The sequence below is a fragment of the Pseudomonas sp. TWP3-2 genome (genome assembly GCF_049897765.1).
Lineage (GTDB): Bacteria > Pseudomonadota > Gammaproteobacteria > Pseudomonadales > Pseudomonadaceae > Aquipseudomonas.
The window spans coordinates 1-57,671 of record NZ_JAFCWW010000007.1 but is presented as its reverse complement, the minus strand read 5'-3'; the positions used below and the strand labels follow the sequence as shown (position 1 = coordinate 57,671).

At 61.2% G+C, this 57,671-nt stretch carries 37 protein-coding genes and 1 pseudogene (1 of these 38 running past the window's edge); 14 read left to right on the top strand and 24 right to left on the bottom strand.

Features of this window, described 5'->3' with window-relative positions:
- Positions 1-546, top strand: the final stretch of a protein-coding gene (locus ACP7EE_RS12665; protein ID WP_426234768.1) for an acyl-CoA dehydrogenase family protein. The gene continues 603 nt to the left of window position 1, outside the view; only the last 546 of its 1,149 coding nucleotides appear in the window; its start codon lies off the left edge, out of view; it ends in the stop codon at positions 544-546.
- A gap of 148 nt (positions 547-694) precedes the next feature.
- Here ACP7EE_RS12665 and ACP7EE_RS12660 read toward each other — a convergent pair whose 3' ends face one another.
- The 8 genes from ACP7EE_RS12660 to ccoG form a co-directional block, all read right to left on the bottom strand.
- Positions 695-1,243, bottom strand: a complete 549-nt coding sequence (locus ACP7EE_RS12660; protein WP_150701076.1) for an adenine phosphoribosyltransferase — start codon at positions 1,241-1,243, stop codon at positions 695-697.
- A 78-nt stretch (positions 1,244-1,321) separates the two neighbouring features.
- Positions 1,322-2,056 carry a fumarate/nitrate reduction transcriptional regulator Fnr gene (gene fnr / locus ACP7EE_RS12655; protein ID WP_426205140.1) on the bottom strand — a complete coding sequence of 245 codons (735 nt, stop codon included), beginning with the start codon at positions 2,054-2,056 and terminating at the stop codon, positions 1,322-1,324.
- A 118-nt stretch (positions 2,057-2,174) separates the two neighbouring features.
- Positions 2,175-3,557, bottom strand: a complete 1,383-nt coding sequence (hemN, locus tag ACP7EE_RS12650; protein WP_426205141.1) for an oxygen-independent coproporphyrinogen III oxidase — start codon at positions 3,555-3,557, stop codon at positions 2,175-2,177.
- Positions 3,558-3,643: 86 nt separating this feature from the next.
- Positions 3,644-4,327 carry a sulfite exporter TauE/SafE family protein gene (locus ACP7EE_RS12645; RefSeq protein ID WP_039770036.1) on the bottom strand — a complete coding sequence of 228 codons (684 nt, stop codon included), beginning with the start codon at positions 4,325-4,327 and terminating at the stop codon, positions 3,644-3,646.
- The gene (gene ccoS / locus ACP7EE_RS12640) at positions 4,320-4,532 is read right to left on the bottom strand and encodes a cbb3-type cytochrome oxidase assembly protein CcoS (RefSeq protein WP_426205142.1); all 213 of its coding nucleotides are present in this window, start codon (positions 4,530-4,532) and stop codon (positions 4,320-4,322) included. Before ccoS ends, ACP7EE_RS12645 begins: the two co-directional genes overlap by 8 nt.
- Before the next feature lie 23 nt (positions 4,533-4,555).
- Positions 4,556-7,006 carry a heavy metal translocating P-type ATPase gene (locus ACP7EE_RS12635; protein WP_426234767.1) on the bottom strand — a complete coding sequence of 817 codons (2,451 nt, stop codon included), beginning with the start codon at positions 7,004-7,006 and terminating at the stop codon, positions 4,556-4,558.
- A 213-nt stretch (positions 7,007-7,219) separates the two neighbouring features.
- Complete coding sequence (locus tag ACP7EE_RS12630; protein WP_426205144.1) at positions 7,220-7,759, bottom strand: FixH family protein; 540 nt, start codon at positions 7,757-7,759, stop codon at positions 7,220-7,222.
- Positions 7,760-7,770: 11 nt separating this feature from the next.
- Positions 7,771-9,186 carry a cytochrome c oxidase accessory protein CcoG gene (gene ccoG, locus ACP7EE_RS12625; RefSeq protein WP_426234766.1) on the bottom strand — a complete coding sequence of 472 codons (1,416 nt, stop codon included), beginning with the start codon at positions 9,184-9,186 and terminating at the stop codon, positions 7,771-7,773.
- Positions 9,187-9,659: 473 nt separating this feature from the next.
- Here ccoG and ACP7EE_RS12620 point away from each other — a divergent pair, with 473 nt between their 5' ends.
- Complete coding sequence (locus ACP7EE_RS12620) at positions 9,660-10,664, top strand: metallophosphoesterase family protein (protein ID WP_426205146.1); 1,005 nt, start codon at positions 9,660-9,662, stop codon at positions 10,662-10,664.
- A gap of 68 nt (positions 10,665-10,732) precedes the next feature.
- Complete coding sequence (locus ACP7EE_RS12615; RefSeq protein WP_426205147.1) at positions 10,733-10,990, top strand: hypothetical protein; 258 nt, start codon at positions 10,733-10,735, stop codon at positions 10,988-10,990.
- Between the two features lie 76 nt (positions 10,991-11,066).
- Here ACP7EE_RS12615 and ccoP (ACP7EE_RS12610) read toward each other — a convergent pair whose 3' ends face one another.
- From ccoP (ACP7EE_RS12610) to ccoN (ACP7EE_RS12575), 8 genes are all read right to left on the bottom strand, one after another.
- Entirely contained in the window at positions 11,067-12,050 is a 984-nt protein-coding gene (gene ccoP, locus ACP7EE_RS12610; RefSeq protein WP_420648772.1) for a cytochrome-c oxidase, cbb3-type subunit III, read from the bottom strand.
- Entirely contained in the window at positions 12,047-12,232 is a 186-nt protein-coding gene (locus ACP7EE_RS12605) for a CcoQ/FixQ family Cbb3-type cytochrome c oxidase assembly chaperone (protein WP_003175465.1), read from the bottom strand. Before ACP7EE_RS12605 ends, ccoP (ACP7EE_RS12610) begins: the two co-directional genes overlap by 4 nt.
- A gap of 5 nt (positions 12,233-12,237) precedes the next feature.
- Positions 12,238-12,846 (bottom strand): cytochrome-c oxidase, cbb3-type subunit II, encoded by a 609-nt coding sequence (gene ccoO, locus ACP7EE_RS12600; protein ID WP_150594629.1) that lies wholly within the window; start codon positions 12,844-12,846, stop codon positions 12,238-12,240.
- On the bottom strand, positions 12,846-14,288 hold the full coding sequence (ccoN, locus tag ACP7EE_RS12595) for a cytochrome-c oxidase, cbb3-type subunit I (RefSeq protein WP_420648771.1): 1,443 nt from the start codon (positions 14,286-14,288) through the stop codon (positions 12,846-12,848). Before ccoN (ACP7EE_RS12595) ends, ccoO (ACP7EE_RS12600) begins: the two co-directional genes overlap by 1 nt.
- A gap of 480 nt (positions 14,289-14,768) precedes the next feature.
- Positions 14,769-15,722 (bottom strand): cytochrome-c oxidase, cbb3-type subunit III, encoded by a 954-nt coding sequence (gene ccoP / locus ACP7EE_RS12590; RefSeq protein WP_426205148.1) that lies wholly within the window; start codon positions 15,720-15,722, stop codon positions 14,769-14,771.
- Positions 15,719-15,919: a cbb3-type cytochrome oxidase subunit 3 gene (locus ACP7EE_RS12585; protein WP_420648833.1), complete on the bottom strand. Its 201-nt coding sequence runs from the start codon at positions 15,917-15,919 to the stop codon at positions 15,719-15,721. The genes ccoP (ACP7EE_RS12590) and ACP7EE_RS12585 overlap by 4 nt, the downstream gene beginning before the upstream one ends.
- A gap of 5 nt (positions 15,920-15,924) precedes the next feature.
- A complete protein-coding gene (gene ccoO, locus ACP7EE_RS12580) occupies positions 15,925-16,533 on the bottom strand; it encodes a cytochrome-c oxidase, cbb3-type subunit II (RefSeq protein ID WP_420648769.1) in 609 nt (202 codons plus the stop codon).
- 10 nt (positions 16,534-16,543) lie between these two features.
- A complete protein-coding gene (gene ccoN, locus ACP7EE_RS12575) occupies positions 16,544-17,968 on the bottom strand; it encodes a cytochrome-c oxidase, cbb3-type subunit I (protein WP_426234765.1) in 1,425 nt (474 codons plus the stop codon).
- 94 nt (positions 17,969-18,062) lie between these two features.
- On the opposite strand from ccoN (ACP7EE_RS12575), the gene ACP7EE_RS12570 reads away from it, so the two are divergent.
- The 3 genes and pseudogenes from ACP7EE_RS12570 to ACP7EE_RS12560 all read left to right on the top strand — a co-directional run.
- Positions 18,063-18,755: an alpha/beta family hydrolase gene (locus ACP7EE_RS12570; protein ID WP_426234764.1), complete on the top strand. Its 693-nt coding sequence runs from the start codon at positions 18,063-18,065 to the stop codon at positions 18,753-18,755.
- Positions 18,756-20,000: 1,245 nt separating this feature from the next.
- A complete protein-coding gene (locus ACP7EE_RS12565) occupies positions 20,001-20,381 on the top strand; it encodes a DUF6124 family protein (RefSeq protein ID WP_426234763.1) in 381 nt (126 codons plus the stop codon).
- 20 nt (positions 20,382-20,401) lie between these two features.
- Positions 20,402-20,644 (top strand): annotated as a pseudogene (locus ACP7EE_RS12560) (DUF6124 family protein); the annotation flags it as partial.
- A gap of 51 nt (positions 20,645-20,695) precedes the next feature.
- On the opposite strand, the gene ACP7EE_RS12555 reads toward ACP7EE_RS12560, so the two are convergent.
- From ACP7EE_RS12555 to inhA, 5 genes are all read right to left on the bottom strand, one after another.
- Positions 20,696-21,115: a type II toxin-antitoxin system YafO family toxin gene (locus ACP7EE_RS12555; RefSeq protein ID WP_426234762.1), complete on the bottom strand. Its 420-nt coding sequence runs from the start codon at positions 21,113-21,115 to the stop codon at positions 20,696-20,698.
- 6 nt (positions 21,116-21,121) lie between these two features.
- Positions 21,122-21,391 (bottom strand): hypothetical protein, encoded by a 270-nt coding sequence (locus ACP7EE_RS12550; RefSeq protein ID WP_426234761.1) that lies wholly within the window; start codon positions 21,389-21,391, stop codon positions 21,122-21,124.
- Positions 21,392-21,480: 89 nt separating this feature from the next.
- Positions 21,481-23,046, bottom strand: coding sequence for a methyl-accepting chemotaxis protein (locus ACP7EE_RS12545; protein WP_420648765.1), 1,566 nt, complete (start codon positions 23,044-23,046; stop codon positions 21,481-21,483).
- A gap of 102 nt (positions 23,047-23,148) precedes the next feature.
- A complete protein-coding gene (locus ACP7EE_RS12540; protein WP_426234760.1) occupies positions 23,149-23,940 on the bottom strand; it encodes a CPBP family glutamic-type intramembrane protease in 792 nt (263 codons plus the stop codon).
- 247 nt (positions 23,941-24,187) lie between these two features.
- Positions 24,188-24,874, bottom strand: a complete 687-nt coding sequence (inhA, locus tag ACP7EE_RS12535) for an isonitrile hydratase (RefSeq protein ID WP_426234759.1) — start codon at positions 24,872-24,874, stop codon at positions 24,188-24,190.
- 88 nt (positions 24,875-24,962) lie between these two features.
- On the opposite strand from inhA, the gene ACP7EE_RS12530 reads away from it, so the two are divergent.
- The gene (locus tag ACP7EE_RS12530; protein ID WP_426234758.1) at positions 24,963-25,925 is read left to right on the top strand and encodes a GlxA family transcriptional regulator; all 963 of its coding nucleotides are present in this window, start codon (positions 24,963-24,965) and stop codon (positions 25,923-25,925) included.
- Here ACP7EE_RS12530 and ACP7EE_RS12525 read toward each other — a convergent pair.
- The 3 genes from ACP7EE_RS12525 to ACP7EE_RS12515 form a co-directional block, all read right to left on the bottom strand.
- The gene (locus ACP7EE_RS12525) at positions 25,922-26,311 is read right to left on the bottom strand and encodes a hypothetical protein (RefSeq protein ID WP_426234757.1); all 390 of its coding nucleotides are present in this window, start codon (positions 26,309-26,311) and stop codon (positions 25,922-25,924) included. The genes ACP7EE_RS12530 and ACP7EE_RS12525 overlap by 4 nt on opposite strands.
- A 391-nt stretch (positions 26,312-26,702) precedes the next feature.
- Entirely contained in the window at positions 26,703-28,529 is a 1,827-nt protein-coding gene (locus tag ACP7EE_RS12520; RefSeq protein WP_426234756.1) for a glycoside hydrolase family 15 protein, read from the bottom strand.
- Positions 28,522-29,322 (bottom strand): glucose 1-dehydrogenase, encoded by an 801-nt coding sequence (locus ACP7EE_RS12515; protein ID WP_426205161.1) that lies wholly within the window; start codon positions 29,320-29,322, stop codon positions 28,522-28,524. The genes ACP7EE_RS12520 and ACP7EE_RS12515 overlap by 8 nt, the downstream gene beginning before the upstream one ends.
- A gap of 160 nt (positions 29,323-29,482) precedes the next feature.
- Here ACP7EE_RS12515 and ACP7EE_RS12510 point away from each other — a divergent pair, with 160 nt between their 5' ends.
- From ACP7EE_RS12510 to ACP7EE_RS12480, 7 genes are all read left to right on the top strand, one after another.
- On the top strand, positions 29,483-30,655 hold the full coding sequence (locus tag ACP7EE_RS12510; RefSeq protein ID WP_426234755.1) for an MFS transporter: 1,173 nt from the start codon (positions 29,483-29,485) through the stop codon (positions 30,653-30,655).
- A gap of 72 nt (positions 30,656-30,727) precedes the next feature.
- Entirely contained in the window at positions 30,728-31,468 is a 741-nt protein-coding gene (locus ACP7EE_RS12505; RefSeq protein WP_426205163.1) for a thioesterase II family protein, read from the top strand.
- A 39-nt stretch (positions 31,469-31,507) separates the two neighbouring features.
- Positions 31,508-32,491: a TauD/TfdA family dioxygenase gene (locus ACP7EE_RS12500; RefSeq protein ID WP_426234754.1), complete on the top strand. Its 984-nt coding sequence runs from the start codon at positions 31,508-31,510 to the stop codon at positions 32,489-32,491.
- A 189-nt stretch (positions 32,492-32,680) separates the two neighbouring features.
- Positions 32,681-36,082: an amino acid adenylation domain-containing protein gene (locus ACP7EE_RS12495; protein WP_426234753.1), complete on the top strand. Its 3,402-nt coding sequence runs from the start codon at positions 32,681-32,683 to the stop codon at positions 36,080-36,082.
- Entirely contained in the window at positions 36,079-43,917 is a 7,839-nt protein-coding gene (locus ACP7EE_RS12490; RefSeq protein ID WP_426234752.1) for an amino acid adenylation domain-containing protein, read from the top strand. The genes ACP7EE_RS12495 and ACP7EE_RS12490 overlap by 4 nt, the downstream gene beginning before the upstream one ends.
- A 13-nt stretch (positions 43,918-43,930) precedes the next feature.
- On the top strand, positions 43,931-56,257 hold the full coding sequence (locus ACP7EE_RS12485; RefSeq protein ID WP_426234751.1) for a non-ribosomal peptide synthase/polyketide synthase: 12,327 nt from the start codon (positions 43,931-43,933) through the stop codon (positions 56,255-56,257).
- 73 nt (positions 56,258-56,330) lie between these two features.
- Positions 56,331-57,287, top strand: a complete 957-nt coding sequence (locus tag ACP7EE_RS12480; RefSeq protein ID WP_426234750.1) for an alpha/beta hydrolase — start codon at positions 56,331-56,333, stop codon at positions 57,285-57,287.
- The last annotated feature ends 384 nt before the right edge of the window (positions 57,288-57,671 follow it).

Here is a 57,671-nt window from a genome sequence, read left to right as displayed (position 1 = left end):
CTGAAGAAAATGGGCTGGTGGGCGTCGGACACGGCTGAATTGTTCTTCGACGATTGCCGTGTGCCTGTAGGAAATCTGATCGGCGCAGAAAACATGGGATTCGCCTGCATCATGGGCAACTTCCAAAGCGAACGCCTGGCGCTGGCGCTGATGGCCAACATGACTTCACAGCTAGCGCTGGAAGAGAGCCTGAAGTGGGCGCGCGAGCGTGAGGCTTTCGGTAAACCGATTGGCAAGTTTCAGGTGATCAAACATCGCCTCGCCGAAATGGCCACGGCGCTGGAGGTGTCGCGGGAATTCACCTACCGGCAAGCGGCGAAGATGGCGGCGGGCAAGAGTGTGATCAAAGAGATTTCCATGGCCAAGAATTTCGCTACGGACACCTCGGATCGCATCACCACGGAGGCGGTGCAGATTCTTGGGGGCATGGGTTACATGCGCGAGAGTCTGGTGGAGCGGTTGTATCGGGATAACCGCTTGCTGTCGATTGGCGGCGGAACGCGGGAAGTGATGAACGAAATCATCAGCAAGCAGATGGGGCTGTGATCTGAGTTATTGCTACTGGCCCCATCGCTGGCAAGCCAGCTCCCACAGGTTTTTGGGGTGTACACGTTATTTGTGAACGACCGGGATAACTGTGGGAGCGGGCTTGCCCCGGGCGGCGATCCGACGATGGCGTCAGTACAGACGCCGCTTATTTATCAGACAGCGCAAACTGCGTCAGGCAAAAGGTCGGAATGCCCATATCCTGCAAACGCTGCGAGCCACCCAACTCTGGCAGATCAATGATCGCCGCCGCTTCGTGAACGCGGGCGCCCATGCGGCGAATCAGGTTCGCTGCAGCAATCAGGGTGCCACCAGTCGCGATCAAATCATCAAACATCACCACCGAATCGCCTTCACACAGGCTGTCAGCGTGCACTTCAAGGAAGGCTTCGCCGTACTCGGTCGCGTAACCCTCGGCCAGCACGTCAGCCGGCAGCTTGCCTTGCTTGCGGAACAGCACCAGCGGCTTGTTCAACTGATAGGCCAGCACCGAGCCGATCAGAAAACCACGCGCATCCATCGCGCCGATGTGGGTGAAATCGGCTTCCACATAGCGGTGGGCGAAGCTGTCCATCACCAGGCGCAGGGCCGTCGGCGACTGAAACAGCGGGGTGATGTCGCGGAAGATCACGCCCGGTTTCGGGAAGTCGATCACGGGGCGAATCAGAGATTTGATGTCGAAGGAGTCGAAGACCATCGTCGAGTTGTCCTGGCAGGGCTGCAAACGACGCAGTATACCCGCGGCTGAAACGATTCGCTCGGCCGCGGGTCGAGATCAGACTTCGAGCGAGCCGCCGGCCAGCGCGCACAGCTGGATCGGGTCGAGGATATGAATTTCCTTGCCCTCGGCAGCAATCAGCGCGTTCTGCTGGAAACGCGTGAACACGCGGGACACGGTTTCCACCGCCAGCCCCAGATAATTGCCGATTTCATTGCGCGACATGCTCAAACGGAACTGGTTGGCCGAGAAGCCGCGAGCGCGGAAACGTGCCGACAAATTCACCAGGAAAGTCGCGATGCGCTCGTCGGCAGTTTTCTTCGACAGCAGCAACATCATCTGCTGATCGTCGCGGATTTCACGACTCATCACGCGCATCAACTGGCGACGCAACTGCGGCAGTTGCAGGGCCAGTTCGTCGAGACGTTCGAAGGGGATTTCGCAAACCGAGGTGGTTTCCAGTGCCTGGGCGGAGACCGGGTGTTTCTCGGTGTCCATGCCCGAGAGGCCGACCAGTTCGCTCGGCAGGTGGAAGCCAGTCAATTGTTCTTCGCCGGCATCGCTCAGGCTGAAGGTTTTCAGCGCGCCGGAGCGCACGGCAAAAACGGAATCGAACGTGTCGCCCTGGCGGAACAGGAACTCACCTTTTTTCAACGGGCGACCGCGTTTAACGATTTCGTCCAGCGCATCCATGTCTTCCAGATTCAGAGAAAGTGGCAGGCAGAGAGGGGCCAGGCTGCAATCCTTGCAGTGTGCCTGGTTGTGAGCGCGCTGTTTAACTGGCTCAGACATTTCTTCAATCCTTGTGGGAAAACACACATAAGACGTAAGGGTAACCCACGAGAGGACATCCAGGCCAGCTTGTGGCGAGATTGCCCCACAGGCATAAAGCCGCAGGGCAACGCCAAAGTCAGATCACCCGGGAAAAACGCTGACGGTTCTGCTGTTCCAGGTACGCATCGAAGACCATGCACACCGAACGTACCAGCAAGCGTCCGGCCGGTAGTACATTGATCCGATCACGATCAAGTTCGATCAGGCCATCCCTGGCCATGTCTTGCAGTTGCGGCCAGAGTGCGCCGAAGTAGCCTTGAAAATCGACGTTGAAGGTGCGCTCGATTTCGGCGAAATCCAGGCTGAAATTGCAGATCAATTGCTGAATCACGGCGCGGCGCAAGCGATCATCGGCGTTGCACACCAGGCCACGGCTGGTCGCCAGTTGCGCGGAGGCCAGGGTGTTCTGGTATTCATTCAGGTCACTGCTGTTCTGGCAGTACAGATCACCGATCTGGCTGATCGCTGACACACCCAGACCAATCAAATCGCAGTGCCCATGTGTCGTGTAGCCCTGGAAATTACGCTGTAGCGTTGATTCTTCCTGAGCGACCGCCAGTTCATCGTCGGGCAGGGCAAAGTGATCCATGCCGATGTAGCGATAACCGGCGGCGGTCAATTGCTCGATGGTGCGCTGGAGCATTTCGAGTTTCTGCGCCGGTGCCGGCAGTTCGTTGCCATTGATCCGCCGCTGCGGCATGAAGCGTTCCGGCAAGTGCGCGTAGTTGAACACCGAGAGCCGGTCCGGTTGCAGGCTGATCACTTCGTCGACGGTGCGGGCGAAGTTGTCCGGGGTCTGCTTCGGCAAGCCGTAGATCAAGTCGATGTTGATCGAGCGAAATTGCAGGGTGCGTGCCGCATCAATTACCGCACGGGTTTCTTCCAGACTTTGCAGGCGATTGACCGCGCGCTGCACCGCCGGGTCGAGGTCTTGCAGCCCGATGCTCACGCGATTGAAGCCCAGTTCCCGCAGCAGGCCCATGGTCGACCAGTCGGCTTCACGTGGGTCGATTTCGATGCCGTAGTCGCCGGAATCATCGTCGAGCAGATTGAAATGCTTGCGCAGATGCGCCATCAACTGGCGTAGCTCATCGTGGCTGAGAAAGGTCGGAGTGCCGCCGCCGAAGTGCAGTTGCTCGACTTTCTGGGTCGGGTCGAGGTGGCAGGCGATCAACTGGATTTCCTGCTCGAGCCGTTGCAGATAGGGCAGGGCGCGCCCGCGATCTTTGGTGATGACCTTGTTGCAGGCGCAGTAGTAGCAAATGTTCGCGCAGAACGGCACATGCACGTACAGCGACAACGGGCGCTGCGCCTTGCGGCTGTCGCGCAGGGCGTGGAACAGGTCGAAGGTGCCGACCTGACTGTTGAATTGAACGGCCGTCGGATACGAGGTGTAGCGCGGCCCCGCCAGGTCGTAGCGGCGGATCAAATCGGTGTCCCAACGAATGGCGTCGAGCATGCGGGCGTTCCCCGGATAGGCTGGCAGTGTTGGCGAGTCTATCGGGGTGAGGCGATGGGGCTCTTGATTTGCATCAACCGCAGATCTTAATGGCCCATCAGCCAATGCTGATGCGGGCCGGGCAATGTCCAGATGCCAAACAGGATGACCAGCAAGCCGCCGGCCATGCGCACGCTGCGTTTGCGCAACAACGCGGTGACGCGCTCGGCGGCGAGGCCGGTCGCGAGCAACACCGGCCAGGTGCCGAGGCCGAACGCGAGCATCAACAACGCACTGTCCAGCGCATTGCCCTGACTCGCCGACCACAGCAAGGTGCTGTAAACCAGTCCGCACGGCAGCCACCCCCACAGCGCGCCAAGGAGCAAGGCGCGAGGCAGGCTCGACACCGGCAACAGGCGATTGGCGACCGGTTGGATGTAGCGCCACAAACCGCGGCCGAGGCTTTCGATGCGGGTCAGTCCGCTCCACCATCCGGCCAGATACAAGCCCATGGCGATCAGCAGCAGCCCGGCCAACACGCGCATGAACAACGCCGCAGGACTGTTGGCCACCGCCCACCCGGCCAGTCCGATCAACAGACCAGCCGTGGCGTAACTGAGGATGCGCCCGAGGTTGTAGGCCAGCAGCAAGCGAAAGCGCCGACTGCGTTGTTCCTTGGGAATTGCCAGCGTCAGCGCGCCCATCAAACCGCCGCACATGCCCAGGCAATGACCGCCGCCGAGCAAGCCGAGGATCAGCGCCGACACCAGCAGTGGCGCCAATTCAAGCATGGGGCGGGGCCTTGTCTTCAGGTTTGGTCGCTTTGGCTTCATCGACCGCTGCGGTGTGATTCGGGTCCTGATCGTCGAACAAAATGCTGTGGGCCGGACCGTCGAGGTCGTCGTATTGACCGCTGTCGACCGCCCAGAAAAATATGTACACGGCGATGGCCACGATCAGCAGCGCGGCCGGGATCATCACGTAAAGAGCTGGCATCTGCTACTCCAGGCCCGCGCGGCTCAGGCCGGCAGCGGGCGATTTTCCGACGTGGCGTGAATGCCCGGCGCGCTCGGCAGGCGAGTCAGGCGCAGGGCATTGAGCACCACGGTCAACGAACTGATCGACATGCCCACCGCGGCCCATACCGGGGTGATCCAGCCGAGGGCCGCGAATGGCAACATGAGGCCATTGTACAGCGCGGCCCACAGCAGGTTTTCGATGATTACCCGGCGGGTGCGACGTGCCAGCGTAAAAGCTTGAACCAAGGCGTCGAGACGATTGGACAACAGCACCGCGTCAGCGCTGGTCTTGGCCAGATCGGTGGCCGAACCCATCGCCACGCTGATGTCGGCTGCCGCCAGCACCGGCACATCGTTGACCCCGTCGCCGAGCATCAACACCTTGCGCCCTTCCTTGTGCAACTGTTGCAGCACTTGCAACTTGTCGTCGGGGCGCAGACCGCCATGTGCCTCGTCGATGCCCAGTTCGGCGGCGACACTGGCGACCATCGGCGAGCTGTCGCCGGATAGCAGCAGCGTACGCCAGCCGCGCGCCTTGCACGCGGCGAGCAACGCCGGAGCATCGGCACGCAAGCGATCATCGAGAACCAACCACGCCAGCGGCCCGTGGCTGTCACCGAGCAGCAGCCATTGGCCGGCTTCGTCGGGCATGGCCGGCACTTTGGCTGCGCTGAGTGCGCAGACAAATTCAGCCTGGCCGATGCGTAAACGCTGTTCGCCGACCAGACCTTCCAGCCCCAGTCCCGGTGAACTGTGTACTTCTTCGGCGGCCAGCGGCGCTCGGCCAAAGGCGCGGGCAATCGGGTGTTCCGAGCGGTTTTCCAGCGCGGCAGCGAGGCTCAGGCATTGATCGCTGTCGAGCGCGCCGAGCGGGCGGATCGAACGCAGCACCAATCGCCCTTCGGTGAGGGTGCCGGTCTTGTCGAAAATCACCGTGTCGATCTGGTTCAGGCCTTCCAGCACATGGCCGCGCGTCAGCAGCAGGCCGAGTTTGTGCAGGGTGCCGGTGGCGGCGGTGAGCGCGGTCGGCGTCGCCAGCGACAATGCGCAAGGGCAGGTCGCGACGAGCATGGCCAGAACGATCCAGAACGCCCGCGACGAATCCAGCTCCCACCACAGCAGGCCGATGGCAGCAGCGGCGATCAACGACAGCAGCAGAAACCATTGCGCGGCGCGGTCGGCGATTTCTGCCAGCCGTGGTTTTTCGGCCTGGGCGCGGTCGAGCAAACGGACGATGGCCGACAGTCGCGTGTCCTGGCCCAGCGCCTGCACTTCGACCGTCAGTGCGCCTTCGACGTTGAGCGTGCCGGCGGTGACCGCATCTCCCGGCCTGCGCGGTTGCGGCAGGTATTCGCCGGTCAGCAGCGACTCGTCGACGCTCGACTGGCCGTCGAGGATCTTGCCGTCTGCCGGCAGAATCGAACCCGGCTGCACCAGCACGTGATCGTTGAGGCGCAGTTCGCTGAGCAGGATGCGCTCGCTCTGGCCCGCAGCATCGAGACGCAGGCACGAGGCCGGTAACAAGTTCACCAACTGCGCAGTGGCGGCAGCGGTGCGCTCGCGGGCGCGGCGTTCCAGATAGCGTCCGGCGAGCAGGAACAGCGCGAACATGCCCACCGCGTCAAAATACAGCTCGCCGACACCCGTGATCGAGGTCCAGATCCCGGCGATGTAGGCGCCGCCAATCGCCAGCGACACCGAAACGTCCATGGTCAGATGGCGGGTGCGCAAATCACGCATCGCGCCTTTGAAGAACGGCGCACAGCTGTAGAACACGATCGGCGTGGTCAGAAACAGCGCGACCCAGCGCAGGATCGTGTGCAGCTCGGGGCTGAGGTCGATGTTGAATTCCGGCCAGGTGGCCATGGTCGCCATCATCGCCTGGAACCACAGCAAACCGGCGACACCGAGTTGACGCAGGGCGAGGCGGTTTTCGCTGGCCAGTTGTTCGCTGGCGCGGTCGGCCTGATACGGGTGCGCGGCGTAACCGATGTGGCGCAGTTCGCCGAGGATCTGGCTCAGCGGCAATTGCGCGTCGGCCCAGCGCACGTGCAGGCGATGGTTGGACAAATTTAACCGCGCCTCGGCCACCGCCGGCAGCGTGCGCAGGTGTTTCTCGATCAACCAGCCGCACGCGGCGCAACTGATGCCTTCCATCAATAACGTGGTTTCGGCCAGTTCGCCTTCATGCCGCACGAAAGGTTTTTGCACATCGGCGCGGTCGTACAGCGCGAGCTCGTCGACCAGTTGCACTGGCAGCGCTTGGGGGTTGGCCGAGGCTTCGCTGCGATGTTGGTAGTAACTGTCCAGACCACCGGCAACGATGGCTTCGGCCACCGCCTGGCAACCCGGACAGCAGAACTCACGCGACTCCCCGAGCACGACAGCGGTGAAGCGGCTGCCGGACGGAACGGGCAGGGCGCAGTGGTAGCAGGGGAGTGGGGTGGTCATGGCATCGTCGACGGGGTAAGCCCGGGTATTTGAGTGGTCCGCTTGCCCTCACCCCAGCCCTCTCCCGGGGGGAGAGGGAGCCGAATGGTGGTGGCCGGATTAACAGGTTCAGTCAGCGCTAACGTCACTGAAGTACATCAATTACGCAAACGCCCGAGACTAGTCCCCTCTCCCTCTGGGAGAGGGCTAGGGTGAGGGGCTTTTGACGTTGACTCACTTCTTCAGGTCTTCCGCGCCTTGGAGGGGTTCGTCTCCGAGCAGCAGATCCTTGTCATGGCTGACCTGTTCTTCTTCGAACATCCGCCAAATATGCTCATCCTGCGTACCGAGCAATTCGACAAACCGCCGACCTTCAACCTTGTCACCCAACTGGCCAATATAGCGGCCCGCTTCCGATTCACTGCGCGCCAGAACAATCTTGCGATCCTTCTCCGGTTGCGTCGGCGAGATCAGATTCAGCTCCAGCGTCTTCGGCTGGCTGTCACCGCTCAAGCGCAAATCGACTTCGCCAGTGACGCCATCCAGATGCACGCTGGCACGCATCTTCAGGGTCTGCGCCAACAGCTCGCGATCCAGCGAGCGGTTGATGCCCTTGCCCGCCTCGTAGTAGTTGTCGTTGACCAGATTGTCCGGGTTGTTCACCGCGATGGTCACCATGGACAGGGTCAGGGTCACCGAGCAGGCGAGAATCGCGATGATGATCCATGGCCAAAGGTGCTTGTACCAAGGACTTGCGGCGTTTGCTGCGGGCATGTTCAGTTCTCTCAACGAATTTGTGGGCCGATGAATCGGCTCTTGGCTTCAACGTGGACGCTGGCGTCATCGGCATCCTTGAGGGTGAATTTCACCTCGTTGGTGCTCGACGGCAGTTGCTCAGGCGCGCTCGACAGCTCGACCGGCATGCTGAAAATATCCCCGGCGGCGACCTTGATCTCGCGTTTGCCTTGCAGACGCAGATCCGGCAGACCGCTGGCTTCGAGCAGGTAGGTATGGTCGCGCTGGTCCTTGTTCATGATCTTCAGGCTGTAGACGTTTTCGATCCGGCCTTCGGCGTTTTCGCGGTACAGCACGCGGTCCTTGCTGACGTCGAAACCCACCAGCGAGCGCATGAAGAAAGCCGCCGCCAACAGGCTGATCATCGCCAGCAGCACCACGGCATAACCAATCAGGCGCGGACGCAGTTTATGGGTCTTCTGCCCGGACAGATTGTGCTCGGTGGTGTAGCTGATCAACCCACGCGGGTAGTCCATTTTGTCCATGATGCTGTCGCAGGCGTCGATGCAGGCGGCGCAACCGATGCACTCGATTTGCAGGCCGTCGCGGATGTCGATGCCGGTCGGGCAGACTTGCACGCACATCGTGCAGTCGATGCAGTCGCCCAAACCCTGCGCCTTGTAATCGACGCCTTTCTTGCGCGGGCCACGGGTTTCGCCGCGACGTGGATCGTAGGAAACGATCAGCGTGTCCTTGTCGAACATCACGCTCTGGAAGCGCGCATACGGACACATGTAGATGCACACCTGCTCGCGCAACCAACCGGCGTTGCCGTAAGTCGCGAGGGTGAAAAAACCGACCCAGAAATACGACCAGCCATCGGCCTGGCCGGTGAAGAACTCGAACACCAGTTCACGGATTGGCGAGAAATAGCCGACGAAGGTCATGCCGGTGACAAAGCCGATCAGCAACCACAACGAGTGTTTGGCCAGCTTGCGCAGGAGTTTGTTGCCGCTCATGGGCGCTTTGTCGAGCTTGATCCGCTGGTTGCGATCGCCTTCGGTGACCTTCTCGCACCACATGAAAATCCATGTCCAGACGCTTTGCGGACAGGTGTAACCGCACCAGACCCGCCCGGCATACACGGTGATGAAGAACAGGCCGAACGCGGCGACGATCAAAATCCCCGACAGCAGGATGAAATCCTGCGGCCAGAACGTCGCACCGAAAATGAAGAACTTGCGTTCCGGCAGGTTCCACCACACCGCCTGATGCCCGCCCCAGTTCAGCCACACCGTGCCGAAATACAGCAGGAACAGTCCGGCACCGCCCAACATCCGCAGATTGCGGAACAGACCGGTGAAAGCGCGGGTGTAGATTTTTTCTCGAGAGGCGTAAAGATCGACGCTGTTGTTCGCGTTTTTGCTCGGTGGTGTGACGTCGTGTACCGGAATCTGATTGCTCATCATTGCATCCCACGGCAGTGGAAAAATGCCTCGGTCGATACGTGCCAACCGGGGTCAGAAAGGGCTGTTGCGGTGGCGCAATGATACGCCTGTCATACCGACGAACGGGTGCGACCTTTGGTCGCGTTGGGCAAAATCAATTGATGGTGTAATGACTTGAATCAATTGACTTGTGAGAGATCGCCCTTTTTTTGGCTCGGCCAATAACTGAGTCTAGGCGATTCGTCGCCATTGCGCTGTCTGGTCATCTGCATGGCCGAAACCCGGTTCCTGGCTGTCTGGTTGCCAGTGGTCAAACTTCGAGAAGTCTGGTTGAAACAAGGAACTTTGGTTTCTGTTGTTTGTATGTTTGAAACAAGTTTATTTAATTGCTCCTGTAGTCTGCTTTGAAAGATGCCGTTTGATCGAATATGTTTGCGTCTGGCGATATTCGTGCGCCAGTTATTATTCAGATTAAATGGAGTTTCAAGGTTATGTATTTCAATGGAGTGGTAAAGTTTCTGCTGGGTGTCTGTTTATTCGTTTTTGTTACTTTGGCTCATGCCGTTGAGGCCATGCCACGGCATATGGTGTTCGCGTCCGATACGCAATACCCCTGGACTGACAAGACTGACAGCGACGCGCCGGAATCCGATGCGGATTTCGAAAAGCGTGCCAAATGGCTGGTGGACAGCCAGTTGCGCAGTATCGCCGAGTTTCGAAATGCCCACGGGGGGCAGGCGGCAATCCCGTTGATGATCAACGGTGACATTACTGCTTTTGGCCACGGTTGGCAGCGCTCGTATATGAAGTCGGCCCTGGAAAAATACTTCAAGGGTGATTACCTGTATGGCCTGGGTAATCACGATTACGAAAATAACGTGGATGACTGTTTCAGTAATAGTTGTGCGGCGGGCAGTATTGTCGAGTTCAACAACCATCATAAGGAGAAGGTGAATAATTTCGACCTGAAAGTCACCGGCGGTTTTCTGGATATCCTTTATTCAGGCAGTCTGGCTTACTCGAAGAGTGTCGGCGAAGTTCATCTGGTGCAACTCAACAACGAGCCTACCTATGCCACGAAGATTGCTCATGCACTGAATCCGACAACCTTCAATATCACCAGCGCACTGGACTGGCTGGAAAACGATTTGTGGGTGGCGAGGACTCAGGGCTACGCCATCATCCTGAACATGCACAAATGGGATGACTGGCAGGGAGACAGGCAACAGCAACAGCGCTTTCTGAACATGATCGAGAAGTATGAAGTCACCGCCATCTTTGCGGGTCATTACCATACGAGAGGTGGGGCCAAGCGCTGGATGGGTAAGGTGCCGATGTTTCTCAGCGGCGCAACGTCCCAGCAGACTTACCTGACGGCCAGCTTCTCAGATGACCGCAAGCAGCTGCACGTCAACCTCATCGAGAACAATGAATGGCAAAAACCGCATTTCGTGCACACGGTCCCGGTGAAGTCCATCTGGGCCAGTCGCCCTTGAATAACCTCCAGGGCACCGCTTTCATTGGTTTATCCGGAACACCGGACTTTTTTCAAGGATGAAAATGTATGAACGAAAGCACTCTCAAGGCACTCGGCGTTACTCAGAAAGAAATTGATGCACTGAACGTCATTCTCAATATCGCGGTTCCGGGAGCTTCCGTGGCCGTCGCGCAGTTGCAAGCGGCTCTGGCAGCGCTTGAGTCTGCCGAAGCTGCAGAGGAGACGAAGGGGCCGTCCACACAGAAGAACAACCCGCCGGACGACTCTGGCAAGAAGCGCAAACCTTCCGGCCTGGACAGTCTCGGTGGAGGCAATATTCTATGAATCAGTAGAGTGGGAAAACAAAACGGCCCCGCCAATTCACATTGGCGGGGCCGTTTTTTTGCAGCAAGCGTTGGCGTTACTGCGCCTCGGCTTCCGGCGCTTTTTCACCGTGGGACAGGCTGTAAACGTAAGCCGCCAGCAGGTGCACCTTGTCGTTGCCTTGCAGCTGTTCCTGCGCAGGCATCTGGCCCTGACGGCCGTAACGGATGGTCTGCTGCAGTTGCGCGAAGCTCGAACCGTAGATGAATGCGCCCGGATGCGTCAGGTCAGGCGCGCCCATTGCCGGCGTACCTTTACCGGCTGGACCGTGACAGGCCACGCAGTTGCCGGCGAACAGTTTCTGGCCGTTGGCAACGTCTGCCTTGGTGCCTTCCGGCAGCTTGCGCCCATCGAGGTTGGTGACCACGTACGCAGCCACATCGGCCACGCCTTGCTCGCCAATCACTTCGGCCCAGGCCGGCATCACCGCGTGACGACCGCCCATGATGGTGGTCTTGATGGTTTCCGCTTCGCCGCCCCAGCGCCAGTCGGCGTCGGTCAGGTTCGGGAAACCGTAGGCGCCCTTGGCGTCGGAACCGTGGCACACCGAGCAGTTGGAGGCGAACAGACGGCCACCCATCTTCAGGGCTTGCGGATCCTTGGCCACTTCTTCAATCGGCATCGCCGCGAACTTGGCGAAGATCGGACCGAACTTGGCGTCCGAACGGGCCATTTCCTTTTCCCACTCGTGGACACCGGTCCAGCCGGTCTGGCCGTTGGCGAACGCGGTCTGTTTCTCGGTATCGAGGTAGTTGTAACCCGGCAGCAGACCTTTCCAGTTGCCCAGGCCCGGGTACAGCACCAGATAACCCAGGGCGAAAACGATGGTGCCGACGAACAGCATGAACCACCATTTCGGCAGTGGGTTGTCGTACTCCTCGATCCCGTCGAACGAGTGGCCAACCGTCTCGTCCGTCTGCTCGCTGCGCTGGCCCTTGCGGGTCGACAGCAGCAGCCAGGTCAGGGCGAAAATCGTACCCAGACTGAGGACTGTGACGTACAGACTCCAGAACGTAGTCATTCTTTGTTACTCCTAGAAGCTTGCTCGACGTGCTTGATGGCTTCGGGATCATCCGCGAAAGGCAACAAGGTAGCGTCTTCAAACTCCGACTTGCGCTTGGGGCTGAACACCCACAACGCCAGACCGATGAAGGCCACCATCACAACAACGGTGCCCAGGCCACGAATCATCCCGATATCCATTTAGATCACCGTTTGCTTTTGATGATGGTGCCCAGGCCTTGCAGATAGGCCACCAGCGCGTCCATTTCGGTTTTGCCCTTCACGGCATCCTGTGCACCGGCGATGTCTTCATCGGTGTACGGAACGCCGAGCGTACGCAAGACCTCCATTTTCTTGGCGGTTTCCTTGCCGTCGAGCTTGTTTTCCACGAGGAACGGGTAAGCCGGCATTTTCGACTCGGGCACTACGTTGCGCGGGTTGTACAAGTGCGCACGCTGCCAGTCATCGGAGTAACGACCGCCAACCCGGGCCAGGTCCGGACCAGTACGCTTGGAACCCCACAGGAACGGGTGATCCCACACGCTTTCACCGGCAACCGAGTAGTGGCCGTAGCGTTCGGTTTCGGCACGGAACGGACGGATCATCTGCGAGTGGCAGCCGACACAGCCGTTGGCGATGTAAACATCGCGGCCTTCCAGTTCAAGGGCGGTGCGAGGCTTCATGCCTTCGACCGGCTTGTTGGTGACGTCCTGGAAAAACAGCGGAACGATTTGCGTCAGGCCGCCGATGCTGACGGCGATGACCATGAAGAAGGCCAGCAGGCCAATGTTCTTCTCGACTGCTTCATGCTTCATCAGTGAGCTCCAACTACAGCAATCTTGGCGGCGGCTTCGGCTTCCACCGGATCCGAGGCGCGAACGGTGCGGTACACGTTGTAAGCCATCAGCAGCATGCCGCTGGCGAAGAACGCACCGCCCAAAGCGCGGACGATGAAGCCCGGATGGCTGGCTTGCAGCGCTTCGACGAACGAGTAGGTGAGGGTGCCGTCATCGTTGATTGCACGCCACATCAGGCCTTGGGTGATGCCGTTGACCCACATCGAGGCGATGTACAGCACGGTACCGATGGTCGCGAGCCAGAAGTGCGCGTTGATCAGACCGACGCTGTGCATCTGCGCGCGGCCGAACAGTTTCGGGATCATGTGGTAGATCGCGCCGATCGAGATCATCGCTACCCAACCCAAAGCGCCGGCGTGTACGTGGCCGATGGTCCAGTCGGTGTAGTGCGAGAGCGAGTTGACGGTCTTGATCGCCATCATCGGCCCTTCGAAGGTCGACATGCCGTAGAACGCCAGCGAAACCACGAGGAAGCGCAGGATCGGGTCGGTGCGCAATTTATGCCACGCGCCCGACAGGGTCATCATGCCGTTGATCATGCCGCCCCAGCTCGGCGCCAGCAGAATGATCGACATCGCCATGCCCAGCGATTGTGCCCAATCCGGCAGCGCGGTGTAGTGCAGGTGGTGCGGGCCGGCCCAGATGTACAGGGTGATCAGCGCCCAGAAGTGCACGATCGACAGGCGATAGGAGTAGATCGGACGTTCGGCCTGTTTCGGCACGAAGTAGTACATCATCCCGAGGAAGCCGGTGGTCAGGAAGAAACCCACGGCGTTGTGGCCGTACCACCACTGGATCATCGCGTCGGTCGCGCCCGAGTAGGCCGAGTACGACTTGAACAGATTCACCGGCAGGGACGCGTGGTTGACGATGTGCAGCATCGCGGTCACGACGATGAATGCGCCGTAGAACCAGTTACCCACATAGATGTGCTTGGTTTTGCGCTTGGTGATGGTGCCGAAGAACACCAGACCGTAGGTGACCCAGACAATGGCCAGCAAAATGGCGATCGGCCATTCCAGTTCCGCGTATTCCTTGGTGGTGGTGTAACCCAGCGGCAAGGTAATGATCGCGCCGACAATAACCGCTTGCCAGCCCCAGAAGGTGAAGGCCGCGAGGCTGTCGGAAATCAGTCGCGTCTGGCAGGTTCGCTGCACGACATAGTAGGAAGTGGCAAACAGTGCACAGCCACCGAAGGCAAAAATCACCAGGTTTGTGTGCAACGGGCGCAGGCGTCCAAAGCTCGTCCATGGCAAACCGAAGTTCAACTCCGGCCAGACCAGTTGCGAGGCGATGAAGACACCGAGCCCCATGCCAAGGATCCCCCAGACCACCGTCATGATGGCGAACTGGCGGACTACCTTATAGTTATAAGCAGTCGGACTGATTGCTGTGCTCATTCTAAGGTTCCACGGTTTGGGTATTTTATTAGGATTAAAATCGGTCGCAAGTATGCAGAGAGCAGGGGGGCATTGCAACGCGCCATGACCTGGGTCAATGCTTTCCAGCGCTGATTCTGCGGCCTTTCCATACGCCGCGTAAGGTCAAAATTGGCCTCGGACAAAATGTCGCAGCGAACGAAAAAAGCGAAGGGTTCAGGTCACTTGTAACTACGTGTGTTGAAAAGCCCGGATCGGGCGACCGATGGCAGTTGGCACGACAGCCGGTATCTACCTGCCTTTGCGGCCAGTTGCTCATATGATTGGTCGAACACATCGCGCAAGCTTGACCCGGAACCGGCACGCGCCAGTTCGCCTCGAGCAAGCTTAGACCCGAATCCGGGGATTCGAAAGGCGGGGTTTAGAGGGGGTGCGACAATGGGTCGCAAAGAGGCAGGGAACTGCCGCATCCAAAAGAATGCGGCAGTCGGATGCTACGCTTCAGTCTTTATTGGTTTCAACTTGCAGATTATCTGTATTCAATCCATGTGACAGGCTGTACACATAAGCGGCGAGCAATTGTACTTTATCGTTGCCCAGCAACTCGTTCTGCGCTGGCATGTGGCCCTGACGACCGTGCCGAATGGTCTGCTCGAGTTGCGTCAGGCTGGTGCCATAAATGAATCCCGCCGGATGCGTCAGGTTCGGCGCGCCCATCGCTGCAGTGCCCTGACCGTTAGCGCCGTGACAGGCGACACACATGGTGCTGAACGCTTGCTGACCGGCTTGCAGATCCGCCTTGTTGTCCGCCGCCAGCGGCAGACCGGCCAGTTCGTGACGCACGAATGCGGCAACGTTCTTCACACCTGCTTCGCCCAAGGCTTCACCCCAGGCCGGCATCGCCGCCATCCGCCCACCCATGATGGTGGTCTTGATAGTGTCGGCGTCGCCGCCCCAGCGCCAGTCGCTGTCGGCGAGGTTAGGGAAGCCGAACGCGCCCTTGGCATCGGAACCGTGGCACACCGAACAGTTGGAGGCGAACAGACGGCCACCCATTTTCAGTGCCTGCGGATCCTTGGCCACTTCTTCCAGCGGCATCGCGGCGAACTTGGCGAAGATCGGCCCGAACTTGGCGTCAGCCTTGTTCATTTCCTTTTCCCACTCGTGAACGCCGGTCCAGCCGTCCTCGTAGCCGGGCAGGATGCCTTTCCAGTTGCCCAGGCCCGGATACAGAATCAGATAACCGACGGAAAACACCAGCGTGCCGGCGAACAGCATGAACCACCACTGCGGCAGCGGGTTGTCGTACTCCTCGATGCCGTCGAAGCTGTGGCCCATGGTCTGGTCGACGCTGCCCTTGGTCTCGCCCCGACGGGTGCCGACCAGCAGCCAGGTCAGGCCGATCAGGCTGCCGATGGTCAGTACGCAGATCCACGTACTCCAGAAGGTGGTCATGACCGGGTACTCCTTGTTTCTTCAGATGCTGGATTTGGGGCGAGTTGCGGTTCGTCGGCGAATGGCAGCAGGCGCGCTTCGGCGAATTCCGGATTGCGCTTGCCGTTGAACACCCAGAGGGTCAAGCCGACGAAGGCCACGAACACCACGACCGTGCCTAAACCACGAATCAGTCCTGCGCTCATTTCAAAGACCATCGTGATCACCTCTTGCTCTTGATCGCAGTGCCGAGCACTTGCAGATAGGAGACGAGGGCGTCCATTTCGGTCTTGCCCTTGAGGCTGGCGACCGCGCCGCTGATGTCGTCGTCGGTGTACGGCACGCCGAGGGTGCGCATGACCTTGAGCTTGGTTTCGGTGTGGCTGCTGTCGACCGCTTGCGTGACCAGCCATGGGTAGGCCGGCATCTTCGATTCCGGTACGACGTTGCGCGGGTTGTACAAATGCGCGCGGTGCCAGTCATCCGAGTAGCGTGCGCCAACCCGTGCCAGATCCGGCCCGGTGCGCTTGGAACCCCAGAGGAACGGGTGATCCCAGACGCTTTCGCCCGCCACCGAGTAGTGCCCGTAACGTTCGGTTTCGGCGCGAAACGGCCGGATCATCTGCGAGTGGCACTGTACGCAGCCTTCGCGGATATAGATGTCGCGACCTTCCAGTTGCAGCGCGGTGTAGGGCTTCATGCCTTCCACCGGTTTATTGGTTACGTCCTGGAAGAACAGCGGGACAATCTGCGTCAGGCCGCCGATGCTCACGGCGAGCACCATCAACAGCATCAACAGGCCGACGTTCTTTTCAATCGTTTCGTGTTTCATGGCGGACTCCTCAGGCCATCTGCGCGGCAGCGGCGACGTCAGCAGGCTGCGAGGCCCGCACGGTGCGCCAGGTGTTGTAAGCCATCAGGAACATGCCGCTGAGGAAGATCGCACCGCCCACCAGCCGCACGACGAAGCCCGGGTGGCTGGCCACCAGGGTTTCGACGAAGGAATAGGTCAGCGTGCCGTCCTCGTTGACTGCGCGCCACATCAGGCCCTGGGCGATGCCGTTGACCCACATCGAGGCGATGTAGAGCACGGTGCCGATGGTCGCGAGCCAGAAGTGCGCGTTGATCAGGCCGATGCTGTGCATCTGCTCACGGCCGAAGATTTTCGGGATCATGTGGTACAGCGCGCCGATGGAAATCATCGCCACCCAGCCCAGCGCACCGGCGTGCACGTGGCCGATGGTCCAGTCGGTGTAGTGGGAGAGGGCGTTGACGGTCTTGATGGCCATCATCGGACCTTCGAAGGTCGACATGCCATAGAACGCCAGCGACACCACGAGGAAGCGCAGGATCGGGTCGCTGCGCAACTTATGCCAGGCGCCCGAGAGCGTCATCATGCCGTTGATCATCCCGCCCCAGCTCGGTGCCAGCAGCACCAGCGACATGACCATGCCCAGCGACTGCGCCCAGTCCGGCAGCGCGGTGTAGTGCAAGTGGTGCGGGCCGGCCCAGATGTACAGCGTGATCAGTGCCCAGAAGTGCACGATCGACAGGCGATAGGAATACACCGGACGCTCGGCCTGTTTCGGCACGAAGTAATACATCATCCCGAGGAAGCCGGCGGTGAGGAAAAATCCTACGGCGTTGTGCCCGTACCACCACTGCACCATCGCGTCGGTGGCGCCGGAGTACAGCGAGTAGGACTTGGTGAAGCTGACCGGGATTTCCAGGTTATTGACGATATGCAGAATCGCCACGGTGATGATGAACGCACCGAAGAACCAGTTGCCGACATAAATGTGCTTGGTCTTGCGCTGCATGATCGTGCCAAAGAACACGATGGCGTAGGCGACCCAGACGATGGTGATCAGAATGTCGATCGGCCATTCCAGCTCGGCGTATTCCTTGGAACTGGTGTAACCCAGCGGCAGGCTGATCGCCGCCAACAGAATAACCACCTGCCAGCCCCAGAACGTGAACGCGGCGATTTTCGGCGCAAACAGTTGGGTCTGGCAGGTGCGTTGCACCGAGTAGAACGAACTGGCGAACAGCGCGCAGCCGCCGAACGCGAAGATCACCGCGTTGGTGTGCAATGGGCGCAGGCGGCCGAAACTGGTCCACGGCAGATCGAAGTTAAGCTCGGGCCAGACCAATTGAGCCGCGAGAAAAACCCCGAGCCCCATGCCGACGATGCCCCACACCACCGTCATAATGGCGAATTGGCGGACCACCTTGTAGTTGTAGGCGGTACTGATAGAAGTGTTCATGGTTCCCCATCCACGGTTCAGCCGAAGTGAGCGCGCGCAAAAACGCCGCGAATCCTTCGTCTGGAGTTATAGGCAGACTAAAAGCGAGGCAAGCATGGACAAACAGCACAAGGCCAGTATTGACGGGGATCAATGGGCGCAGTGTGTACGTGATCATGGGTGGCTTTGGGATGCCGCCAGTGGGGAGGCTTCGGCGACTTTGATCCTCGCGCATGGGGCGGGTGCGCCGATGGACAGCGAGTGGATGACGGATATGGCTGGGCGCCTTGCCGGGCTTGGGGTGAATGTGTTGCGGTTTGAGTTTCCGTATATGGCGCAGCGGCGGGTTGATGGGGTCAAGCGACCGCCGAATCCTGCTGCGAAATTGCTTGAGTGCTGGCGTGAGGTGTTTGGCTTGGTGCGACTTCATGTCGCTGGGGTTTTGGCGGTTGGCGGGAAGTCGATGGGGGGGCGGATGGCGAGTTTGCTTGCCGATGAGCTTGGCGCTGATGCGTTGGTGTGTCTGGGGTATCCGTTTTATGCGGTTGGGAAACCGGAGAAGCCTCGGGTTGAGCATTTGGCTGGTTTGAAGACGCGGACGTTGATTGTGCAGGGGGAGCGGGATGCACTGGGTAATCGCGAGGCGGTTGAAGGTTATTCGTTATCGCCGGAAATTGAGGTGTTTTGGTTGGGGGCGGGGGATCATGATTTGAAGCCGCTCAAGGTTTCCGGGTTTACGCATGAGCAGCATTTGGCTAGCGCCGCGCAGAAAGTTGCTGAGTTCCTCAAGGGGTCACCAAGATTTTGAACCGCACGGAGATCTGCTCCCTTTCCCCTCGCCCCCTTGGGGGAGAGGGCTGGGGTGAGGGGGTAGATCTTGAACGCGACACATTTTTCGATCTGTGTGCATATCCGTTGCTGCGGCAACGGCCACTTAGGGTTTCGCCCTGACGGCGACTCACTTTTTTGACAAACGCCTCAAAAAAGTAAGCAAAAAAAGGCTTGCCCCAACGTTCGGCCCGCTCGCTGGGGCTCGGGGTTCCTTCGCTCCGGGGTTCATCCGGGGGCATCGCCTCCGGTTTGCTGCGCTGCACCTCCTCTCGATGTGTTTGGCTGCGCCAAACGGTCGCTGCGCTCCCACCCCGAATGAACCCCTCCACTCAGCCTGCCGACGTCGCCCGTGGATCAAGATCAAAAGCGGTACTCGAGCTAACGCTCATCGTGTTGAGTGGTGAGAGTGGATGCGAGCTGCTTTCGTTTTCTGTGGGAGCCAGCCTACGAGCCGACCAATCTCTTGCAGACTGCATGTAATACCTGTGGGAGCTGGCTTGCCAGCGATGGCGGCCTGATAGCCGACCAGTTTCCCCAGCAAATGAACACAATCAACCTGTGCGGATTTGGTGACTGCGGTAAGGCCGCTATCTGTGTTCCTTCAGGGCCAGCCCTCACCCTAGCCCTCTCCCAGAGGGAGAGGGGACTGACCGAGGTGATCTTGAAAGTTACGCCGACGTGAAATACCGAGTCGAACTCAGATTTTGAAAGGCATGAAGATCGGCTCCCTTTCCCCCTCGCCCCCTTGGGGGAGAGGGCTGGGGTGAGGGGGATGGATTTCACATACAAACACAACTTTCGACTGTTAGAAATTGAAAGCCAACCAACCGTCACCCCTCCATTACCGCAAGCAATAAACACAACTCGCCTAGTGCGTTTAACTTACACGAACCGTTACTCCATAAAGGCTACAACACCTTGCGCCGTTGCCTACGCGTACGCCAGAATCCGCCGGCTTGTGCGGCTTTGGGGCGGGCTATATCGTTTCCCTGTCACTGAAAAACAGTGATCGGGTTTGGTAGCCCGCTTCGGAACAGTCGTATGGCGTCACCGTATGCAGTCCCTTATTAGGGGCTCAGATTTTTATGGTGGACATACGTGGGGCTCATTCGTGAGCGCCGGGTTTCCCGTTTCGACCGGTCTACCAACCCGCGTATGGCCACCACCCTTCGTTTGGTAGCGAGGGTGATGGCTCCTAATATTCGAAACTGGAGTTACGTCAATGTTCAAAGCCACGCCCAATCCTCCGCACACCGATCCAATCCCCTACGACCCCGAACTCGAAGCCGAAAACATGAAAACGGCAACCGAGCGAGCGATCAATCACTACCTCGACCCTGCCACCCACAAGACATCCAAACCTTCGCGCAAGCCCGGCCGAATCTTCCTGGTCAATCCCACGGTGGACGACGAAACCCTACTCGTCGAAGCATGCGAAACGCTGTCGTCCGCCACGGACATGGCCCGCGACATCGCCAGTACGATTGATCCTTCACAGCGCAAAGCGATGCTGGTGTTGCAGCAGGTAATCATGCTTAGCGAACTGCTGGCCAATCGCGTGCTGGATAACCAGCGCATCCCGCAAGCCGGGGGTATCAACTGATGCTCACGACAGCGCCCACCGCCAGAATCATGGCCACGCCCTACACGCCCAGCGTGATGTTCATGGTCAACCCGCAAGCTGACACTGAGTCGTTACTGGTGAATGCCTGCGAATCGTTGGCTTCTGTCACGGTCATGCTCGGTGATTTTGCCGGGTTGCTGGAGGGGCCTAACCGCAACACGCTGTTGGGGATCGCGCAGGTAGTGATGTTGGGGGAGTTGGCTGTGAACCAAGTGCTGGATAACGTTGTGCCTAGGGAATAAACGATACAAAAAAACCGGAAGCTTTTGGCTTCCGGTTTTTTTTAATGTGGATCAAAGGTCATCGAAATCCGGATAGAGGTTTTTACCCACGATCCATGGCTCAACAATCTCGCAATGCACCGTACGCAGATATGAACCCCACTCACTCCGGTTATGGGCATCCGGGCCAGTGATCGTCAGTAAAAGGTATTCATCCCTAAAAGCGTCATAGGCGTAGATAAGCCAAAAGTCGTTGTCAGGATCGTCAACCAGAGCGGTGCGGTAATACTGGCGGTCTATTTTTGCCCACCGCGCCTGAATCGTCTGAGTGCTGGCCAAGTGGATGTGATGCATATCGCCGAGGTCGAGTCGTTCGTCTCGCCCGAAAATAGCGGGCAGTTCACCGCACACTTTGTAGTTGTAAAAATGTGCGGCGAAGTTTTTCCATTTATTGATTTGTTCAAAAAGCGCAGAGATTTTGACGGCGGGCATCTATGGCTACTTTGTAATTGGTAGCCTGCCAGTGATCACATATTTATCGAACGCTTTCTGCCCATCACGCGCGGCTTGCCGGACATCAAGAAAGGTCAGTTCATCGCGAACGACCTTTTTAACCGGTTTGTCGATCTTTCTGGTGGTGGCCATCGGAGCCTCCAAAGGAGATGTATTCATGCTGACCAGCTTAAGGGATTGAGTTTCTACCGGCAAACGATAGAGCCCATCCGCAAAGTGCACCAGTCGGCGGATTCTGGCGTGGTTGTAGGGCATGGCGCACCGATTTGTAGTCACGCAGAAATCCCCAACAAAAAACCCGGACAGCTCACGCCATCCGGGTTTTTTCGTTCCCCCTCAACCAATCAGCGGTTAAACCGCTCCACCAACGAATACTGCGTATTAGCCGTCTTCGTCAGCTCCTCACTCAGCAGCGCCGAGTTCTGCGCCTGTTCCGAGGTCTGGTCCGCCAGTTGCGAGATGTTGCTGATGTTGCGGCTGATCTCTTCAGCGACAGCACTTTGCTCTTCGGTCGCAGCGGCGATCTGGGTGGTCATGTCGGTGATGTTGGCCACCGCTTCGCTGATGCCGACCAGTGCCTGATCCGCTTCCAGAACCCGCGCAACGCCTTCTTCGGCCTGGCGATGCCCGGCTTCCATGGTTTGTACGGCACTTGAAGCGGTTTGCTGCAGCTTGGCGATCAGGGCGTGGATCTGCCCGGTCGATTCGCTGGTGCGTTGTGCCAGTTGGCGGACTTCGTCGGCGACTACGGCAAAACCACGGCCCATTTCGCCGGCGCGAGCCGCTTCGATGGCGGCGTTGAGGGCCAGCAGGTTGGTCTGGTCGGCGATGCCTTTGATCACGTCGACCACGCCGCCGATTTCGTCGCTGTCCTTGGCCAGTTGGGTCACGGTCAGGCCGGTTTCGCCGACGACGACGGACAGGCGCTGAATGGCTTCGCGGGTTTCGCCGGCGATGTCACGACCGCGACCGGTCAGGCGATTGGCTTCCTGAGTGGCGTCGGCGGTGCGCTGCACGTGGCTGGCGACTTCCTGCGTGGTCGCGGCCATCTGGTTGACGGCGGTGGCGACCTGTTCGGTTTCCACGCGCTGACGCTCCAGACCGGTCGAGCTGCTGTGCGCCAGTCGGTCGGACTGCTTGGCCTGATCGGTCAGGTGTTCGGCGGTGTCCTGCAGACGGGTCAGGCAGGTTTTCAGGCGTGCTTCCTGGCTGAGGATCGCCATCTCCAGACGTGCCTGAGAGCCACGGCTGTCGGTGTACATCTGCGCGATCAACGGGTCGGACGTGGTCTGTTCAGCCAGACGCAACAGGCGCTTGAGGCCACGCTGTTGCCATTGCAGGCCCAGCAGGCCGAGCGGCACCGACAGGCCGGCGGCGAGGGCAAAGCCCCACTGCGAGTTGAGCGTGGCGCCGATCATGAAGCTCAGTTGGCTGACCAGAATGAACGGCAGCCAGTCCTGAACCACCGGCAGCCATTTGTCGCTCGAAGGAATCGCCGACTTGCCCTGGTTGATGCGTTGGTAGAGCGCTTCGGCACGGCGGATCTGTTCGGCAGTGGGTTTGACCCGCACCGACTCGTAACCGACCACCTGATTGCCTTCGAATACCGGTGTTACATAGGCGTTAACCCAATAATGGTCACCGGTCTTGCAGCGATTCTTGACAATGCCCATCCATGGCAAGCCTTGTTTCAATGTGCCCCACATGTGCGAAAACACCGCAGCCGGGACGTCTGGGTGACGAACCAGGTTGTGCGGCGCACGGATCAGTTCCTCACGCGAAAACCCGCTGATCTCGACGAAAGCGTCGTTGCAGTAGGTGATCACGCCCTTGGCGTCGGTTGTGGAGATCAACCGTTGCTGAGCCGGGAAAGTCCGTTCGCGTTGTGTAATAGGCTGGTTGTTACGCATGGTTTTTCAATCCGCAAGGCTTTGAAAGGTTGTCGGCGGCCTCGGGAAATTATTGAATTTTTCTTTCAGTAATAAGTACCGCGTCGCAAAACGCGGCTTGCTTCAGCCGGCAAGCATCGGATAGGTGAACAGTCCGAAATGCAGCAGGTTCAGGCCGAAATGGGTGAGGATCGCCGCACCGAGTCCGCCGAAACGGTAGGCCAGACCATAGCCGACACCCGCCAGCGTCGCCAACAACACCCAAGTCCAGCCTGCGCCGATATGCGCCAGACCGAACAACAGGGACGCCAGCAGCAGCGCAAGATTTTCGCCATAAGGCAGGTGCTTGAAACGTCGGCTGAGGCCGCCTTGTATATAGCCGCGAAACAGCGCTTCCTCGACCAGTGTCACCAGCAGCAGATTGTTCAATACCCACAGCCACGCCTGATCCGGCCACTTCGGCGCCCAAACGATTACGCCCAGCAACAGCGCGCCGCCCAAGGCGAGGATGGCGCTCAAGGCCAGGCCCATTGCCGTCGCGTACACCGTCATCCGCAAAGACCGCCGCGCGACGATCCATGGGCAGACCAGCAACAGCCAGAAACCCAGCAGCGGTTTGTCCTGATTCAGGTGCATCGAAAAGCGCACGGCATTGTCGGTGAGACGCTGTGGTTCGATGACGCGACCGTTGTAGAAACCGGGTAGCCAATGCATGGCCAGCGCCACCGCCAGCACGATGAACAGGCCATGGCCGAGATATCGCGCGAACGGTACGGTTTGTTGACGCACGGCGTATCCGGCGAATAACAGCAGCGCTATGGAGATCAGCGCGAGCCAGCCGAGTTGGCCGAAACTCAATGCCAGTGCGTAGCCGAGGCTGAGCAGGGCGAGTGAGAGCCATGGCAGGGAGGTCATGAAGAATCCTTGTACACATTTTTGGTGGACAGGCTTTCTACACGGCTGAGGACGAGGGGACAAGCAAAGGTGAACCGGAAAACCGGGACACATAGAAACCTGTGGTCGACGCAATCACCTGTGGGAGCTGGCTTGCCAGCGATGGCGGCTGCACAGCCAACATCTTTATCGACTGATCCACCGCTATCGCTGGCAAGTCGAATCGTCGCACCGCAGCTCCCACAGGGTTTTGTGTTTGGCTATGGGATTAGTGCAAATTCAATCTTGCCGCAGCCCGCGCGGTAATTTCCGTACGCAACTTCAACGAAGGCGCCGCACGCTTGCGCGCCTCATCGACAACCGCACTCGGCGCAGTCTCCGGGCTACCGGCCGCAAACGGCGGCGCCGGCGCATATTCCAGTTGCAGCTGCACCAGTTGCGCCGTGTCGGCACCGACCAGTTCCTGCGCCAGCACCAGCGCAAAATCAATCCCTGCGGTAATCCCGCCACCGGTAAACAGATTGCCGTCTCGCACCACCCGATCCTTCACCGCGATGGCGCCCAAGGTCGGCAGCAGGTCGTGATAAGCCCAGTGCGTAGTCGCCCGTTTGCCTTGCAGCAAACCCGCCGCGCCAAGCACCAGCGAACCGGTGCACACCGACGTCACATAACGCGCCTGCGCCGCTTGAGTGCGGATGAAGTTCAGCGTCTGCTCATCCTCCATCAACGGCCCGACCCCGCCACCGCCGGGGATGCAGATCACATCCAGATCCGGACAATCCTCGAACGTGGTCGTCGGTTTCAACACCAGGCCGGTGCTGGCAGTGACCGGCACCAGGTCTTTCCAGATCAGATGCACCTGCACGTCCGGCAACGAGGCCAGCACGTCATACGGGCCGGTGAGGTCGAGTTGCTGTACCTGCGGAAACAACAGAAAACCGATCTGCAAAGTCATGGCGTTTTTCTCAAGAGTGGGGTGGACGGCTTCACTCTAGGCGCGTAGCGTCTGGCGTATACGCCAATCACCCCACGAATTACGCCAAATGCCTGAAACCATCCACGTACTCGCGTTTGCCAACGTTCAGCTGCTCGACGTCACCGGGCCGTTGCAGGTGTTCGCCACCGCCAATGACATCGCCCGCCAGCAGGGTTCGCCCGCACCCTATGCGCCGACAGTGATCGCCAGCGGCGGCGGGGCGGTGATGTCTTCGGCGGGGCTGGCGCTGTTGGCCGAACCGTTGCCGCTGGAGTCCAGCGACACCCTGATCATCTCCGGCGGCTGGGGCGTGTATGCCGCCGCCGAAGATGCGCAGTTAGTGAATTGGGTGCGCGATCACGCGGGAAAATGTCGGCGCGTCTCGTCGGTCTGCACTGGGGCATTTCTACTCGCGGCGAGCGGCTGGCTCGATGGCCGGCGCGTCGTCACGCATTGGACCCGCTGCGAACAACTGGCCAAGCAGCATCCGCAATTGCACGTCGAACCCAACCCGATCTTCATCAACGACGGCCCGGTCTGGACTTCGGCAGGCGTCACCGCCGGCATCGACCTCGCGTTGGCCATGGTCGAAGACGACCTCGGCCGCGACATGGCCCTCGACGTCGCCCGGCAACTGGTGGTGTTCCTCAAACGCCCGGGCGGGCAATCGCAATTCAGCGTGACCCTGTCACTGCAAAAACACGGCAATCGTTTCGACGCACTGCACGCCTGGATCGCCGAAAACCTCACCCGCGACCTGGGCATCCCGACCCTCGCCGAACAGGCCGGCATGAGCGAACGCAGTTTCGTACGCCACTACCGCGCCGACACCGGCCAAACCCCGGCGCGCGCCATCGAACTGATCCGCGTCGAAACCGCACGGCGGTTGCTCAGCGATACCGGGTTGCCGGTCAAGCGAGTCGCGGTGAATTGTGGTTTCGGCAGCGAAGAAACCTTGCGCCGCAGTTTTCTCAGGGCGATTGGCGTGACGCCGCAGGCGTATCGGGAGCGGTTTTCGGTGAGTGCCTAAGCCTCAACTTCCGCCACTTGATTCAAATACTTGCTGCGATCCGGCGTAAACGTCACCACCATCTTGGTCCGCGAGCACGTCAACGCACGCTCCACGCTCAGATCAATATCCAGATCTTCCCCACGCAATCCCTGCCACTGCGCCAGATATTTCAGCGAGCCATATTTTTCGTTTTTCTTCAGGCTGCGGCTGGCTCCGCCTTTCCAGCCGAGGACTGGCAGTTCATTGGCGAGGCAGCGTTGGGCGAGGTCGGGGAAGCGGGTGGCGCGCTGGCGGCCGATTTCCCAGCATTTGATCAGGCCTTTGTCGGCGGCTTCCCATAGCTGGGTGCGGCTGAGGCCGGTGCGCAGGGGCGCGGCGATTTCACGGTGGATGCGCTGGGTCATTCTGGTTCCTTGAATCGGGTTTTATTGGACAGCTCCGCTGTGCCCGTTGCGGTGGATGGTAGGGGGGGATGTAACAGCTGGCAACAAGGTATTTCGGGGTGTGAGTGCGAGTTGCGCAGGAGGATAGTTAACCGGTTGTTGAGTAGAAGTAGTCCGTCGCCGGGTGCAATCTGTGGCGAGGGAGCTTGCTCCCGCTCGGCTGCGCAGCAGTCGCAAACCCAGGCGATTCGGTACTTCTGGAGGAATGCGGGGGGGATGGAATGGGGCTGCTGCGCAGCCCAACGGGGATAAATCCCCTCGCCACAGGGGGTTGGGGCACCGCTTTCTTTGTAAGTTTTAGTCCTACATTTTCAGAAGTGCATGGGAAATATCCGACAGCCTGTGACGAGTTTTACGGCTGCCAGACGTTCTTTTCCCCACTCAGCTTGCGATCGAGGAAGCTTGCCGCGCTGATCAGCGCCAGATGTGTCAGGGCTTGCGGCGTGTTGCCCAGATGTCGCCCGCGACTGTCGAATTCCTCGGCATACAGCCCCAGCGGGTTGGCGTAGCGCAGCAGTTGTTCGAACTCAAGGTGCGCTTTCTCCACCTGTCCGGCGCGGGCCAGGCACTCGACGTACCAGAATGAACACGCAGCAAACGCGCCTTCAGTGCCGGCCAAACCGTCGATGCCGGCTTCTTCGTTGCGATAGCGGTAAACCATGCCGTCACGCACCAGCGTTTTTTCGATGGCCGCCAGCGTCGCCAGCCAGCGCGGATCCTTGGCACTGACAAAACGCACCAGCGGCATCAACAGCATCGAACCATCGAGGGCGGTGCCGCCCTTGTACTGGACAAAATGTCCGCGTTGTTCGTCCCAGAAGTTGTCCCAAATGTCGCTGTAGATCGCCTGACGTGTCGCGTCCCAACGTTCAAATGGCGCTGGCAGCGAGCGTTTCGAGGCGAGGCGAATCGCTCGATCCAGCGCCACCCAGCACATCAGCCGCGAATGCAGGAAATGATGTTGCTCACCGCGCATTTCCCAAATGCCTACATCTTTGGTGTTCCAGGTCTCACAGACTTGATCGACCACTTCGCCGACATGTTTCCAGCCCTCGTGGGAAATCGCATCGCCGTACTTGTTGACCAGATACACCGCATCCATCAGTTCGCCGAAGATATCCAGCTGGATCTGGTCGTACGCACCATTGCCGATGCGCACCGGTTTCGCACCGCCATGCCCGGAGAAATGGCTGAGTTCGGTTTCCGGTAATTCCTGGCGGCCGTCGATGGCGTACAGGATATTCAGCTTCATCGGTTTGCCGCAGCAATCGCTGACCCGCCCGCGCAACCAGCGCATGTAGTCATTGGCTTCGGCGACAAAACCCAAACGCAGGAATGCGTACACGGTGAACGAGGCGTCGCGAATCCACGTGTAGCGGTAATCCCAGTTGCGTTCGCCGCCGGGGGTTTCCGGCAGGCCGAAGGTCGCGGCGGCGAGGATCGCGCCGTGCTTGCGCGAGGTCAGCAGCTTCAAGGCCAGTGCCGAGCGGTTGACCATTTCGCGCCAGCGTCCGCGATAGATCGATTGACCAATCCAGTCGCGCCAGAATTTCAGCGTGCGCTCGATACACAGTTCTCCGGCACCTTCAGCGAAGCGCGGATCGTCACTGGCGCCGAGCATGAACGCGGCAGTCTGATCTTGCGTGAGGGTGAATTGCGCGACCGCCGCTTGTGCGTCAACGTGCATCGGCTGATCCGAGGCCAAGCGCAGGGTCGGCTGATCAGCAGCGCTGAACGTCACATCGCGTTCGTCCATCTGCGCCTGAGTCTGCGCGCGGGCATAGTCATGCCGCACTGCGCAGCGCATATGAAAAGTCGCCTCGCCACTGACTACGCGAACCCTGCGCATCAGCAGCGGCAGGGCGTCGTCGTTGTCGCCGATGGGCAGCAGATCGGTGATTTCCACCACCGCCTGCTCACTCAACCAACGGGTTAGCAAAACGTTGGTGTCGGGCAGGTAAATCTGTTCGCGGCGTGCGTCGGGCAAGTCCGGGGCGAGTTGAAAAATCCCTGCGTCGGGGCTGTCCAGCAGCGAGCAGAAGATCGACGGGCTGTCGAATTCCGGCCAGCAGAAAAAGTCCACGCTGCCCTTGTCGTTGACCAGCGCAGCACTGCGCATGTCGCCGATGATGCCGTGGGCATCAATCGGGCTTTGTCGTTCGGATTGATGCTCAGCCATTGCCACGGAACTCCGGATAGAGGCTCATGCCGCCGTCGATGAACAGCGTGGTGCCGACGATGTAATCGGAGGCATCGCTGGCGAGAAACACCACGGCGTTGGCCACGTCTTCGACATCGCCGATGCGGCCATAGGGAATCAATTTGAGCAGTGCCTCGGCAGCATCGCCCTCGGTCGCTTCCTTGTTGATAGCCGTGCGGATCGCCCCCGGCGCAATGCCGTTGATGCGGATGCGCTGATGGCTGACTTCCTGCGCCAGGGTCTGCATCAACTGGTCAACGCCACCCTTGGATGCCGCGTAATTAACATGCCCGGCCCACGGAATGCGTTGGTGCACCGAGCTCATGTGGATGATCTTGCCGGCCGCACGCGACACGCCTGCGCGCACGCCCTGACGGTTGAAGATGCGCAGCGCGGCGCGGGCGCAGAGGAACTGACCGGTGAGGTTGACGCCGATCACCTGGTTCCAGTCGTCGAGGCTCATATCGACCGCGGCGGCGTCCTTTTGCATACCGGAATTGGCGATCAGGATGTCCAGTGTGCCGAAGGCGTCCAGGGTTTGCTGGAACAGCCGTTCGACCTGGTCTTCCTTGGATACATCGGCGCCAATCGCCAGCGCCTGACCGCCAGCGGCGATGATCTGCCGCGCGAGTTCCTGCGCCGGTTCAGCCTGACGGTTGTAGTTGATGACCACGGCAGCGCCAGCGGCGGCCAGTGCTTTGGCGGCGCCGTGGCCGATGCCGGAACTGGCGCCGGTGATGAGTGCCACCTGACCGGCGAGGGAAATGTGCATGCGAGAGGCGCCTGGATTGAGGACTTATTTAGCTGACCGATTGCTTGCTGTGAGAGTTCAGCTCGAAGATTAAATGACCTTCACACTCCACCAACAATTCCACGCTTCCCGGCCCACCAACCTTTATGGCAACTTGGCGGCCCTTGATGAGGCAGCAACCATGGCAAACCCGTACCGCGAACTGTTCAACGCCCCCGGCGCCCGCGCTTTTGTGCTGGCCGGAATGATCGCGCGCATGCCGATTTCCATGACCGGCATCGGCCTGATCACCATGCTCGCGCAATTGCATGGCGGCTATGGACTGGCCGGTGCGGTAGCGGCGACGTTTGCCTTGTCCACAGCGTTTTGCGCGCCGCAGGTGTCGCGCCTGGTTGATCGTTTCGGGCAGGGCCGTGTGTTGCCGGTGTCGGCGTTGGTCGGTGGCGGGGCGCTGTTGATGTTGCTGCTGTGCACGCGTTTGCAGGCGCCGACCTGGACCCTGTTTATCTGCGCGGCGCTGGCCGGGTGCATGCCGAGCATGTCGGCGATGGTTCGAGCGCGCTGGACCGAAATCTATCGCGGGCAGCCGCAATTGCAGACCGCTTATGCGCTGGAATCGGTGCTCGACGAAGTGTGCTTTATCGTCGGCCCACCGCTGTCAGTCGGATTGTGCGTGGTGGCGTTTCCCGAGGCCGGGCCGTTGGCGGCACTGGTGATGCTGGCGATTGGCGTCACAGCGTTTGTCGCGCAGCGCAGCAGCGAGCCGCCGGTGCATCCGCACGAATTGCAGCATCAGGGTTCGATCATTCGTTCGACGGATGTGCAATGGCTGTTGCTGTTGATGATCGCCATGGGCGTGATTGTTGGCGTGGTGGATGTGGTCAGCGTTGCGTTTGCCCAGCACCAAGGGCAACCGGCAGCGGCGAGCATTGTGTTGTCGGTTTACGCTATCGGCTCGTGCATGGCCGGGATCGCGTTTGGTGCGATGCGTTCGAAATTGCCGCTGCCGCGTTTGTTCCTCTACGGCGGCGTGGCGACGGCGGTGACGACGCTGCCGCTATTGTTGGCCACCAACATTCTGGGGTTGTCACTGGCAGTGTTCATCGCCGGGCTGTTCTTCTCGCCGACGCTGATTGTGGCGATGGCGTTGATCGAACGCATCGTGCCGCCGGCCAAACTCACCGAAGGCCTGACCTGGCTGGTAACCGGCCTGAGCATCGGCGTGGCGGTCGGCGCGGCGGGGTCCGGCTGGCTGGTGGATGCGTTCGGTGCGCGCAGCGGATTCTGGCTGGCGATTGGCGCGGGCGCGGTGGTGCTTGGCTCTGCGGTGCAGAGCTTTCGCCACTTGAAGTGATCTGTCCGCAGACTAATTCCGCTCATACCTCATACGTTCTCTTTTACAGATAACTCCATTGAGGTAAACGCGGTGACAAAGCTGACACTGCTGTGCCTGCCCTATTCGGGCGCCAGCGCCATGGTCTACAGCCGCTGGCGGCGTCATCTGCCGTCGTGGTTGCACTTGCAACCGGTGGAATTGCCGGGGCGCGGCGCGCGCTATGACGAACCCCTGCAGATCGACATGCGGGCCCTGGCCCGGCAATTGGCAAAAGAGCATAAACCTTCGTTGCAGGCGCCCTACGCACTGTTCGGGCATAGCCTGGGCGCGCTGCTCGCCTGTGAACTGGCGCACGCCTTTCGCGATCTCGGCGCGCCGGAGCCGGTGGCGCTGTTCGCTTCCGGCACGGCTGCCCCGAGCATGCGCAGCGACTATGACCGAGGTTTTTCCGAGGCCCGCAGCGACGAGGAATTGATCGAACAGCTACGCACCTTTCAGGGCACCAGCGAAGAAGTGCTGGCCAACCAGGAACTGATGAGTCTGACGCTGCCGGTGCTGCGCGCCGATTTCATGATGTGCGGGCGCTTCAGCCCGGTGCAGCGGCCGTTGCTCAACTGCCCGGTGCATGTGCTGGGCGGCAAGGAAGATCGCGCGACCACCGAACAACTGATCGGCTGGAGCAAAGAGACCCTCGGCAGTTTCTCGGTGGACATGATGACCGGCGGCCACTTCTTCATTCATGAACATGAAGCCCGGGTGATCAAGACCATCAAGAGCCAACTGGAAGTCCATCACCGGCGCCATGCGCAGTCGGCGACGCCGGCGTATTAACGCGCGGTGCACCTATCGAGTGTTTTGAGGAGACCAGTCATGCCTGTTGCTGAGCGATTTTCTGTCCGCCCGTTGTTGCCGCAACGGGGTCGTTTGCCACTGTTGGTGGAGGCGAGCGAGCCGGACACCGAGCTGCTGGCGGTGTTCGATGAGTTGAAGGAACTGGTCGATGAGCATTTGCTGCGCGACGGTGGCGTATTGTTTCGCGGTTTCCGCCTGGATGGCGCCGAAGCGTTCCGCCAGTTTGCCGCCAGCTTCGGTCATCCGCTGTTGAACTACGAGTTTGGTTCCACCCCGCGTACCAACGTCACCCAAGGCGTTTACACCTCCACTGAATACCCGGCGCACCAGAGTATTCCGCTGCACAACGAGCAGGCCTACTCGCGGGACTGGCCGATGAAGATCTGGTTCTACAGCATGATCGCCGCGAAGTCGGGCGGCGAGACGCCGATTGCCGACAGTCGCGAAGTGTATCGCCGGATCCCGCAAGCGATCCGCGAGCGCTTCGTCAACAAAGGTCTGATGTACGTGCGCAACTTCGGCAACGGGCTGGATGTGGCCTGGGAAGATGTGTTCAACACCGAGGATCAGGCTGAGGTCGAGGCCTATTGTCAGGCGCACGGCATTGTCTGCGAGTGGAAGGATGACGGTGAGCTGCGCACCCGCCAGACCTGTCAGGCCGTGGCCCGGCACCCGGTCACCGGGGACATGGTCTGGTTCAACCAGGCGCACCTGTTCCACATCTCCAATTTGCAGGCAGAAGTGCGCGAAAGCCTGCTGGACATCGTCGACGAAGAGGACCTGCCGCGTAACGTGTATTACGGCGATGGCTCGCCAATCGAGGATGAGGTGCTCGCGCAGATTCGCGCGGTGCTCGACGACTGCGCGATCAGTTTCCCGTGGCAGGCAGGCGATGTGCTGATGCTCGACAACATGTTGTCGGCGCATGCCCGTGCGCCGTTCGAAGGGCCGCGTAAAGTCATCGTCGCGATGGCCGAAGGGCACTCGCAAGACGTGCGCTGAGCCGCCGCCTCGATTGTGGGCGGGGTTTTACCGAAGCCGGTCGTGTACCGGCTTCGGCGTTTGTGCGGCGCACCTGACGGCCGTCTGCCGGGTATTGCCTGGCACCGCTAAATCATCGGGTTTGTCATTCGTTCTTGTTGATACGGCCGGGTCTCCCGGTCACGCCGCCGATCAGCAAGGACTCAATGCATGAATGCCGCAGACGCACAGAAACTCGCCCGTCGCTTTATCGAATTGCCGCAGGACAAACGCCGTTTGTTTCTCGCCGGCATGGCCCGTGAAGGGATCAATTTTGCGCAACTGCCCATGACTGCCTGCGTCGGGTCCGCCGAGCGTGATGGCCTGTCGTATGCACAGCAGCGGATGTGGTTTCTCTGGCAAATGGACCCGCAAAGCGCGGCCTACAATCTGCCGATGGCGGTGCGCCTGAATGGCCCGTTGCAGCCCGAGGCGCTGGAGCAGGCGTTCAGCCTGCTGGCGGCGCGGCACGAGTGCCTGCGCACGACATTCGGTGAGGACGGCGAGCGCGCCTTTCAGCGCGTAGCCGAACCTGCGCCACTGCAGCTGAGCGTGACCGATCTGCGCGCTGTGCCTGAAGATCAGCGTTGGCCGCTCGCGCAACAGCACATGATGGCCGAGGCCACGCAAGCCTTCGATCTGCAACACGGCCCGTTGCTCAGCCTGCGGCTGTTGCGGCTGGCGGATCAGGAGCATGTGCTGCTGCTGACGTTGCACCACATCATTGCCGACGGCTGGTCGATGAACATTCTCATAGATGAATTCATGCGCACCTACGATGCGCTGGTCGCGGGGCGCCAGGCGCAATTGCCGGAGCTGAGCGTGCATTATCGTGATTACGCGCTGTGGCAGCGCAGTTGGCTGGAAGCCGGCGAGCGTGATCGTCAGCTCGATTACTGGCGCAGCCAGTTGGGCGAAGAGCATCCAGTGCTTGAGCTGCCCACGGATCGCGCCTATCCGGCGCAGGCCAGCCACCGTGGCGCGCGTCTGGAAACAGTGATCGACGCCAATCTGCGTCAGGCGCTAAAAAGCCTCGCGCAGCGTTCGGGCGTGACCCTGTTCGTGGTGCTGCTGGCCGCGTTCAAGACCTTGCTGCATCGCTACAGTGGCCAGACCGACATTCGCGTCGGCGGCCTGATCGCCAACCGCACCCGCAGTGAAACCGAAGGCTTGATCGGCTTTTTCGTCAACACGCAAATCCTGCGCAGTGAAGTCACGGCGCAAACACCGTTCACCGAGCTGTTGCACAGCCTGCGCCAGTCCGCGCTGGGCGCTCAGGCCCATCAGGATCTACCCTTCGACGCCTTGATCGAAGCACTGCAACCGGCCCGCAGCCAGAGCCATAACCCGCTGTTCCAGGTGATGTTCAATCATCAGCCGCTGGTTACCGACCTGCAGCAGGCGCAGCTCGAATCAGGGTTGCAGGTCGGCTATCTGACCGAGCAACAATTGGCCGGCAGTGGCCGTCAGCACGCAGCCACCAGCGACCTGATGCTCGACACCCGCGAGGAAGGCGAGCAGCTGTTCGCCGCGTTCACCTACGCCACCGATATTTTCGACGAATCAACCATTGCCGCATTGGCCGGGCACTGGCGCAACGTGCTGGCGTCAGTGTGCCGTGATCCGCAACAGCTGATCGGCGAGGTGTCGATGCTGGACGCCGCCGAGCGTGAGGGGTTGATCCACAACACTGCGCCGGCGCCGCGACTGGCCAGCGTGCAGGCATTGTTTGAAGCACAGGTGGCACGCACCCCCGAGGCCTCGGCGGTGGTCCTCGCGAGTGAACCGTCACCGGCGCTGACGTATGCCGAGCTGAACCGCCGCAGCAATCGTCTGGCCCATCAACTGCGCGGCCAGGGTGTCGGTCCGGACGTGCTGGTCGGCGTGGCGCTGGGGCGCTCGCTGGAACTGGCTGTGGCGTTGCTCGCCGTGCTCAAGGCCGGCGGCGCTTATGTGCCGCTGGACCCGCAAACCCCGAGCGAGCGCCTGCGTCATGTGCTCGATGACAGCGGCCTGAAGCTGCTGCTGACCGACAGTCAAACCCTTGCCGATCTGCCGACGCTCGAAGGGGTACAGACGCTCTGCCTGGATCGCCTGCCCGAGAGCGCGGCCACGGACAATCTGCCAGACCTGGTCGAGCCGCAGAACCTCGCGTATGTGATCTACACCTCCGGCTCGACCGGGCGCCCCAAAGGCGTGGCGGTCAGTCACGGCGCGCTGAGCGAATTCATCGCCCGCGCCATCGACTACAGCGATCTGCGTGAAGGTGATCGGGTGTTGCAGTTCGCCACCAGCAGTTTCGACGGTTTCGTCGAGCAGTTCTTCCCGCCGCTGTGCCACGGTGCCTGCGTGGTGCTGCGCGACGCGCGGCTGTGGGACAGCGCGACGCTGCATCAGGTGATCATCGATCAGCGCATCACTCTGGCCGACTTGCCGGCCGCGTACTGGTATTGGCTGGTGCAGGAATACGCCGCCAACCCACCGGCCGATTTCGGCGCCTTGCGTCAGATTCATGTCGGCGGTGAGGCGATGGCGGTCGACGGTCTGCGGCTCTGGCAACTGGCCGGCCTCGGTCATGTGCGCCTGCTCAATACCTATGGGCCAACCGAGGCCACGGTCGTGTCGACGATTCACGATTGTTCGGCACTGACCGCGCAAGCGGTGTCGTGGCGCGGTATTCCGATCGGCCATGGTCTGGATGCGCGCCGTCTGTATGTGCTGGACGATCACTTGAACCTGCTGCCGCAAGGCGCGGTGGGCGAGCTGTACATCGGCGGGCCGGGCCTGGCGCGCGGTTACCACCGGCAACCGCAGCTCAGCGCCGAACGCTTCATAGCCGACCCGTTCGCCAACGGTGAGCGTCTGTACCGCACCGGTGACCGGGCGCGGGTGCGCGCCGATGGTGCGGTGGAGTACATCGGGCGGGTGGATCATCAGGTGAAAATTCGCGGTTTCCGCATTGAGTTGGGTGAGATCGAAGCGCGCCTGCAGCAGTGCCCCGGCGTCCGCGAAGCCGTGGTGCTGGCCTTGCCGCTCAACGGCAGCGTGCAATTGGTGGGGTATCTGGTGGCCGAGCCAGCGATCCTCGCCAGCGGTACCAGCCAGGCTGCGTTCCGCCAGCAAGTGAGGACGGCGCTGCAAGTCAGTCTGCCGGACTACATGGTGCCGGGGCATTTGCTGCTGTTGGCGCAATTACCCCTGACGCCGAGCGGCAAGCTCGATCGCAAGGCCTTGCCAGCGCCGGATGCAGCGCAATTGCAGGTTGATTACCGCGCCCCGCAATCGGCAGTCGAGCAATGCGTGGCGCAGATCTGGATGGATGTGTTGCAGGTCGAGCGAGTCGGTCTGGACGACCACTTTTTCGAGCTTGGCGGACACTCGCTGCTTGCGGCTCAGGTGATCGGCCGGATCAAGGTGCAACTGGGCGTGGTGTTGCCGCTGCGCAATCTGTTTGAAAAACCGCTGCTCGGCGATCTGGCCGAGGCGGTGGCGCAGTTGGCTGAACATGCAACGGATGACGACTGGTCCGATATGGATCTGTTCATGAATGCTTTGGAAGGAGAAGAAGTATGAACGGCACTATGGCGGAGCGCATCGCTAAGAGATTCGTCGGCTTGCCGCTTGAACAGCGTCGGCTGTTTCTGGCCAGACTGCGCGCAGAGGGCAAGGATTTCAGCCTGCTGCCTTTGCCGGTCAGTCGTCACGATTGCGCGCAGATCCCGTTGTCGTTCGCTCAGCAGCGGCTGCTGTTTCTCTGGCAGCTCGAGCCGCAAAACGCGGCGTACAACATGGCTGCCGGCCTGCGCTTGAAAGGGCGGCTGGATGAGTCGGCGCTGAGCCGCTCGTTCGATCATCTGGTGGCGCGTCATGAAGTGCTGCGCACAGTGTTCCATACCGACGGCGATCAGCCGCATCAGGTGCTGCTTGACCAACAGAGCGTACCGCTGGCGCGGATCGATTTATCGGATGTTGCTGCCGAGGATCGCGAAGCGGTGTTGGCGCAACAGGTGCAGGCAGTCACGGCGCAGCCGTTCGATCTGCGCCACGGTCCGTTGCTGCGTGCCAGCCTGTTTTGCCTGGCCGACGACGAATTCGTGCTGGTGGTGAGCATGCATCACATCGTCTCCGACGGCTGGTCGATGGACGTGATGGTCAAGGAATTCGTGCAGTGCTATCAGGCTTTCAGTCTTGAGCGCGAGCCGCAACTCCCCGCGCTGGCCTTGCAATACGCCGACTACGCCATCTGGCAACGACGCTGGCTGGAGGCCGGCGAGGGTGAGCGTCAACTGGATTACTGGCGTCAGCAACTGGGCGAGGAACACCCGCTGCTGGAAGTCGCGCCGGACTTTACCCGACCACTGACGCAAAGCTTCGAAGGCCAGACGCTGAGCTTCGACTTCGGTGCCGAACTGTCGCGCCAGCTCCACGGGTTCGCCCGCGCGCAGGGCATCAGTCTGTTCATGCTGGTGCTGGCCGGGTTCTCGCTGTTCCTGTCGCGTCAGGCCGGGCAGCGTGACATTCGTGTCGGCGTGCCCAACGCCAACCGTGGGCGCGCCGAGGTCGAGGGGCTGATCGGCTTCTTCGTCAACACGCAAGTGCTGCGCTGCGAGGTGGATGAGCGCGGCAGCTTCGAGGATTTGCTGGCCAAAGTGCGTGAAGCCGCGTTTGGCGCCCAGGCGCATCAGGAGCTGCCGTTCGAGCAACTGGTGGACGAGTTGGTGGCCGAGCGCACGCTGGGGCACAACCCGTTGTTTCAGGCCAAGTTCAACCAGAACGTCGGCATGCAGAAGCAGCGTGCGATGGCGCTGCCGGGCCTGAGCGTGGCGGAATATCCGCTGGCCAAAGACGGCACGCATTTCGATCTGGCACTCGACATCACCGACGACGGCGCGCTGATTCACGGGCAGATGACCTACGCCAGCGACCTCTACCGGCACTCGACCGTCGAGGGCTTTGTTCCGGCCTTGCTCGAATTGCTGGGTGAGCTGCTGAAAGCGCCGCAGGCTCCGTTGCACAGCGTAGCCACCGTTGTGCCGAGCGCACTGGCCGCACCTTGCGCGCCGGCATTGTCGGTATTGCAGCACTGGGCGCGTGAAGTCGCGCGGCAACCGGATGCATTGGCAGCCCGCGACCTCAACGCGAGTGTGAGTTTTCAGGCGCTGGATCAGGCGGCCAATCGCCTCGCACAGCATTTACGGGCGCTGGGTGTCAGCGACGGTCAGCCGGTGGCGGTGCTGATGGAGCGCTCGCTGGACTGGCTGACGTGCGTACTCGGGATCTTCAAGGCCGGTGCGGTGTATATGCCGCTGGACGTCAAGGCACCGACCGCGCGTTTGCAGCAGATGGTGACCAGCGCCAAGGCTGGCGTATTGCTCTGCGCCGCGGGCGATGCGCGAGTTGAGCAACTGGCGGTCGCCAATTGTCAGGGCGTGGTGTTCGATGCGCAGCAATGGCATCAGCAGCCGTCATCTGCGCCTGACTTGAGCGCGTCGGCACAGTCGCCGGCTTATGTGATTCATACCTCCGGTTCCACCGGCCAACCGAAGGGCGTGCTGGTCAGCCATGGTGCGCTCGGCAGTTATGTGCGCGGGGTGCTCGAACGTCTCGAACCGGCAGCCGACGCCAGCATGGCGCTGGTCTCGACCATCGCGGCGGATCTGGGCTTCACCGTGCTGTTCGGGGCGTTGTGCTCCGGTCGATTGTTGCACGTGTTGCCGGAGGAACTGGGTTTTGATCCGGACCGTTTTGCCGAGTACATGGCCGAGCATCGGGTGGGCATGCTGAAAATTGTTCCGGGGCATCTGGCGGCGTTGTTGCAGGCGTCGCGGCCAGCCGATGTTTTGCCCGGGCAGGTACTGATCGTCGGTGGCGAGGCCTGTCCGCCAGCGTTGGTGGCGCGGGTGCAGCAACTGAAACCGGGTTGCCGGATCATCAACCATTACGGCCCGAGCGAAACCACGGTCGGCGTGCTGGCGCATGACGTCGGCGGGTTGCCGGCGGATGCCCGCAGTGTGCCAGTCGGCACGCCATTGACGGGGGCGCATGTGTATGTGCTCGACGACGTACTGAACAGCGTGGCCGATCAGGTCGCGGGCGAGTTGTACATCGGCGGCGCCAGCGTCGCGCTGGGTTATCTGGGCCAGCCGGGCCTGACCGCCGAGCGCTTCGTGCCGGACCCTTACGGTAGCGCCGGTGCGCGGGTCTATCGCAGCGGTGATCGGGTGCGGCGCAATCGCCAGCAGGCGCTGGAATTCATCGGCCGCGCCGACGATCAGGTCAAGGTTCGCGGGTATCGCGTGGAGCCGGCGGAAGTCGCGCGCGTGTTGCTCGGGCTGGAGGGCGTCAGCGAAGCGGCAGTGCTCGCGCTGCCACTGGATGACGATCCGGCGCGTCTGCAACTGCTGGCGTGGATCGTGCCGGCGCCGGGTGTGGCGCTCAAGGCCGAAAGCCTGCGCGAGCAACTGCAAGCCTGTCTGCCGGATTACATGGTGCCGGCGCAGCTCGTGCTGCTCGAACAACTGCCGCTGACCGCCAACGGCAAGCTGGACAAGCGCGCCTTGCCGGTGCCGGGCGTGGTGACCCAGCGTTTCGTGGCGCCGGTCGGCGAGGTGGAGGAAAAACTCGCAGCGATCTGGGCCGACGTGCTCAAGCTTGAGCGCGTGGGCAGCACGGATAACTTCTTCGAGCTCGGCGGCGATTCGATTCTGAGCCTGCAAATCATCGCCCGGGCCAAGCGCCAGGGCATCAAGCTCAGCCCCAAGCAATTGTTCGAGAAACAGACCGTCGGCCAATTGGCTGCAGTCGCCAAGTTGATTGAGGCCAAACCGTCGGCGGCTGCTGTGGCGCAGAAAGTCAGCGGCAATCTGCCGTTGCTGCCGATTCAGGCACGCTTTTTTGAAACGCCGATTGCGCAGCGTCAGCACTGGAACCAGTCGGTCCTGTTGCAGCCGCAGAGCGTGCTGGATGCCGGGCATTTGCACGCGGCGCTGTTGGCCGTGATCGAACACCACGACGCGTTGTCCCTGAACTTCCAGCTATCCGGTGCGAGCTGGCAGGCTGCGTTTGAGAGTCAGCGTGACCCCGAGCTGTTGTGGGTACGCGAGCTTCAGGACAGCGCCCAACTGAGCGCGCTGGCCAACGAAGCCCAGCGCAGTCTTGATCTGCAACAAGGCCGATTATTGCGCGCGGTGCTGGCGACGCTGCCGGACGGCGAACAGCGCTTGCTGCTGGTCATTCATCATCTGGTGGTCGACGGCGTGTCCTGGCGCATCCTGCTGGAAGACTTGCAACTGGCATACCGCACGCTCGCAGCGGGCAGGGCGCTTGCCTTGCCGGGCAAAAGCAGTTCGCTGCAGAGCTGGGCCGAACACCTGCACCGCTACGGGCAGAGTGATGTGCCGGGTGGCGAACGTGAGTATTGGCTGCAAACCCTGAGCGCGGACCACGCCGAGTTGCCGCGTGATTTCGCCGTGGACCTGCAAACCCGCGCGCACGCCGCCCGCGTCAGTTCGCGCTTGAGTCAGGCCTGCACGCACAAGTTGCTCAAAGTCGCCCCGGCCGCTTACCGCACCCAGATCAACGACCTGTTGCTGACAGCGCTGGCGCGGGTGCTGTGCGACTGGAGCCAGCAGCCTTCGGTGCTGATCCAGCTCGAAGGGCATGGCCGTGAAGACCTGTTCGACGACGTCGATCTGAGCCGCACGGTGGGCTGGTTCAGCAGCTTGTTCCCGGTGCGTCTGACGCCGGCGGCCGCGCCTGGCGCCTCGCTGTGCGCGATCAAGGAGCAACTGCGCGCCGTGCCGGGCAAAGGCATTGGTTACGGCGTGCTGCGCTACCTGACCGGCGCCGAAGAGTTGCGCGAATTGGCGCCGCCACGGGTGACCTTCAACTATCTGGGGCAGTTCGACGGCGCATTCAGCGCGGCCGACGGTGCGTTGTTCGTGCCGGCGGCCGAGAGCGCCGGGGATACTCAGGATGCTGCGGCGCCGCTGGGTAACTGGTTGAGCATTGACGGTCAGGTGTACGGCGGCGAGCTGGAATTGACCTGGACGTTCGGCGCGGGCATGTACCGCGCCGACACGGTGCAGGCGCTGGCCGATGCTTATCGCGCTGAACTGGAACGTCTGATCGAGCATTGCTGCGACAGTGGCGAAGCGGCTGTCACGCCGTCCGATTTCAATCTGGTGAGCCTGACTCAGGCGCAGCTTTCGGCACTGCCGATAGCGGCACGCGACATCACTGACGTGTACCCATTGTCGCCGATGCAGCAAGGCATCTTGTTCCACAGCCTCAACGACCCCGACAGCCCGGCGTACACCAATCAATTGCGCGTCGATGTGCAGCATTTGCAGCCTGAGCGCTTCCGTCAGGCCTGGCAGCAGACGCTCGAAGCCCATGACATTTTGCGCACCGCGTTTGTCTGGCCGAGCGATGCGGCGGCGCCAGTGCAAGTGGTGCGCAACACCGTGCAGATGCCGTGGAGTGTCCACGACTGGCGCGGCCGCAGCGATCTCGATACGGCGCTGACACAGCTGGCCAATGACGATCTGGCCAACGGCTTTGACTTGACCGGCGCGCCGCTGTTGCGGGTGTCGCTGGTGCGTAGCGATGACGTCGGTTATCACCTGATCTACACCTGTCACCACATTCTTATGGATGGCTGGAGTACTTCGCAGTTGTTCGGCGAAGTCCTGCAACGCTATGCCGGTATCACGCCGGCCACCGCTCAGGGACGTTATCGCGATTACATTGAATGGCTCGGTCAGCGCGATCAGGCAGCCAGTCGGCAGTTCTGGACCCAGGCACTGATTGATCTCGAAGAACCGACGCGCCTGGCCAGTGCCTTGCCGATGCAGGTCGGCGGCGCAAGCGGTTATGCCGATCACCAGCACGTGTTTAGCGCAGCGCTGACGTCTGAGTTGAACCGTTTCGCCCGCGAGCAGAAAGTCACGCTCAACACGTTGGTGCAAGCGGCGTGGCTGGTGCTGTTGCAGCGTTACACCGGTCAGGACTGCGTGGCGTTCGGCGCGACCGTCGCCGGCCGGCCGACCGATTTGCCTGGCGTGGAGCAGCAGATCGGCCTGTTCATCAACACCTTGCCGGTGGTCGCGGCGCCGTCCGCCGAGCTTGCGGTCGAGCACTGGTTGCAACAGGTGCAGGGTCTCAATCTGGCACTGCGCGAGCACGAGCACACGCCGCTGTACGATATTCAGCGTTGGGGCGGGCTGGGTGCGGGCGCGTTGTTCGACAGCATTCTGGTGTTCGAAAACTACCCGATGGCCGAAGCGCTGGAGCAAGGGCCGGCCACCGGTCTGGTGTTCTCGGATATTCGCCGTCAGGAGCAGACCAACTACCCGCTGACGCTGGTGGCGGTCACCGGTCGCGAGCTGAGCCTTGGGGTCAGTTACGATCAAAGCTGTTTCGACGCACCGACCATCGTTGGTCTGAGTCAGCAGCTTGAAGGTCTGCTGGTCCAGTTCCTCGACGATGCCACGCAACCGTTGGGTGCGTTGCAACTGTTGGCAGAGCCGCAGCGTCAGCAAGCGATCAACTGGGGCCAGGCGCCGGTCAGCGCGGCGGATTCGCGCACCGTGCTGGAACACATCGCGGCGCAGGTGCAGCAGCAGGCGGACGCTACGGCCATTGTTTTCGGCGAACAGCAGATCGACTACCGCAGCCTCGATCTGCAAGCCAATCGACTGGCGCACAAGCTGCAAGCGCTGGGTGTCGGCCCGGAAGTGCGGGTCGGCGTGTGCATGCGTCGCACGCCGGACATGCTGGTCGGCCTGCTGGCGATTCTCAAGGCCGGCGGTGCCTACGTGCCACTCGACCCGGATTATCCACAGGAGCGTTTGTTGCACATGCTTGAGGACAGCCGCGCCGCCGTGCTGCTGACCGAGCCAGCCGCGCAGGCGATGTTGCCGTCGGGGCTGAAGGCTCAAGTGCTGTTGGTCGAGGAGGGCGCGCAGTGGCTGGCCGGGTATCCGTCGACAGCGCCGGTGGCAAGTATCAGCGGTCAGAATCTGGCGTATGTGATTTACACCTCGGGTTCCACCGGCAAGCCCAAGGGCGTAGCGATCAGCCACGCCAACCTCTCGGCGCTGATTCAGTGGTCAGCTGGCCAGTACCGCGCCGAGCAACTGCGCGGCGTTCTGGCTTCGACCTCGATCTGCTTCGACCTTTCGGTCTGGGAGATCTTCGTCACCCTGGCTTGCGGTGGCTGCATGGTGCTGGCCGACAACGCCCTCGCGCTGGCCGATCTGCCGGCGCGCGAGCGGGTCACGCTGATCAATACGGTGCCGTCGGCGATTGCCGCGTTGCAACGGGCCGGGCAGATCCCGACTTCGGTGGCCACGATCAACCTTGCCGGTGAACCGTTGAAGCAGAGTCTGGTGGACACGCTGTACGCGACGACCTCGGTGCAGCAAGTCTACGACCTGTACGGCCCATCGGAAGACACCACGTATTCGACCTTTACCCTGCGTACCGCGCAGGGTCAGGCGAACATTGGCCGACCGCTGGACAACACCGTGGCTTACCTGCTCGACAGTCAGTTGCAAGTGCTGCCAGCCGGTGCCGCCGCTGAACTTTACCTGGGCGGTGCCGGCGTGACGCGCGGCTATCTGCTGCAAGCCGCGTTGACTGCCGAGCGCTTTGTACCCAATCCGTACGCCAGCAACGGTGAACGGCTATACCGCAGCGGCGATCTGGTGCGCCAGAGCCGTGACGGCAATATCGAGTACATCGGGCGGGCCGATCATCAGGTGAAGATCCGTGGTTTCCGCATCGAGCTCAGCGAAATCGAAGCGCGGTTGCTGGAGCAGGACGAGGTTCGCGAAGCGGTGGTTCTGGCGCAGGATGGCGCGGCAGGCAAACACCTGCATGGCTACGTCGTGGCGGCGCAGCCGGTGAGTGATCGCGTGTTATTGGCCGAACGCCTGCGTGCAGCGTTGGCCAGCCGATTGCCGGCGCACATGGTGCCGGGCCATCTGCATCTGATCGAGGCGGTGCCGCTGACTCCGAACGGCAAGCTTGATCGCAAGGCGCTGATGGCCTTGGGCGAGAGTCCAGCAACGCAGCAGTACGAGGCGCCGCAGACCGACTTGCAGTGGGAGGTGGCGACGGTCTGGCAGGAAGTGCTCGAGGTCGAGCGCGTGGGGCTGGCGGACAACTTCTTCCAGCTCGGCGGGCACTCGTTGCTGGCCACGCTGGTGGTCACGCGGATCAAGGAGCGTCTGGGCGACAAGGTGCCGCTCAAGGAACTGTTCGAAGCCGACACCCTGCAAGCGTTTTGCAAACGGATCGAAGCCTTGCGCGTCGAAATGTCGCCCGTTCAGGATGAATTGGCTAAATCCCTGGAGGCCCTCAAACGTCTATCCCTCGATGATCTGGAAAAACTGATTTCTTGAGAGGGAAAAACGCGTGCAAGAGTTAATCGAGTCGGTAGGACAACTTTCGGCTAAGCAAAGAAAGGCTCTGGCGGTTCTGCTCAAGCAGAAAGGCGTCAACCTCTTTGACATTGCCCCGGTTTTCAAGCGCACGGCTGAAGAGCCGTTGCTGCTGTCCTACGCCCAGCAGCGCCAGTGGTTCCTCTGGCAATGGGCGCCGCACAGCGCGGCCTACAACATTCCGACGGCCCTGCGTTTGCAGGGCCCGCTGGACGTGAATGCGCTGGAGCGCAGTATCGAAGCGCTGATCGCCCGTCACGAAACCTTGCGCACGGTGTTTTCTCAAGAAACCGAGCAACCTCTGCAAACGATCCTGCCCGCAGGATCGTTTGCCCTCGATATCCATCAACTGAATCCTCAGCTGGCGAATGATGCGGATGCCTCGATCCAGGCGTTCGTGCAGACCCAGAGCCAGCAAACTTTCGATCTGCAGCACGGCCCGCTGTTGCGCGCGGCACTGCTGCAGGTCAACGCCAATGATCATGTGCTGGTCCTGACCCTGCACCACATCGTCTCTGACGGTTGGTCGCTGCAGGTGATGATCGAAGAACTGGTGCAGCTGTACGCCGGTTTCAGCCTTGGCCACGACGCCGGTCTGCCGGCGCTGCCGATTCAATATGCCGACTATGCGCTGTGGCAGCGCCAGTGGATGGAGGCCGGCGAACAAGCGCGGCAACTGGCCTATTGGCAGGACAAACTCGGCGGTGAACAGCCAGTGCTGGAACTGCCGCTCGATCGTCCGCGCAGCGTCGAGCAGAGCTTCGCCGGTGCCAGCCATAATCTGATTCTCGATGCGCAACTGAGCAACGCTTTGAAGGCGTTTGCTCGTCAGCAAAACGTCACCCTGTTCGTGTTGCTGCTGGCATCGTTCCAGGCCCTGCTGCACCGTTACAGCGGTCAGTCGGACATCCGCGTCGGTGTTCCGGTGGCCAACCGTGGCCGGGTGGAAATCGAGCGCTTGATCGGCTTCTTCGTCAACACGCAGGTGCTCAAGGCTGATGTCGACGGCCAGACGCCGTTTGTCGATCTGCTGCGTCAGGTCAAGCAGGCCGCGCAAGAGGCTCAGGCGCATCAGGACTTGCCTTTCGAGCAACTGGTCGAAGCACTCGAGCCAGGCCGCAGCCTGAGCCACAGCCCGTTGTTTCAGGTCATGTTCAATCATCAGGCGGAGCGTCGCAGCAGTGTCGAGACGCGCCTGAACGGGCTGAGCATCGAGCCGCTGGAATGGCAAAGCCAGACTGCGCAGTTCGATCTGACCCTCAACACCACCGAACAGGCGCACGGCATCGAAGCCGTGCTCAAGTACGCCACCGATCTGTTTGACGCGTCGACCATCGAGCGCCTGGCGCAGCACTGGGTCGCGTTGTTGCAGGCGATTGTCGAGCAGCCGACAGCGCGCATCGGCCAGTTGCCGATCATCAATGAGGCAGGTCAGCAACAGCTGCTGCGCCAGTGGAATCCGACGCGGGTCGAGCACCCCGTCGAGCAGTGCCTGCAACAGGTCATCGAAGCCCAGGCTGAACGCCATCCCGAAGCGACTGCGGTGACATTCGCCGGCCAGTGCTTGAGCTACGCCGAGCTGAATCGGCGGGCCAACCAGTGGGCACATATGTTGATCGCGCGCGGCGTCGGCCCGGATGTGCGGGTCGGCGTGGCCGTCGAACGCTCACTGGAAATGATCATCGCGATTGTTGCGGTGCTCAAAGCGGGTGGCGCGTATGTGCCGCTGGATCCGGGTTATCCCGATGACCGTTTGCGCTTCATGATCGAAGACAGCGGCATCGAATTGTTGTTGACCCAAGGGCATCTGTTGGCGCAACTGCCGGTGCCGCCGGGCCTGGCCTGTGTCGATCTGAGCCAGCCAGGGGAGCAGGGCAGTAACGCCAACCCGGTCTGCCTGACCACGCCTGACAACCTCGCCTACGTGATCTACACCTCGGGTTCGACCGGCAAACCCAAAGGTGCGCTGCTGCCGCACAGCAACGTTATCCGACTGTTCAGCGCGACCGAACATTGGTTCGGCTTCGGGCCGCAGGACAGCTGGACGCTGTTCCATTCCTACGCTTTCGATTTCTCGGTGTGGGAGATTTTTGGCGCGCTGCTGTACGGCGGCAAACTGGTTGTCGTGCCCCACGACGTCAGCCGCAACCCGGACGATTTCTACAATTTGCTGTGCGATGAAAACGTCACGGTCCTGAATCAGACGCCTTCCGCGTTCAAGCCTTTGATGCAAGTGGCCAGCGAATCGTCGCGCGCCAACGCGCTGCGTTATGTGGTGTTCGGTGGCGAAGCGCTGGAAGTGCAGAACCTGCGTCCGTGGTTCGAGCGTTTCGGCGACCGGGCTCCGACGCTGGTGAACATGTACGGCATCACTGAAACCACGGTGCACGTGACATATCGTCCGCTGTCCATGGCTGACCTTGAGCAAAGTCATAGCAGCCCGATCGGTGAGCCGATTGTCGACCTGTCGTGGTACTTGCTCGACAGCACGCTGAATCTGGTGCCGCAGGGCTGCATCGGCGAGTTGTACATAGCCGGCGCCGGCCTCGCCCGGGGCTATCTGAATCAAGCCGGCTTGAGCGCTACGCGCTTCGTTCCCGATCCGTTCAACGCGCGGCCTGGCGAGCGTCTGTACCGCACCGGCGACCTGGCGCGGCTGCGTGGCGACGGGGTGATCGAGTACATCGGCCGGATCGACCATCAAGTGAAGATCCGCGGTTTCCGTATCGAACTGGGGGAAATCGAGGCGCAACTGCTCAAGCACCCGGATGTACGTGAAGCCGTGGTGCTGGCGGTCGACGGTATCAGCGGTCAGCAACTGGCAACCTGGATCGTCGCGAGCGAGGTGCTGGAAGCCGAAGGGCAGGGCGCACTGCGTGATTCGATCAAGGCGCATTTGCGCGAAACTCTGCCGGATTACATGGTTCCGGTCAGTTGGGCATTCCTTGAGCGCCTGCCCCTGACGGCCAACGGCAAACTGGACCGCAAACAACTGCCGCATCCGGAAATCGCGCAGGTGCAGGAAGTCTATGCGGCACCGCGCAACGAGCTGGAACAGCGTCTGGCGGCGCTCTGGCAGGACGTGTTGAAGGTCGAGCGGGTCGGCCTCAATGACAACTTCTTCGAGCTGGGCGGTGACTCGATCATTTCGATTCAAGTGGTCAGCCGTGCCCGTCAGGCAGGCATCCGCATTACTCCCAAAGACATCTTCCAGCATCAGACCGTGCAGCGCCTGGCCACGGTTGCGCAACAGAGCGACGTGGTGCTGGCAACTCAGGGCGAGGTGTTCGGCGACGCCGTGCTGACCCCGATCCAGCAGTATTTTTTCCACAGCGATATCCCCGCGCGTCATCACTGGAACCAGTCGATTCTGCTGACCCCGGCCACACCGCTGGCGGCGGAACCGCTGGAGCAGGCGCTGCAATATCTGCTAAGTCACCATGACGCTTTGCGCCTGCGCTATCGCGAAACCGCGGGTGGCTGGCAACAGGCGCATGCCGCGCTGGAGCACAGCCAGACGCTGTTGCGCAGCGTTACTCTGCAAGACAGCACCGAGTTGCCGGCGCTGTGTCAGGAACTGCAACGCAGCCTCGATCTGGCCAACGGCCCGCTGATCCGCGCCGTGCTGGTCGACTTGCCGGATGCCAGCCAGCGTCTGTTGCTGGTGATCCATCACCTGGTGGTCGACGGTGTGTCGTGGCGCATCGTGCTCGAAGATCTGCAACGCGTTTATCAACAACTGACCAGCGGCCAGCCACCGCGCCTGCCGGCCAAGACCACCGCGTTCAAGGATTGGGGCGCGCGTTTGCAAGCGCATGCGCGCAGCGCGCAGTTGGAGTCCGAACTCGATTACTGGCACGGGCAGTTGCGCGGCGCTCAGGTCGAACTGCCGGTCGACAACCCGCAAGGCCAGTTGAGCAATCGCTTCGAACGCAGCGTCGATACGCGTCTGGATGCCGAACGCACCCGCCAACTGCTGCAACAGGCGCCGGCGGTGTATCGCACCCAGGTCAACGATCTGTTGCTGACCGCGCTGGCGCGGGTGTTGTGTGAGTGGACCGCGTCTGACAGCGCTCTGGTGCAACTCGAAGGTCACGGGCGCGAGGATCTGTTCGATGAGCTCGACCTGAGCCGCACCGTGGGTTGGTTTACCAGCATGTTTCCGGTACGCCTGACGCCTGCCGCCGGTTTCGAAGCCTCGATCAAGGGTATCAAGGAGCAATTGCGGGCGATCCCGAACAAGGGCATCGGCTACGGCTTGCTGCGCTATCTGGGCAGCAGCGAGGCACAAGCGGCGTTGCGTGGTGCCGCGCAGCCGAAGGTGACGTTCAACTACCTCGGCCAGTTCGACAATAATTTCGATGCCGATGCCTTGTGGGTGCCGGCCACCGAAGACAAGGGCGCCGGTCAGGATGAACGGGCACCGATGGCCAACTGGCTGACGATTGATGGCCGGGTTTATCAAGGGCAATTGAGCCTGACCTGGACCTACAGCGCCGATGTTTTTGAAGACGCGACGATCCAGGCGCTGGCGCGTGCCTATGAAGTGGCGCTGGCCGAATTGGTCGAGCATTGTCTGAACCATCCGAGCGGCGGCCTGACGCCGTCCGACGTGCCGCTGGCCGGGTTGTCGCAAACCCATCTGGACAATTTGCCGGTGGCCGCTCACCGGATCGAGGACATCTATCCGCTGGCGCCGATGCAGCAGGGCATTCTGTTCCACAGTCTGTACGACGCCGATGCCAGCGCGTATGTCTATCAAATGCTGCTGGACATCGAAGGCCTCGACGTTGCGCGCTTCCAGCAAGCCTGGCAACGCGTGGTGGATCGCCACGAAGTGCTGCGCGCCGGTTTCATCTGGGGCCGCGATGGCCTCGACGCGCCGCTGCAAGTGATCCATCGCCAGTTGCCGCTGGAAATGCCCGAAGTGGATCTGCGTGGCGAGCCGGATCTGGCGGCGGCCATGGAGGCGCGTGCCCAAGCCGATCTGGCGCGCGGCTTCGACCTGCAGAATCCACCGTTGCTGCGTCTGTGCCTGCTGCGCACGGCGGATGAGCGCCATCGGCTGATCTTCACCTGCCATCACATCCTGATGGATGGCTGGAGCAACTCGCGGATGTTCGGCGAGGTGTTGCAGGACTACGCCGGACACCCGGTGCCGGGCGCTCAAGGGCGTTACCGGGATTTCCTCGCCTGGCTGCAACGCCAGGACAAAGCGGCCGCGCAAGCATTCTGGCGCGGGCAACTGGCGCAACTCAGCGAGCCCACCCGACTGGCCTCGGCCTGCCACGGCAAAACCCTGGCGGGCGCGGGCAAGGGCGTGCATCGCCTGACGTTCGACGCGGCATTTACTGCTCGGCTCAACGGTTTTTCGCGGCAACAGCAAGTCACGCTCAACAGCGTGGTGCAGGCCGCATGGTTGCTGATCCTGCAGCGTTACACCGGCCAGGCCACGGTCGCCTTCGGTGCAACCGTTTCGGGGCGCCCGGTGGATCTGCCGGGAATCGAACAGCAACTGGGCCTGTTCATCAATACCTTGCCGGTGATTGCCAGCCCGCAGCCAACAGTCAGCGTGGGTGACTGGGTGCGCAGCGTGCAGGAGCAGAACCTGCTGCTGCGCGACTTCGAGCAAACGCCATTGCAGGACATTCAGCGTCTGGCCGAGCTCAGCGGCGAAGCGCTGTTCGACACGTTGCTGGTGTTTGAAAACTATCCGGTCTCGGAAACCCTCGAAGCCAATCCTGGCGGCTTGCGCTTCGGCGGTCTGGAGCACCGTGAGCAAACCAACTACGGCCTGACGCTGATTGCCGGTGCCGGCGAAACCTTGAGTCTGGACTTCAACTATCTGACCGAGCAGTTTGCCGAGTGCAGCATTGTCGGGCTGGCCACGCATCTGCGAGAAGTCCTGCAGCAATTCCTCGATGCGCCGCAACAGCGCTTGGGCGAGGTCGGGTTGCTGTCTGCCGCCGAGCACGCGACGCTGGCGCAGTGGAACGCCAACCATGGCGCCTACCCGGTCGAGCGCCTGATTCATCAAAGCTTCGAAGCGCAGGTGGCCAGCCGTCCACAGGCACTGGCCCTGAGTCATGGCGGCGCGACCCTGAGCTACGCCGAACTCAACCAGCGCGCGAATCAGTTGGCCCGCCATCTGCTGGCGCTGGGGGTCGGTGCCGAGGTGCGCGTGGGCGTGGCGATGCCGCGCTCGGCCGAACTGGTGATCGCCCTGATGGCGGTGCTCAAGGCGGGCGGCACCTATGTGCCGCTGGATCCGGACTACCCGGCCGACCGTGTGGCTTACATGCTTGGGGACAGTCAGGCGAAAGTCCTGCTGACCCAGCAGTCGCTGCTGGCGCAATTGCCGCAGACCGACGCGCAGGTGGTGTTGGTCGAGGCGGGCGGTAAGGCGTTTGCCGACGCGGCACTCGACAACCTCGACGCGCAGGGCGACTCGGCCAATCTCGCCTACGTGATTTACACCTCCGGTTCCACCGGCAAACCCAAAGGTGTGGCCATTGCGCACCGTAACGTGCAGGCGCTGATTCATTGGTCTGCCGAGGTCTACAGCGCGGCGGATCTGCAAGGTGTGCTGGCGTCGACGTCGGTCTGCTTCGACCTGTCGGTGTGGGAGGTTTTCGTCACCCTCGCGCGCGGCGGATCGATCGTCATGGCGCGCAATGCCCTGGAGTTGCCGGACCTTGCGGAGCGCGATCAGGTGCGGTTGATCAACACCGTGCCCTCGGCCATTGCCGCGTTGCAACGCAGCGGGCAGATTCCGCACGGCGTGCGCATCATCAACCTGGCCGGTGAGCCACTCAAGCAGAGCCTCGTCGACACGCTGTACCGCGAGACCTCGGTCGAGCATGTCTACGACCTGTACGGGCCATCCGAAGACACCACGTATTCGACCTGGACGCGCCGCGAAGCGGCGGGTCAGGCGAACATCGGCCGGCCGCTGGTCAACACCGCCGCCTACGTGCTCGATGGCCAGTTGCAGGCGGCCCCGATCGGGATCGCCGCCGAGCTGTATCTGGCCGGCGACGGCATCACGCGCGGCTATTTATTGCGCCCGGGACTGACTGCCGAGCGCTTCGTGCCCAACCCGCTGTCGACGACCGGCGAGCGTATGTACCGCACCGGCGACCTCACGCGTTTGCTGGATGATGGCCGGCTCGAATACGTCGGTCGGATCGACCATCAGGTCAAGGTGCGTGGCTTCCGGATCGAGCTGGGTGAAATCGAAGCCCGCCTGCTGGCACAGGAGAGTGTCCGCGAGGGCGTGGTGCTGGCGGTGGATGGCCACAGTGGTCAGCAACTGGTGGCGTATGTGGTGCCAAGCGACTGCAGCCTGAGCCTCGTCGAACTGGATGACTTGAGCGAAGCGTTGCAGACCTCGTTGAAAGCGCATTTGCCGGATTACATGGTGCCCGCGCAATGGCTGTTCCTCGAACAGTTGCCACTGACCCCCAACGGCAAACTCGACCGCAAAGCCTTGCCTGCACCGGACGTCAGCCAGTCGCAGCGTGAATATGTGGCGCCGTCGACGCCGCTGGAACAGCAACTTGCCAAGGTCTGGCAGGACATTCTGAAGATCGAACGGGTCGGCGTGACCGACAACTTCTTCGCTTTGGGCGGCGATTCGATCATCTCGATTCAACTGGTCAGCCGTGGCCGTCAGCAGGGGATTCGGTTTACCCCGAAAGATCTGTTCCAGCAGCAGACCGTGCAAAAACTCGCTGCTGTGGTATCGGTCGATCATGCAGATTCTGCGAGCGACGCTCCTGCAGACTATCCGTTGGCCCAACTGGATCAGGCGCAACTCGATGCGTTGCCGGTACCGGCCGACATGATCGAGGATGTTTATCCGCTGTCGCCGATGCAGGAAGGCATGCTGTTCCATACGCTGTCGGATAATGGCAGCAGTCTTTACATGCAACAGGTCAGCCTGCCGATCAAGGGCCTGGACGTGGAGCGCTTCCGCCAGGCGTGGGAATTCGTCATTGTCCGTCAAGCGATTCTGCGTACCAGTTTCCATTGGCAGGACGGTCTGGCCAAACCGTTGCAAGTGGTGCATCGCCACGCCCCCTTGCAGATGGAGGTGCTCGACTGGCGTGAACGGGATAGCAGCGAAGAGCTGATCGCCGAATTCGCCAGCAATGACCGTGCCCTCGGCTTCGATCTGGCCGATGCGCGCTTGCAGCGGATCACCCTGCTGCGTCTGAGCGACGAGCAATACCAGATGATCTGGACCAGCCATCACATTCTGATGGATGGCTGGAGCAGCTCGCGGTTGTTCGGCGAAGTGTTGCAGCACTACTCGACGGGCACGGTCAGCGGCGAGAACGGGCGTTATCGCGATTTCATCGCCTGGCTACAGGCGCAGGATCAGGACGCGCAGGAGCTGTTCTGGAAAGCGCGTCTGGCGCCAGTCAGCGAACCGACCGCGTTGAGTCAGGCGCTGCATCCGCGCCACGCCGCCGATGTCAGCGGCCACGATGCGATCTACTCCAATTGGGATCAGCAGCAGACTGCGCGGCTGTTGCAGTTCTGCCGCGACCTGCGCATTACCCCGAACACGTTGATCCAGGGCGCGTGGCTGCTGTTGTTGCAGCGCTATACCGGCCAGCGCACGGTGACCTTCGGTGCCACGGTTTCCGGGCGCCCGGAAGGTTTGGCGAATGTCGGTAACATGCTCGGCCTGTTCATCAATACCTTGCCGATCATCCAGACGCCGCAGGCGGATCAGCGTCTGGCTGACTGGCTGAACGAGGTGCAGGCTTACAACCTCGACATCCGTGACTATTCCCAGGCGCCGCTGGCCGATGTGCAGCGCTGGTCGAATCTCGGTGGCCAAGGGTTGTTCGACAGCATCATCGTGTTCGAAAACTTCCCGATCGATGATCGTCTGCAGGAGGAAAACGACACCGATCTGACCTTCGGCAAATCCATTGGTCACGGCGTCACCAACGTGCCGATGGACCTGGCGGTAATGCTCGGCGACGAGCTGTCGATCGAGTATTTGTACCTGCGCAGCCATTTCAGCGCCGAGGCCGTGGAAGGCATTCGCCAGACCATGGAAAACACCCTCGCCGCGATGATGGCGGCGCCGTACGAGCGCCTCGGTAATTTGCAGCGCCTGAGCATCGAGCAATGGCAAGCGGCCCAGTCCTGGAGCGCCGAGCCTGCGCACACGCATCAAGCGGCGCTGTTGCCGGAACTGATCAGCCGTCATGCGCAACAGCAGCCGCACGCCACTGCGCTGCAATGCGCCGGGCTGAGCCTTAGTTACGCCGAACTCGAACAACGCGCCAACCGCCTGGCACATTGCCTGATCGAGCACGGTGCGGGGCCGGAAGTGGTGATCGGCGTAGCGCTGCCGCGTTCGCTGGAAATGGTTGTCAGCTTCCTTGCCGTGCTCAAGAGCGGTGCGGCGTATGTGCCGCTGGACATCGATTATCCGCCTGAGCGTCTGGCGTTCATGATCGAGGATTCACGCATGGCGTTGCTGCTGACCCAGAGCAGCCTGCGTGCCACGCTGCCGGTCCCCGAAGGGCTGCTGCGGCTGGAAATCGACCACCTCGATGCAAACCTTTACGCCGATCACGCGCCGATCTGCCGCGCACAGGAACAAAGCCTGGCGTATCTGGTTTATACCTCCGGTTCGACCGGCCGGCCGAAGGGCGTCGCGGTTACGCAGGGGCCGCTGAGCATGCATTGTCAGGCCATCGCCGAACTGTACGAAATGGACAGCAGCAGTTGTGAACTGCACTTCATGTCGTTTGCTTTCGACGGCGCGCATGAGCGCTGGTTGAGTACGCTTTACAGCGGTGGTCGGCTGGTCATCCGCGACGGCTGTCTGTGGACGCCGGAGCAGACTTACGCGGCGCTCCACGAATACGGCGTGACGATTGCCTGCTTCCCGCCGGCCTATCTCAAACAACTGGCGGAATACGCAGCGGCCAGCGGCATTGCGCCGCCGCCCGTACGCATTTACTGCTTTGGCGGCGACGCCGTGCCGGATCAGACCTTCGAACAGGTTAAGGCAGCGCTGCGTCCCGAGTACTTCACCAATGGTTATGGCCCGACCGAAACCGTGGTCACGCCGATGCTGTGGAAAGTGCCTGTCAGCCAGCACTGCGAGGCGGCTTATGCGCCGATCGGCCGTGCGGTCGGCGCGCGTTCGCTGTATGTGCTGGACGAGGATCTGAACCCGCTGCCGCCAGGTTTTGCCGGCGAGTTGTACATCGGTGGTTATGGGGTCGCCCGTGGCTACCACGGCCGACCGGATCTGACCTGCGAGCGCTTCGTGCCCAACCCGTTCGCGGCCGGCGAGCGGCTGTATCGCAGCGGAGATCTGGTGCGCCTGCGTCAGGACGGCGTGGTCGATTACGTGGGACGCATCGACCATCAGGTCAAGGTGCGCGGATTCCGCATCGAGCTCGGTGAAGTCGAAGCCAGTCTGCGTCAACTGGAAGGGGTCAGCGATGCACTGGTTATCGCCCGCGACAATGCTTCCGGCAAACAACTGATCGGTTACGTGGTGACGCCAACCGGTGAGGACATCGGCGATGAACTCAAGGCCGGGCTGCGCGCCACGCTGCCCGAGTACATGGTGCCGGCACAGATTGTCTGCCTGAGTGCTTTCCCGGTCACGCCCAACGGCAAACTCGACCGCAAGGCGCTGCCGGAACCCGACTTCACCAGCGATGAATACGTTGCGCCACGCAACCAGCAGGAAGCGCTGCTGGCTGAGATCTGGGCTCAGGTGCTGCAGGTCGAACAGGTAGGCATCAGCGACAACTTCTTTGAGCTGGGCGGCGACTCGATCCTCAGTTTGCAGGTGATTTCCCGCGTCAGGAACCATCCGACGTTACAGATGGATTTGAAGCTGCGCGATCTGATGCGTTATCAGACCATCGCCGGCATCGTCGAACAGGGCGTGGCGAAGGAGGGCAGTGAGCAACCGCAGGCGGACCTCACGCAAGTAGCGAGTGAAGGTTTGTTCAATCTGTTGCCGATTCAGGAGTGGTTCTTTGCCGAGGGCATGGCCGAAGCCCACCACTACAACCAGTCATTGTTGCTCAGTGCGCGGCAGCCGCTCGATCTGCAAGCGCTTGAGCAAGCGTTGGGCTGGATCGAAAAACACCACGATTCCTTGCGCCTGCGTTTCACGCAAGAAGGCGGGCGCTGGCTGCAACGCTATTGCACCGCCCCCGGGCAGGAAGAAGCGTTGCTCTGGCGCCGAGAAGCCGAGAACAGCGAGCAGGTCGAAGCGCTGGCCAACCTCGCCCAGCGCAGTCTGAAACTGGATGACGGGCCTGTGTGGCGGGTGATGCACGTAGCCCTGCCGGACGGTCAGGCGCGACTGTTGGTGGTTATCCATCACCTGGTGGTCGACACGGTGTCCTGGCGGATTTTGCTGGATGATTTGAAAGTCGCTTATGAAGCGTGCGTGCAAGGTCTGCAACCACAGTTGCCGATTCGCAGCAGCAGTTATCGTTCATTTGCCGAGGCGTTGCAGGCTCAGGCACCGCAGATCGCCGAGCAGGAACTGGCGTACTGGCTGGAGCAACTGGATCAACCCGGCGTCGACCTGCCTTGCGACAACCTGCGTGGCAAAAATCAGGTGCGCCAGCAGGCGCAGGCGCGGCTCAAGCTGTCGCGCGAACACACCGAGCAGTTGCTCAAGCAGGCACCGGCGGTCTACCGAACGCAAATCAACGACCTGCTGCTGTCGGCGCTCAGTCGCGCGCTGTGCCGCTGGAGTCAACAACCGTCGGCGCTGATTCTGCTGGAAGGGCATGGTCGCGAAGACCTGTTCGAGTCCATCGACCTGAGCCGCAGCCTCGGCTGGTTTACCAGCATGTTCCCGGTACGGCTCAGCCCGGACAGCGATGACATCGGTCGTTCGATTGTCAACGTCCAGGCGCAGTTGGCGGCGGTGCCGAACAAAGGTATTGGCTACGGCGTGTTGCGGCATCTGGCGGGAGCCGGGGTGTCCAGGCAACTGGCTGATCTTCCGCAGGCACGGGTGACCTTCAACTACCTCGGGCAGTTCGACCAGAGCTTCGACGAGCAGGCGCTGTTGGTGCCGGCGCTGGAGGAGACTGGCGACAACTACAGCCTCAAGGCCAACCTGGGCAACTGGCTGGAAATTGTCGGACAGGTGTACGACGGCCAATTGGCGTTGCGCTGCATTTACAGCAGCCAGCGTTACCGGGCCGGCACCATGGATGCGCTGATGCAGGACTTTCAGCGTGAGCTCGAAGCATTGATCGAGCACTGCATGGCGCGCGTGGGCTGATCGCCGCGCAGTTGGTTATTTCCGGGGGGCGCTGCCGAGGCGCCCCCTTTTTGCTGACACAAGGATTCTGACGATGTCATTACACCCTGATCTGGAAGCCTTTCTCGACCTCGCTCAAGACAGCCAGGACGCGGGCCTGCCGGCCATGCACCAAATGACCCCGACGCAGGCACGCGAGACCTTCGAGCAGACCACCGCGCAGTTGCGCTGGAGTGCGCCCGAGGATCTCGACGTGCAATCCATCAGCGCCACCGCGCGCGACGGTGCGCCGCTGGCTCTGCGTTTATACCGCCCGCACGGTGAGCCTGCGCCGCTGCCGCTGCTGGTGTATTTCCACGGCGGTGGATTTGTGGTTGGCAGCCTCGATTCCCATGACGGTGTGTGCCGCGAATTTTGCCGGCGTACGCCGTGCGCGGTGCTCTCGGTCGGCTACAGACTGGCGCCGGAACAGCGTTTCCCGACAGCACTGGAAGACGGCGAAGACGCCCTGTCGTGGGTGGCCGAGCAGGCTGTTGCACTGGGCCTGGACACCGGGCGCGTGGCGTTTGGCGGCGACAGCGCCGGTGCCACGCTGGCCACGGTATTGGCGCTGCAAGCGGTGGTGCAACCGCACACCGTAGCCATCGCGCCGAAGGCCCAGTTATTGTGCTATCCGGTCACCGATGCCTCGCGCGCGCATGATTCGCGGGCACTGTTCAGCGAAGGCTATTTGCTCGAAAACGATACGCTGGACTGGTTCTATCAGCATTACGCACGCAGCCCCGAGGACTATCTGGATTGGCGTTTCTCGCCGTTGCTCGCCGAGGATCTGCACGGCGTGGCGCCGGCTATCGTGGTGTTGGCCGGGTTCGATCCGTTGCTGGATGAGGGGCAGGCTTACGTCGACAAGTTGCGTGCGCATGGGGTGAGTGTCGAGCTCGAACATTGTTCGGGGTTGACTCATGATTTGCTGCGCCTGGGTTCGGTTGTGCCTGAGGTGTTGCAGGTGCATGAGACTTTGAGTCGGGCATTGGCTCGGGCGTTGGGGTGAATATCCGTTGCTGCGGTGATGGCTGCTTAGGGTTCCGCCCTGACGGCGGGTCACCTTTTCCAGACGCCGGGATGCCGGCCCAGCGAAAAGGTAACCCAAAAGGCTTTACCCTGACGTTCGGCCCTCGCTGTGGCTCGGGTTCCTTCGCTCCGGGATTGTTCCGGGGGCATCGCCTCCGGTTTGCTGCGCTGCACCTCCTCTCGATGTGTTTGGCTGCGCCAAACGTCGCTTCGCTCCCACCCCCGGATCAATCCCTCCACTCAGCCTGCCGATATAGGTTATCCGTTCCTTCCTCTTCCATACTTCGATGTCTGGAAGTCAGTCTTGATCAGGGAAGGAACATGCACCTGTAGGCTACGAATATGCCTGCCAAGCACTCGATGA

Coding starts and splice junctions, on each gene's coding strand:
- ACP7EE_RS12660 (WP_150701076.1), bottom strand. CDS start 1,243: ATGGTCTTCGACTCCTTCGACATCAAATCTCTGATTCGCCCCGTGATC.
- fnr (WP_426205140.1), bottom strand. CDS start 2,056: ATGTCTGAGCCAGTTAAACAGCGCGCTCACAACCAGGCACACTGCAAG.
- hemN (WP_426205141.1), bottom strand. CDS start 3,557: ATGCTCGACGCCATTCGTTGGGACACCGATTTGATCCGCCGCTACGAC.
- ACP7EE_RS12645 (WP_039770036.1), bottom strand. CDS start 4,327: ATGCTTGAATTGGCGCCACTGCTGGTGTCGGCGCTGATCCTCGGCTTG.
- ccoS (WP_426205142.1), bottom strand. CDS start 4,532: ATGCCAGCTCTTTACGTGATGATCCCGGCCGCGCTGCTGATCGTGGCC.
- ACP7EE_RS12635 (WP_426234767.1), bottom strand. CDS start 7,006: ATGACCACCCCACTCCCCTGCTACCACTGCGCCCTGCCCGTTCCGTCC.
- ACP7EE_RS12630 (WP_426205144.1), bottom strand. CDS start 7,759: ATGCCCGCAGCAAACGCCGCAAGTCCTTGGTACAAGCACCTTTGGCCA.
- ccoG (WP_426234766.1), bottom strand. CDS start 9,186: ATGAGCAATCAGATTCCGGTACACGACGTCACACCACCGAGCAAAAAC.
- ACP7EE_RS12620 (WP_426205146.1), top strand. CDS start 9,660: ATGTATTTCAATGGAGTGGTAAAGTTTCTGCTGGGTGTCTGTTTATTC.
- ACP7EE_RS12615 (WP_426205147.1), top strand. CDS start 10,733: ATGAACGAAAGCACTCTCAAGGCACTCGGCGTTACTCAGAAAGAAATT.
- ccoP (WP_420648772.1), bottom strand. CDS start 12,050: ATGACTACGTTCTGGAGTCTGTACGTCACAGTCCTCAGTCTGGGTACG.
- ACP7EE_RS12605 (WP_003175465.1), bottom strand. CDS start 12,232: ATGGATATCGGGATGATTCGTGGCCTGGGCACCGTTGTTGTGATGGTG.
- ccoO (WP_150594629.1), bottom strand. CDS start 12,846: ATGAAGCATGAAGCAGTCGAGAAGAACATTGGCCTGCTGGCCTTCTTC.
- ccoN (WP_420648771.1), bottom strand. CDS start 14,288: ATGAGCACAGCAATCAGTCCGACTGCTTATAACTATAAGGTAGTCCGC.
- ccoP (WP_426205148.1), bottom strand. CDS start 15,722: ATGACCACCTTCTGGAGTACGTGGATCTGCGTACTGACCATCGGCAGC.
- ACP7EE_RS12585 (WP_420648833.1), bottom strand. CDS start 15,919: ATGGTCTTTGAAATGAGCGCAGGACTGATTCGTGGTTTAGGCACGGTC.
- ccoO (WP_420648769.1), bottom strand. CDS start 16,533: ATGAAACACGAAACGATTGAAAAGAACGTCGGCCTGTTGATGCTGTTG.
- ccoN (WP_426234765.1), bottom strand. CDS start 17,968: ATGAACACTTCTATCAGTACCGCCTACAACTACAAGGTGGTCCGCCAA.
- ACP7EE_RS12570 (WP_426234764.1), top strand. CDS start 18,063: ATGGACAAACAGCACAAGGCCAGTATTGACGGGGATCAATGGGCGCAG.
- ACP7EE_RS12565 (WP_426234763.1), top strand. CDS start 20,001: ATGTTCAAAGCCACGCCCAATCCTCCGCACACCGATCCAATCCCCTAC.
- ACP7EE_RS12555 (WP_426234762.1), bottom strand. CDS start 21,115: ATGCCCGCCGTCAAAATCTCTGCGCTTTTTGAACAAATCAATAAATGG.
- ACP7EE_RS12550 (WP_426234761.1), bottom strand. CDS start 21,391: ATGCCCTACAACCACGCCAGAATCCGCCGACTGGTGCACTTTGCGGAT.
- ACP7EE_RS12545 (WP_420648765.1), bottom strand. CDS start 23,046: ATGCGTAACAACCAGCCTATTACACAACGCGAACGGACTTTCCCGGCT.
- ACP7EE_RS12540 (WP_426234760.1), bottom strand. CDS start 23,940: ATGACCTCCCTGCCATGGCTCTCACTCGCCCTGCTCAGCCTCGGCTAC.
- inhA (WP_426234759.1), bottom strand. CDS start 24,874: ATGACTTTGCAGATCGGTTTTCTGTTGTTTCCGCAGGTACAGCAACTC.
- ACP7EE_RS12530 (WP_426234758.1), top strand. CDS start 24,963: ATGCCTGAAACCATCCACGTACTCGCGTTTGCCAACGTTCAGCTGCTC.
- ACP7EE_RS12525 (WP_426234757.1), bottom strand. CDS start 26,311: ATGACCCAGCGCATCCACCGTGAAATCGCCGCGCCCCTGCGCACCGGC.
- ACP7EE_RS12520 (WP_426234756.1), bottom strand. CDS start 28,529: ATGGCTGAGCATCAATCCGAACGACAAAGCCCGATTGATGCCCACGGC.
- ACP7EE_RS12515 (WP_426205161.1), bottom strand. CDS start 29,322: ATGCACATTTCCCTCGCCGGTCAGGTGGCACTCATCACCGGCGCCAGT.
- ACP7EE_RS12510 (WP_426234755.1), top strand. CDS start 29,483: ATGGCAAACCCGTACCGCGAACTGTTCAACGCCCCCGGCGCCCGCGCT.
- ACP7EE_RS12500 (WP_426234754.1), top strand. CDS start 31,508: ATGCCTGTTGCTGAGCGATTTTCTGTCCGCCCGTTGTTGCCGCAACGG.
- ACP7EE_RS12495 (WP_426234753.1), top strand. CDS start 32,681: ATGAATGCCGCAGACGCACAGAAACTCGCCCGTCGCTTTATCGAATTG.
- ACP7EE_RS12490 (WP_426234752.1), top strand. CDS start 36,079: ATGAACGGCACTATGGCGGAGCGCATCGCTAAGAGATTCGTCGGCTTG.
- ACP7EE_RS12480 (WP_426234750.1), top strand. CDS start 56,331: ATGTCATTACACCCTGATCTGGAAGCCTTTCTCGACCTCGCTCAAGAC.